Genomic DNA, 56,217 nt, shown 5'->3' with positions numbered 1-56,217 from the left:
CAGTTCTTCAGCTAACTTTTGACCGCCACCTTTTCCAAAAATATATTCTTTTTCCCCCGTCGTTTTGCTTTCAAAATATGACATATTTTCAATGACACCGACAACTTCATGATTTGTACGTACCGCCATCGCTCCCGCCCTTGCTGCTACAAAAGCTGCTGTGGGATGAGGAGTCGTCACTATAATTTCTTTCGATGTTGGGAGCATTGTATGCACATCTAACGCTACATCGCCTGTACCTGGAGGCAAATCTAATAATAAATAATCCAACTCTCCCCATTCCACTTCATCAAAAAAGTTTTTTAACATCTTCCCAAGCATCGGGCCGCGCCAAATGACCGGGGAATTATCTTCTACAAAAAAGCCCATAGAAATAACTTTTACTCCGAGCCGTTCAACTGGGATGATTTTTTCCCCACGAACAATAGGGCGCTCAGTGATGCCCATCATGTCTGGTACGCTAAACCCATAAATGTCAGCGTCAATTAAACCGACTTTTTTACCAAGCCTTGCAAGCGAAACAGCTAAGTTAACGGAAACAGTCGACTTTCCTACTCCACCTTTTCCACTTGCGATCGCCAAATAAATCGGCTCATTTACCATTCGCTCTTCTTCTAACGGCAATTGAGCAAAGCGAAGTCCAACAGAAGACGCCCCTGCATCTTTTAAACGTTGCACAACGGTTTGTTGTACTTGAAGTTGTTGAGCCGTTTCCATTTTAGCTAAAGCAATTTTCACACTCACTAGCCCTTTTTCTTCATTTATCTTGACTTCTTGAATGGCTCCTGTTTCTTTAAACGTTTTTTTCAAAAAAGGGTCATAAATTGTTTCGAGCAGTTCCACAACTTGTTTTTCTGTCAACATCGCGCCTCACCAATCCTTATGTATTCGGTTTCACACTTTCAATATAACATAATTTTCTGGATAAAAAAATGAATCCTTCTCACTCAGAAGGATCACGTTCATTTGATACGTAACGTAAAATGCCTTTGTAAATCGAAGCCGCTAACTTTTCCTGATACGATGAAGACACTAGTAGTTTTCGTTCTTCCTCGTTTGATAAAAAACCAATTTCAACTAAAGCCCCTGGCTTTTTAGCCATTTTTAATAAATATACCGTTTGAATGGGCTTCGCCAATCGATGTGTATTTTCCAAATTGACACGTAGCTCTTGTTGAATAAACTTAGCTAATCTCGCATTTTCCTCTAATGAAGGATAGTAAAAAACTTGTGCGCCTCTCCACTTCGGCGAAGGGATGGCATTTAAGTGAATACTAATGAAAAAATCTGCCTCTGACTCATTAACAAACTGCACTCGCCGTTGTAAGTCCTCTATTTTTCTTCGGCTATATCCTCTTGTCTGTTCGCTAGCTAAATCATGATCTCCTTCTCTTGTCATTTGAACAAGCGCACCTTGTTGTTGCAAATAATCGCGTAATTTCAACGCCACATGTAGCGCGATTTCTTTCTCCAAAACGTCTCCTTCAACCGCTCCCCCATCAGGACCCCCGTGCCCTGGGTCAAGAATGATTACCTTCCCTGATAACGGTAAGCTCCATGCTTTCCACGAGCGATCGCTTAACACGTAAAACTGTAACAAAAGGACAAAAACAATGAAAAAAATAATAATACGTATTTTCATCCCTTCTCCTCCCCACTATTTATGTTATATGGGACAAGAGAAGAAATTAGAACGGTTATTTTAAACGAAGCTTTTGACGACGCAATCCTTTTTCCATTCCCTCTTCCCACCATACGTCGATATAGCGAGCACATACATCGTATATTCCATCTCTCCACTGTTTCATGTACTCATGTAGCTCATGAATGAGCTGCTCATACTCATCTATACAACGACTTTTTACCGTTTCGATTTTCTCGCCGTAATATGCAAATCGACTATAATGCGCCCCGAGTAAGTACGCTTCAACCGCAGCGTCAATACAAATGTTTTCAATGACATGAGAAATAATCATATATCGTTGCCAATATGTATGTACACGTCTACACAATTCACGATAAGAAAGATCCCGCAATACGTTTCGTTCATAAGTAAGCTGTTTTTCTAATTTCTTCGCTGTAAATGATGTAAGCATTCCCATTTTGCTGTCCCTCCTTATGTATATTGTTTGCATGTGACAAAGGAACATACAAAAAAAATCTCGGCAAAATAATTGCCGAGATTTTTTGAAATTAACGTTTTGAGAATTGTGGTGCACGACGAGCGCCTTTGAGACCGTATTTTTTACGCTCTTTCACACGAGAATCGCGCGTTAACAAGCCTGCACGTTTTAATGTTTGACGGTATTCAGGGTCAACTTGCAACAACGCACGAGCAATGCCATGACGGATTGCGCCTGCCTGACCTGTGAATCCACCGCCGCTTACGTTTACTAGTACATCGTAGCTACCGAACGTTTCTGTTAAAACAAGTGGTTGTTTTACAACTTCAACTAATGACTCGTATGGAACGTAATCACGAATGTCACGACCATTTACGATAATGCGTCCTTCACCTGGAACGAGACGCACGCGCGCAACTGAGCTTTTGCGACGACCTGTGCCGTAGTATTGTACCTGTGCCAAAATAATGCCCTCCTTTAATCAATTATCCACGAAGTTCGTAAACTTCTGGTTTTTGTGCTTGATGCGGATGTTCACTTCCGCGATAAACGTGCAATTTTTTGAACATTTGACGACCAAGGCTACCTTTTGGAAGCATGCCACGAATTGCTCTTTCAAGCATTTGCTCTGGATAATTTGTGCGCATTTCAAGCGCTGTTCTTACTTTTAATCCACCTGGATGTAAGCTGTGACGGTAGTATAATTTGTTTGTTAATTTTTTACCTGTTAACTCAACTTTCTCTGCGTTGATGATGATCACATGATCACCAGTATCAACGTGCGGTGTGTAAGTTGGTTTATGTTTACCGCGCAAAATTGCAGCAACTTCACTAGCAAGACGTCCTAACGTTTTGCCTTCTGCATCAACAACGTACCATTTACGTTCTACTTCATTTGGCTTCGCCATATACGTACGCATTTGTTTTCCCTCCTAAAATAAAAAATGAACAAGCGATATTTATTTCAACACGATTAATTTCCGGGGCTAATCGTGGGTTTAAAATACATACCATATGATATAATATCTCTTTCAACACCCAATGTCAAGAAAATGTTACACCTGGATTAGTTGTCATACGAAACGTGCCATAAATAAAGACCGTGACCCGGTGCGGTCTTTCCGGCAGCACTTCGATTTTTTTGTTCCAAAATTGTTTTCATCTCTTCAGCACGCCGTTCCCCGCGTCCGACTTCTAGCACCGTCCCAACGATAATGCGAACCATATTGTATAAAAAGCCATTTCCAACGAGACGGAAGATCAATTCGTCTCCTTGTGGAATGACTTCCGCCTCGTAAATCGTACGCACTTTATCCTCTATTTCCGTTTTTGCTGAACAAAAACTCGTGAAATCATGCGTGCCAATCAGATCATGAAGCGCTTCGTTCATCGCTGCTACATTAAGCGGATACGGATAATGATACACGTAATGACGCAAAAACACGTTTTTCTCCCCCGTCCATACGCGGTAACGATATTCTTTCTTTTTCACGCTAAACCGTGCATGAAAGGAAGGGGATACTTCACTTGCTTCTTTGACAATGACATCATCAGGGAGAAGCGCATTTAACGCTCTCGGCCATTTCTCATCTGGAATGGACAGCGGTGTGTCAAAATGAATCACCTGTCCGTGTGCATGAACGGTTGCATCCGTCCGTCCTGAAGCATATACGCGAACAAATTGCCCCTTATGAATGATCGAAAGCGCACGCTCAAGCTCTCCTTGTACCGTTCGCTTTTGTTGTTGAATTTGGTACCCCACAAAATGCGTACCATCGTACGCAATAATACATTTTATTCTTCTCGTCATCTGAACTTAGCCCCTTTTACGAACGAAGTAACCATAACGCAATGGCCAATAAGGTAAGCAAAAGCATAAAAACCGTATCTGCACGCTTCCACGTCAACTCGCGCCATTTTGTTCGATCTTTCCCTCCGCGGTATCCGCGCACTTCCATTGCAACGGCTAACTCTTCTGCACGTTTAAATGCGCTAATAAATAGTGGAACGAGCAACGCCGTCATCGCTCTCATTCGTTCCGATAATGGGCCGCCTGAAAAATCAACGCCACGAGCCGCTTGAGCTTTCATAATCTTCTCGGTTTCTTCCATCAATGTTGGAATAAAACGAAGAGAAATCGACATCATTAACGCTAGCTCATGAACAGGTATATTCCATTTTTTTAATGGCGAAAGCAATGATTCCATCCCATCGGTCACTTCGATTGGCGTTGTTGTTAACGTCAATAATGTTGTCACAACAATAAGGAGCAAAAAGCGTAAAGAAATAAATGCCCCTTGTTGAATACCTTGATCATACACTTCCATTCCAAACCATTGAAAAACAACATGTCCTTCTTTTGTTAACAACACGTGAAGAAGGAATGTAAATACAATCACCCATAAAATAGGCTTCAGCCCTTTAACAAAAAACGAAAGGCGAATGCGCGATAAAAACAACAAGATGCACGTAAAAAAAGTTAATAGCCCGTATGTCCATCCGTTATTAGCAAGAAAAACGATGAACACATAAATAAACATAGTAATAAGTTTTGTACGTGGATCGAGACGGTGAATGAAAGAGTCCCCAGGAACATATTTTCCAATAATCATACTGTTCATCATATACCCTTCACCTTATTAAATAACGTTTGTAAGTTTTTAATGACATCTTCTATCGTCAAACATGGGGTGTGAAACTGCACGCCAAATTTTTGTTCGATGGCTCGCTGAAACAATATCGTTTCAGGTACATCTAATCCGAGATGTAGTAAATCATCGACGTGACGGAAAATTTGCTCCGGCGTCCCTCTTCGCACAATCGTCCCTTGATGCATGATGATAATCTCATCGGCATAACGTGCTGCTTCTTCCATACTATGTGTGACGAGCACAATCGTCATCCGTTTTTGTTGTTGAAGGCTAGCGAACATCTCCATCATTTCTTTTCGACCACGAGGATCTAACCCTGCAGTCGGTTCATCTAACACAAGCACTTCTGGCTCCATCGCCAAAACGCCTGCGATGGCGACACGACGCATTTGTCCCCCACTTAAACCAAATGGTGATTTATGTCGCACGTCTTCTGGCAATCCGACAAGCGCTAACCACTCACTAACGCGAGCTTTCGCCTCCTCTTCTGTCATTCCAAAGTTCATCGGTCCAAAACAAATATCTTTTTCTACTGTTTCTTCAAATAGTTGATGTTCAGGAAATTGAAACACGATTCCTACTTTTTTTCGCAAAGGCTTTAACTGTTTTTCTTTCTTTCCTGCTGTTATTGTATAATCCCCAAGATGAACAGTCCCTTTTGTCGGCTGGAGTAAGCCATTTAAATGTTGTAAAAAGGTGGATTTTCCTGATCCGGTATGACCGATCACCGCAACATACGACCCACTCCGAATATCAACATGAATATCGTACAACGCCCGTTTCTCAAAAGGGGTATTTACTTGGTAACGGTGTTCGACATCGCGGAATACAATGTCCATAATTCACTCACCAACCCCTCTATTGTCAAATGATCGGTTGTAATCGGAATACGATTGTCTTTCAACCGTTGACTTAGTTGCAGGGAAAACGGTAAGTCTAACCCCATTTCTTCTAACTTCATCCCATGCGCAAAAATATGTTTAGGTGTTCCCTCTAGTGCGATCCTTCCTTTATTCATGACAATCACTCGGTCGGCTTTTGCCACTTCATTTAAATCATGAGTAATTGAAATAACCGTCATATCGTGTTCACGACGAAGTGATTGGATCACTTGAAGAACTTCTTTTTTTCCACTTGGATCAAGCATCGATGTTGCCTCATCTAAAATAATGATATTTGGTTGAAGAGCAATGGCGCTTGCGATCGCCACACGTTGTTTTTGTCCACCTGATAGACGATGTGGTTCGTCATTCATGAAATTTTCCATACCTACTTTTTGTAACGCTTCTTTTATGCGCTTTTCCATCTCATGTTTTGGTACACCACGATTTTCAAGACCAAAAGCAACGTCATCTTGGACAGTCGTTCCAACAAATTGGTTATCTGGGTTTTGGAAAACAATCCCTAGTCGTTTTCGAACGTCCCATACTGTTTCTTCATTTAACGGAATACCGCATACGTGAATCGTTCCACTCGTAGATGGCAATAGGCCAATCAACAATTTAGCAAGCGTCGATTTTCCCGATCCGTTATGTCCAACAATTGTTACCCATTCGCCTTCATACACTTGAAACGAAACGTTTTGTAAAGCATACGTTTGTTCATTCGCATATTGAAAACTTACATTTTCCACACGTACAGCAACTTCCACATTTCTCTCCTCATCTCTTCTGAATTTTCTTATTCTCTACTCTACTACAAAAAAGAAAACAAAAAAAGGGCATAGATCCAGTTCAAAAACTGTCTCGCCCTTGTAAAAACATATTAAACTAGTTCGATAATGACCATTGGCGCACCGTCACCGCGGCGTGGTCCAAGTTTCATAATACGTGTATAACCACCTTGACGGTCTTGGTAACGAGGTGCGATGTCGCTAAACAATTTTTGAATCGCATCTTGACCTGTTTCTGTGTTTGCGACTTCTTTGCGTACGAATGCAGCCGCTTGACGACGTGCATGCAAATCGCCGCGCTTTCCTAATGTAATCATTTTTTCTACAACAGAACGCAACTCTTTTGCACGAGCTTCTGTTGTTTCAATTCGCTCATTAATGATTAAGTCTGTCACTAAATCACGAAGCAATGCTTTACGTTGAGAGCTTGTGCGTCCTAATTTTCTGTAAGACATGTGATGTCCCTCCTTTATTTCACTTTTAACATGAAAATGCCTAGTTAACCAAACGCTTAACTAGTCATCTTTACGTAAGCTTAATCCTAGCTCTTCTAACTTCGCTTTTACTTCCTCAAGCGACTTGCGGCCTAAGTTGCGCACTTTCATCATATCTTCTTCCGTTTTTTGAGCAAGCTCTTGCACTGTGTTGATGCCAGCACGTTTTAAGCAGTTGTATGAACGAACAGAAAGATCAAGCTCTTCAATTGTCATTTCGAGCACTTTTTCTTTTTGGTCTTCTTCTTTTTCGATCATGATTTCAGCATGTTGTGCTTCGTCTGTTAAGTTCACAAAAATGTTCAAGTGCTCTGTTAAAATTTTTGCCCCTAGTGAGATTGCTTCTTTCGGGCCGATGCTACCATCTGTCCACACGTCGATCGTTAACTTATCGTAGTTTGTCATTTGACCGACGCGCGTATTTTCGACTTGGTACGATACGCGCGATACCGGCGTATAAATGGAATCGATCGGGATAACACCTATCGGTTGATCCTCGCGCTTATTAGCATCAGCTGGTGTATACCCACGCCCGCGTTTCGCTGTCATTCTCATGCGCAAACGACCGTCTTTTGCCAAAGTAGCAATATGAAGGTCTGGATTGAGAATTTCTACATCGCTATCGTGAGTAATATCCGCAGCTGTAACGACTCCTTCACCCTGTACATCAATCTCAAGCGTCTTTTCTTCGTCCGAGTAAATTTTTAGCGCTAGCTTTTTAACATTTAAAATGATCGTTGTTACATCTTCCACGACGCCATCAATTGTTGAAAATTCGTGCAATACACCATCTATTTGAACAGATGTTACAGCGGCACCAGGGAGTGAGGATAACAGGATACGACGTAAGGAGTTACCCAAAGTTGTACCATATCCACGCTCAAGTGGTTCAACGACGAATTTGCCATATTTGGCATCCTCGCTGATTTCAACCGTTTCGATTTTCGGCTTTTCAATTTCCAGCATTCCTTTAACCCTCCTTCAAAACGTCGAAACCCCGATTAAACCGATGACAGCTCAATCGAAATTCCCCCATGAATAAGTTCCCGAATGTGCACAACAACTGTTTTTCATTTCCCTGTAAGAATGACTATATCCCATTATTGACACATGCGCAAATTCTATACAGAGAAATTAAACACGACGACGTTTTGGCGGACGGCATCCGTTATGTGGAACCGGTGTAACATCTTTAATTGCTGTAATTTCTAATCCAGCCGCTTGAAGTGCACGAATCGCTGCTTCACGACCAGCACCTGGACCTTTTACGTTTACTTCAACAGTTTTCATGCCATGCTCCATTGATGCTTTTGCAGCAGCTTCTGCAGCCATTTGTGCAGCGAACGGAGTAGACTTACGAGAACCTTTGAAGCCTAACGCACCCGCACTTGACCAAGAAATTGCATTTCCATGAACGTCTGTAATTGTGACGATTGTGTTGTTAAAAGTCGAACGGATATGAGCGATACCAGATTCAATATTCTTTTTTACACGACGTTTACGCGTATTCGTTTTACGTGCCATTCGTTCATGAACCTCCTTTACTTAATTATTTTTTCTTATTCGCTACTGTACGACGTGGACCTTTACGTGTACGAGCATTGTTTTTCGTATTTTGGCCACGAACTGGCAATCCGCGACGATGACGAAGACCACGGTAGCAACCGATCTCCATTAAACGCTTAATGTTTAAAGATACTTCACGACGAAGATCTCCTTCTACTTTTAAGCGATCTACGATTTCGCGAATTTTTCCTAATTCTTCTTCTGTTAAATCGCGAACACGAGTGTCTTCAGATACACCAGCTTCTGCTAAGATTTTTTGTGCAGTTGCTTTACCGATTCCGTAAATGTATGTTAATGAAATGACTACACGTTTGTCACGAGGAATATCTACACCTGCAATACGTGCCATGATTTGTACACCTCCTCAAGTTTTATCCTTGTTTTTGCTTATGCTTTGGATTTTCACAAATAACCATAACTTTTCCGCGTCTGCGAATGACTTTGCACTTTTCGCAAATCGGTTTTACAGATGGTCTAACTTTCATGTGAACTTACCTCCTTGTTCGTGCGGAGTGTTATTTATATCGATACGTAATTCTTCCACGTGTTAAATCGTAAGGTGATAATTCAACTGTTACTTTATCACCTGGTAAGATGCGAATAAAATGCATGCGAATTTTACCTGAAACGTGAGCTAAAACGGTATGACCGTTTTCAAGTTCCACTCGGAACATCGCATTTGGCAACGTTTCAACGACTGTACCTTCCACTTCAATTACATCGTCTTTCGCCATTGAACGGCTCTCCCTTCTTTTTTGAAATGAGTAACATGTTCAACTAACACGACCAGTTTAGTTTAAAGCTTACGATGCGCATCCGCAAAGAAGGTTAAAGCGTTCAAAGTGTTGTTAAAATTTCATATCCCGTCTCGGTAATGGCAATCGTATGCTCAAAGTGAGCACATAGTTTGCCATCTACTGTGACGACCGTCCAATTATCTTCTAACGTGCGAACATAACGGGTTCCTGCATTCACCATCGGCTCAATGCACAGAACCATGCCTGGCTTTAACCGTGGTCCTTTATTTGGCGGACCGTAATGTGGGATTTGCGGACTTTCATGTAAGTCTTGACCAATTCCATGCCCGACATACTCACGCACAACGGAAAAGTTATGCGCCTCAACGTATGTTTGGATCGCATGAGAAATGTTCGTTAACCGTGCGCCAGGTTTCGCTTCTTCCAATCCACGATACAATGACTGTTCTGTCACTTCTAAAAGCTTTTTCGCTTCTTCTGAAATGGCTCCGACCGGATACGTCCAAGCCGAATCACCATGATATCCATTATATTTTGCGCCAATATCGATGCTAATAATATCTCCTTCGCGAAGCACACGGTCTCCTGGAATACCATGAACGAGCTCTTCATTGACCGATGTGCAAATGCTCCCACGGAATCCATTATATCCTTTAAACGAAGGAATTGCACCATGTTTGCGAATGAACGTTTCAGCAATATGATCGAGCTCTCGCGTCGTTATGCCTGGCTCGATATATTTTTGTAGTTCTTGATGAGTTAAAGCGACAATTCGACCAGCTTCACGCATAATTTCAATTTCGCGTGGGGTTTTGCAAATGATCATGATTGTAAGCCCCCAAGTAATTCACAAATGTCAGCAAACACTTGATCAATATGTTGTTGTCCATTAATGTTGCGCAAGTACCCTTTCGCTGCGTAAAAATCAAGCAACGGCTGAGCTTGCTTCATATTGACTTCAAGACGATTCGCTACGGTCGCTTCGTTATCATCTGCGCGTTGATACAATTCTCCTCCGCATTTATCGCAGATGCCTGCTTGTGCTGGCGGATTAAATACAAGATGATACGTTGCGCCGCATTCTTTACAAATGCGTCTGCCTGTTAGACGTTCCATTAAGATGCTTTTATCTACTTCGATGTTAATAACATAATCAATGGAACGGTTCAATTGTTGAAGAAGCGTTTCTAACGCTTCCGCTTGAGCGACTGTTCGTGGAAATCCATCAAGCAAAAATCCGTTTTGGCAATCGTCCTTGCTTAACCGTTCACGAACAATGCCGATCGTCACTTCGTCTGGAACAAGATCGCCGCGATCCATATACGATTTCGCCTGTAAACCGAGCTCTGTTCCTTCTTTAATCGCTGCTCGAAACATATCCCCAGTAGAAATGTGAGGAATTTTATATTTCTCAACAATTTTTTCTGCCTGCGTACCTTTTCCAGCACCTGGAAGTCCCATTAATACTAAATTCATCAACGTCTCCCCCTCAGCTCTATGTGAGGTAGAGGGAATAAAATTCCCAACACCTCTTTTTATTTAATAAAGCCTTTGTAATGGCGCTTCACTAATTGGCTTTCTAGCTGCTTCATCGTCTCTAAAGCAACACCGATGACGATCAGCAAGCCCGTTCCTCCAATTCGAGCAGAAGGCGGTAGTTTAGCGAACTCGATAAAGAAGACAGGAAGAACAGCGATTGCTGCTAAAAATAGAGCTCCGACGAAAGTTAACCGGTACAAAACGCGTGTGATGAATTCTTGCGTGTTCTTTCCTGGACGAATGCCTGGAATGTAACCACCTTGCTTTTTCAAATTGTCCGCCATTTGTTCTGGATTGACTTGAACAAACGCATAAAAATACGCGAAGGCAACAATTAAAGCGACGTATATGATCATACCAACTGGTTGCGTGTAGTCAAAAACTTTTTTAATCCATAATGTTACATCATTCGAGCCGAAAAACGATGCAATCGTCGGTGGAGTAATAATAAACGACACCGCAAAAATAACCGGAATAACGCCTGCCGGATTGACTTTTAACGGAATGTGTGTCGAATGACCACCTACCGGACTACGTCCTTCTAATCGCTTTGCGTACTGAATCGGAATTTTCCGAAACGCTTGTTGCACATAAATGACGCCAACAATAACTGCAACAACTGCTAAAGCGACTAACAACACTGTGACGATGCGTAAAAACAGCTGATCGCCAGCATTTTCAAACTGTTGAACGTAAATTTGATTAAGTGTTGTTGGGATACCGGATACGATCCCTGCAAAAATCAATACGGAAATCCCGTTTCCAACACCTTTAGCTGTAATTTGCTCACCAAGCCACATTAAAAAGGCTGTTCCAGCTGTTAACACAAGCGCAATAAGCAAATATGTCGGAATGCCTGGATTTTTAATGAGCATGCCACCAGACATATTATGAAAACCGTACGACATAGCGAACGCTTGGATAAATCCAAGCACAATCGTAAAATAGCGGGTAAACTGAGCGAGTTTACGGCGGCCTACTTCTCCTTGTTTCGACCACTCTGTAAATTTAGGAACAACATCCATCTGCAATAGTTGAACGATGATGGATGCCGTAATGTATGGCATGACGCCCATCGCAAAAATAGAAAAGTTTCGTAAAGCGCCACCACCAAATGTGTTCAATACGCCAAAAGCGTTGAACTGATCTTGCATTTTTAGTACGTCTGCATTGACGCCCGGCACAGGAATAAACGTACCGATGCGAAATACAATGAGCATAAGAAGGGTGAATACAATTTTTCTTCTTATATCACCCACGCGCATAAAATTGGAGATTGTTCGAAACATTAAATCACCTCAGTTTTACCGCCAGCAGCTTCGATCGCTTCTTTTGCAGAAGCAGAGAATTTATGAGCTTTTACTGTTAATTTTTTCGTAAGCTCACCGTTTCCAAGAACTTTGATGCCTGCTTTCAACTTGCTTACTACGCCTGTTTCAAGCAACAATTCTGGTGTTACTTCAGTACCGTTTTCAAAGCGATTTAATGCTTCAAGGTTAACGATCGCATATTCTTTACGATGAATGTTTGTGAAGCCGCGTTTTGGTAAACGACGGAATAAAGGTGTTTGACCACCTTCAAAGCCGATGCGTACACCGCCGCCAGAGCGAGCGTTTTGCCCTTTATGTCCTCTACCAGAAGTTTTTCCGTTACCAGAGCCGATACCACGACCAACACGGTTACGTTCTTTACGGGAACCCGGTGCTGGTTGTAATTCATGTAGCTTCATGCCGAGGCACCTCCTTATTCTTCTAATTCTTTTACTGTTACAAGGTGAGAAACTTTATTAATCATCCCACGAATGGCTGGATTGTCGTTATGAACAACTGTTTGATGCAATTTTCTTAAACCTAATGTTTTAACCGTCACGCGTTGGTCTTGCGGACGACCGATTACGCTGCGAGTGAGGGTAATTGCTAATTTTTTCGCCATCATTTTTCCCTCCCTTATCCTAACAGTTCCTCAACTGTTTTACCGCGCAATTTTGCTACCTCTTCAGCACGTTTCAATTGCTTCAAACCGTCAATTGTTGCGCGCACCATGTTGATTGGTGTGTTGGAGCCGATTGACTTCGATAAAATATCGCTAATACCTGCTAATTCTAATACCGCACGTGCAGGACCACCAGCAATAACCCCTGTACCTTCGGATGCTGGTTTTAAAATGATTTCACCTGCTCCGAAATGTCCGATAACTTCATGTGGAATTGTTGTACCAACAATCGGTACAGTAATTAAGTTTTTCTTCGCGTCTTCAATCGCTTTGCGAATAGCATCTGGAACTTCTTGAGCTTTTCCAGTTCCGAAGCCGACATGACCGTTTTTGTCACCAACAACGACTAACGCAGCGAAACGGAAACGACGTCCACCTTTTACTACTTTAGCTACGCGGTTAACGGCAACAACGCGTTCTTCTAGTTCAAGTTTATTTGGATCAATGCGACGCATCTCTGTCCCTCCTTCTTAATTAGAATTGTAATCCAGCTTCACGAGCAGCGTCTGCAAGTGCTTTAACACGTCCATGATATAAATATCCGCCACGGTCAAATACAACCGCCGTAATTCCTTTTTCAAGTGCACGTTTAGCAATTAATTCGCCCACTTTTTGAGCTGCTTCAACATTGCCTGTTGATTCTAAGTCAAACTCTTTATCTAACGTTGACGCGCTAACAAGTGTCACAGCTTTCACATCGTCGATAATTTGCGCGTAAATGTGTTTGTTTGAACGGAACACATTTAAGCGTGGACGTTCCGCAGTTCCTACTACTTTACGACGAACACGAGCGTGTCTTTTTTTGCGAACTGCATTTTTATCAAGCTTAGTGATCATTCGTGTCACTCCTTTCATTTACCTAAGCAGCATTATTTCTTACCTGTTTTACCTTCTTTACGACGTACAACTTCGCCCTCGTAGCGAATACCTTTTCCTTTGTAAGGCTCTGGTGAACGAACGGCACGAATGTTTGCTGCTAATTCACCAACACGTTGTTTGTCCGCACCTTTAACGATGATTTTTGTTTGTGAAGGAACTTCGATTTCAAGTCCTTCTTCTGGCTCGATTTCAACAGGATGAGAGTATCCTACGCTTAATACAAGCTTTTTGCCTTGTTTTGTCGCACGGTAACCGACACCGACAAGCTCAAGTGCACGCTCATAGCCTTTTGAAACACCTTCAACCATGTTTGCAAGCAAGCTGCGAGTCGTTCCGTGAAGTGCACGATGATGTTTCTCATCGCTTGGACGCTCAACTGTTAAAACGTTGCCTTCTAATTTAATGATCATATCTGGATGGAACGTACGAGTAAGTTCACCTTTCGGACCTTTTACAGTAACCGTGTTACCGTTTAATGTAACTGTAACACCAGCTGGAATTTCCAATGGTTTTTTACCAACACGTGACATGTACTACACCTCCATTCGTTGCAAAATAATTACCAAATGTATGCTAACACTTCGCCGCCAGTACGTTTTTGACGTGCTTCTTTGTCAGTTAAAATGCCTTGAGATGTTGAAAGAATTGCGATTCCTAGGCCGTTCAATACGCGTGGTACTTCGTCAGCCTTTACATATACGCGCAAACCAGGTTTGCTAATGCGTTTAAGACCTGTAATTATGCGCTCGTTATTTGGACCGTACTTTAAGAAAATACGAAGAATACCTTGTTTGTTATCTTCAATGTATTCGACATCACGAATGAAACCTTCACGCTTTAAAATTTCAGCGATTTCTCTTTTAATTTTCGAAGCAGGAACTTCAAGTTTCTCGTGACGCACCATGTTCGCATTACGAATGCGAGTAAGCATATCTGCAATTGGATCTGTCATCACCATTATGTTTTACCTCCTTCCCAACTCATGGGTTTATTACCAGCTTGCTTTTTTCACACCAGGAATTTGACCTTTATACGCTAATTCACGGAAACAAATACGGCAAAGTTTAAATTTGCGATATACAGAGTGTGGACGTCCACAACGCTCACAACGAGTGTACGCTTGTACTTTAAACTTTGGTGTGCGTTTTTGTTTCGCGATCATTGATTTTTTAGCCACGTTTTCGCCTCCCTCTTTTTACGAATGGGAATGATTATTTTTGGAATGGCATACCGAGCAACGCAAGTAATTCACGAGCTTCCTCGTCAGTTTTCGCAGTTGTAACGATCACGATGTCCATACCGCGAACTTTGTTTACTTTATCGTAATCAATTTCAGGGAAAATTAATTGCTCTTTTACACCTAATGTGTAGTTTCCACGTCCATCGAATGATTTTTTCGATACGCCGCGGAAGTCACGAACGCGCGGTAAAGAAACAGAAACGAGCTTATCGAAAAACTCGTACATGCGCTCACCGCGAAGTGTTACTTTCGCACCGATTGGCATTCCTTCGCGAAGACGGAAACCAGCGATTGATTTTTTCGCGCGTGTAACAACTGGTTTTTGACCAGAAATTAATGCGAGTTCTTCTACTGCGCTATCTAACGCTTTTGCGTTTTGTACCGCATCACCAACACCCATGTTGATGACGATTTTTTCGATTTTTGGAACTTGCATCACTGATTTATAGTTAAACTTGCTCATAAGAGCAGGAACAACTTCTTTCAAATACTTTTCTTTAAGGCGGTTCATTTGAGTACCTCCCTTCCTCAGTCACTTCATTATTTGTCTAAAATTTCACCAGAACGTTTCGCATAGCGAACTTTTTTACCGTCAACTACTTTGTATCCAACACGAGTTGGTAATCCTGTTTTTGGATCAAGAGGCATTACGTTTGATACGTGGATTGGCGCCTCTTGGCTGATAATGCCGCCTTGTGGATTTGCTTGAGAAGGTTTTACGTGTTTTTTTACGATGTTCACACCTTCAACAAGCACTCGGTTTTTCTTTGGAAACGCAGCAAGAATAACGCCTTGTTTTCCTTTATCCTTACCAGAGATCACTTGCACTTTATCACCTTTTTTTACATGCATCTGAATCGCACCTCCTTAAAAGGCTTTTCCTTTTCATTAAATCACTTCTGGAGCTAAAGAAACGATTTTCATAAAGTCTTTGTCGCGCAACTCACGAGCAACTGGTCCGAAAATACGCGTACCACGTGGGCTCTTGTCATCACGAATGATTACGCAAGCATTTTCGTCAAAGCGGATGTAAGAACCGTCTGTACGGCGCACGCCACGTTTTGTACGAACGACAACCGCTTTAACAACTTGACCTTTTTTAACAACGCCACCTGGTGTTGCATCTTTAACTGTCGCCACAACGATGTCGCCAACGTTCGCATAACGACGACCAGAACCACCTAGCACTTTAATGACAAGCACTTCACGTGCACCAGAGTTATCAGCAACTTTCATACGAGTTTCTTGTTGAATCATTGACGAAACCTCCTTTCGGATTTGTATCCATCACACCGAACATATTGATTAAACGATAACAGCTTTTTCAACTACTTCAACAAGACGGAAACGTTTTGTTGCAGAGAGAGGACGTGTCTCCATAATTTTTACAATGTCGCCCACTTTTGCTACATTGTTTTCGTCATGTGCTTTATATTTTTTCGAATACTTTACGCGCTTGCCGTAAAGAGGATGCTTTTTATAAGTTTCTACAAGAACCGTAATTGTTTTATCCATTTTATCGGAAACAACACGGCCGACGAGAACTTTACGATTGTTGCGTTCACTCATTGTGCGAACCTCCCCTCGATTTCAATTATTTATTAGCAGCGATCTCTCTTTCGCGAATAACAGTTTTCATACGCGCAATCGCTTTGCGTACTTCACGAATACGAGCAGTATTCTCTAATTGACCTGTTGCCAATTGGAAGCGAAGGTTGAATAACTCTTCTTTCAACGCTTTAATTTTTTGTTCAATCTCGGCAGTGGTAAGTTCACGAATTTCTTTAGCTTTCATTTGATTCACCACCAATTTCTTCACGTTTTACGAATTTACATTTGATTGGAAGTTTGTGAGAAGCAAGACGTAATGCTTCACGAGCCACTTCTTCAGAAACTCCCGCGATTTCAAACATTACTTTACCAGGTTTAACAACAGCTACCCAACCTTCTGGAGCACCTTTACCGGAACCCATGCGCACTTCAAGTGGTTTTGCTGTGTATGGTTTTGAAGGGAAAATTTTAATCCATACTTTACCGCCACGTCTCATGTAACGAGTCATCGCACGACGAGCAGCCTCGATTTGACGGTTTGTAATCCATGCTGGCTCTAACGCTTGTAAGCCATACTCACCAAAATGTACTTCCGTACCGCCTTTTGCACGACCTTTCATGCGACCGCGATGTTCACGACGATATTTTACGCGTTTTGGCATTAACATGATTAATTTCCTCCTTCCTCAGTTTTCTTTTTCGTAGGAAGGACTTCTCCACGATAAATCCATACTTTCACGCCGATTTTCCCGTATGTTGTATCCGCTTCTGCTGTTGCGTAGTCAATGTCAGCGCGAAGAGTATGAAGTGGAACTGTTCCTTCGCTATAATGTTCTGAGCGAGCGATATCTGCTCCACCTAAACGACCAGATACCATCGTTTTAATTCCTTTAGCACCTGCACGCATTGTGCGTTGAATCGCTTGTTTTTGCGCACGACGGAATGATACGCGGTTTTCAATTTGACGCGCGATATTTTCCGCAACAAGTTTTGCTTCTAAGTCTGGCTTTTTGATTTCAACGATGTTGATATGAACACGTTTGCCAGTTAATTCGTTTAACGCTTTACGAAGCGCTTCAACTTCAGATCCACCTTTACCGATTACCATTCCTGGTTTCGCTGTGTGGATAGTGATGTTCACACGATTTGCCGCACGCTCGATCTCAATGCGAGAAACAGCTGCATCACTTAAGCGCTTTGTGAGGTACTCGCGAATTTTAAGATCTTCGTGTAAAAGGTCCGCGTAATCTTTTTCAGCGTACCATCTTGATTCCCAATCACGAATAATACCAATGCGAAGACCGATTGGATTTACCTTTTGACCCACTGATTATCCCTCCTTCTTTTCTGAAACAACGATCGTGATATGGCTTGTGCGTTTGTTAATTGCGCTAGCACGACCTTGTGCACGAGGACGGAAACGTTTTAATGTTGGTCCTTCGTTCACATAAGCTTCTGTAACAACGAGCTTATTAACGTCCATGTCATAGTTGTGTTCTGCGTTTGCCACTGCAGATTTTAATACTTTCTCGATAATCGGAGAAGCAGCTTTTGGCATATGACGAAGAATGGCAACTGCTTCACCTACTTGCTTTCCTCGAATTAAGTCAATGACTAAGCGAGCTTTACGAGGAGCAATTCGAACCGTTCTAGCAACAGCTTTAGCCTGCATAATGAAAGCCTCCTCTCATATTAACGTCTTGTTTTCTTATCATCAGCAGCATGGCCTTTGTATGTGCGCGTTGGCGCAAATTCACCGAGCTTATGACCAACCATGTCCTCTGTGATGTAAACCGGAACGTGTTTACGACCATCGTAAACAGCGATCGTATGACCGATGAATTGCGGGAAAATAGTTGAACGACGAGACCATGTTTTGATTACTTGTTTTTGTCCAGTTTCGTTCAATTTCTCAATTTTTTTCATTAAATGATCATCACAAAAAGGACCTTTTTTCAAGCTGCGACCCATAAGTGAACCTCCTTTCGTGATTGCTCTACGGTTCTTTTGAACCGTAGCTCAACCCCGTTATTTTTTACGACGACGTACGATAAATTTATCAGATTTATTTTTCTTCTTACGCGTTTTGAATCCAAGTGTTGGTTTGCCCCATGGAGTCATTGGAGACTTACGTCCGATTGGTGCTTTACCTTCACCACCACCGTGTGGGTGATCGACTGGGTTCATAACAGAACCGCGAACTGTTGGACGAATGCCTAACCAACGAGCGCGTCCAGCTTTACCGATGTTCACAAGCTCATGTTGTTCGTTACCAACTTGACCGACTGTTGCGCGGCAAGTTGCTAAAATCATGCGAACTTCACCTGAAGATAAACGAACAAGTACGTACTTACCTTCTTTACCAAGCACTTGTGCAGATGTACCTGCAGCGCGCACTAATTGTCCACCTTTACCAGGTTTCAACTCAATGTTGTGAATTACTGTACCAACTGGAATGTTTGCTAAAGGTAATGCGTTACCTACTTTAATGTCCGCATCTGGACCTGACATGATTTCCATGCCAACTTCTAAGTTTTTCGGTGCGATGATGTAACGTTTTTCACCATCGGCATAATGAATTAATGCGATATTCGCAGAACGGTTTGGATCGTATTCGATTGTAGCAACGCGTCCTGGAATGCCATCTTTATCGCGTTTAAAGTCAATAATACGATATTGACGTTTATGACCGCCACCTTGGTGACGAACTGTCAATTTACCTTGGTTGTTACGACCGCCTTTTTTCTTTAAAGGGGCAAGCAACGATTTTTCCGGCTTATCTGTTGTAAGCTCAGAGAAGTCTAAAACCGTCATACCACGACGACCGTTAGACGTTGGCTTATATTTTTTAATCGCCATGTCCATTTCCCTCCTTCACTTTTAAACTTATACTTCAAATAGTTCGATCTCTTTGCTGTCTGGCGTTAATGTAACAATCGCTTTGCGACGGCGGTTTGTTAATCCGCTGTAGCGACCAACACGTTTGAACTTTCCTTTATAGTTCATAATGTTGACCTTTGCTACTTTTACGCCGAAGATCGCTTCAATCGCATCTTTTACTTCCGTTTTGTTCGCTTTTACATCAACTTCGAACGTATATTTTTTCTCACCCATTAACTCTGTTGAACGTTCAGTAATGACGGGGCGCTTAATAATATCGCGAGGATCTTTCATTATACAAGCACCTCCTCTACTTTTTCCACGGCAGCTTTTGTAATGACAAGCTTGTCGTGGTTGAGTACATCAAGAACGTTAATTCCGCTTGCTGTTACGACTGTAACTCCTGGGATGTTGCGGGCTGAAAGAATGACGTTCTCGTTTGCATCTGCTGTTACAATTAACGCTTTGCGATCAACAGAAAGGTTGTTTAAAATTTTAACCATTTCTTTTGTTTTCGGTGCTTCAAGTGTTAAATTGTCTAATACAACGATGTTGTTTTCAAGCACTTTTGAAGATAAAGCTGATTTAATTGCTAAGCGACGAACTTTTTTCGGAAGTTTGTAGCTGTAGCTGCGTGGAACTGGACCAAATACAATACCACCGCCGCGCCACTGTGGAGAACGAATCGATCCTTGACGAGCGCGTCCAGTACCTTTTTGACGCCATGGTTTACGGCCACCGCCGCTTACTTCTGCACGATTTTTTGTTTTATGAGTTCCTTGACGCAAGGAAGCACGTTGCATAATTACCGCTTCAAATAACACATGTTTGTTCGGTTCAATACCAAATACGGCATCGTTTAATTCGATTTCACCGATGTTTTCTCCGTTTTGGTTGTACAATGCTACTTTTGGCATTGGGTGTTTCCTCCTTTCTTAAAGAAATTATTTCGCCTTAACCGCGCTTTTAATGATAACAAGCCCTTTGTTTGGACCTGGTACGTTTCCTTTAATTAAAATTAAGTTGCGTTCTGGATCCACTTTGACAACTTTTAAGTTTTGTACTGTTACTCGCTCGCCACCCATGCGACCTGGAAGCTCTTTTGATTTGAATACACGGTTTGGAGCGATTGGACCCATTGAACCAGGACGACGATGATAACGAGAACCGTGCGCCATTGGTCCACGAGATTGTCCATGGCGTTTAATTACACCTTGGAAACCTTTACCTTTTGACGTTCCTGTGACGTCAACGATTTCACCTTCGTTGAAAATGTCCACTTTTACTTCTTGACCTACTTCATATTCTGCAAGATTCACACCACGAATTTCACGAATGAAGCGCTTAGGTGTGGTGTTTGCTTTTGCAGCATGACCTTTTTGCGGCTTGTTCGCTAATTTCTCACGTAAATCTTCAAAACCTAATTGAATCGCTTCATAACCGTCGTTTTCAATCGTTTTCTTTTGAAGAACTACGTTCGGAGTCGCTTGAATTACCGTTACAGGAATAAGATCCCCGTTTTCAGCAAACACTTGAGTCATGCCGATTTTTCTTCCTAAGATTCCTTTCATCTTTCACACCTCCTATATAGCAATTACAACTTGATTTCAATATCAACACCAGACGGTAAGTCTAAACGCATTAAAGAATCTACTGTTTGTGGAGTCGGATTGACGATGTCAATTAAGCGTTTATGTGTGCGCATTTCGAACTGCTCACGAGAGTCTTTGTATTTATGAACCGCACGTAAAATCGTGTACACCGTTCTTTCAGTTGGTAACGGAATCGGTCCAGATACAGTTGCGCCTGAACGCTTTGCAGTTTCCACAATTTTCTCAGCAGATTGATCAAGAATTCGATGATCATACGCTTTTAAACGAATACGAATTTTTTCTTTTGCCATTATTTTCCCTCCTTCTTCGCCTATTTTTAAAATAGACATTCTCCATGGAAATTTCCTTCACACTCGCCATGGCAAAGCGGCCGGGTGTGTCAGCAACCTCCCACTTCATCGCAGTCAAAGACCAACGTTTATTATTATATATAAAATCCATAGCTAATGCAAGTTTTTTTATTTCTTTTCTTCACAAACTGCCTTTCCTATTATACATATTTCGTCATGCATTTTCAATGGAGCAAAAAAATAAGTGGTCTAGCTGACCGCTAGACCACTTCCATCGATTACTCGATGATTTCAGATACAGAACCTGCACCTACTGTACGTCCACCTTCGCGGATCGAGAATTTTGTACCTTCTTCGATCGCGATTGGCGCGATTAATTCTACTGTCATTTCGATGTTGTCGCCAGGCATTACCATCTCAACGCCTTCTGGAAGTTGGATGATACCTGTTACGTCCGTTGTACGGAAGTAGAATTGTGGACGGTAGTTAGAGAAGAAAGGAGTATGACGTCCACCTTCTTCTTTTGTTAACACGTAAACTTGCGCTTTAAATTTTGTGTGTGGAGTGATTGTTCCTGGTTTTGCTAATACTTGACCGCGTTGTACTTCGTCACGAGAAACACCGCGAAGAAGTGCACCGATGTTGTCACCAGCTTCAGCTTGGTCAAGAAGCTTACGGAACATTTCAACACCTGTAACAGTTGTTGCTTTTGGCTCTTCAGAAAGACCGATGATCTCTACTTGGTCACCAACTTTTAAGATACCGCGCTCAACGCGACCAGTAGCAACTGTACCACGACCAGTGATTGAGAATACGTCCTCAACTGGCATCATGAACGGTTTATCGATTTCGCGTTGTGGAGTTGGGATGTACTCATCAACAGCGTTCATAAGCTCAATGATTTTTTCTTCCCAAGCTGGATCTCCCTCAAGTGCTTTTAACGCAGAACCTTTAATTACAGGAACTTCGTCTCCAGGGAAGTCGTATTCAGATAATAAATCGCGAACTTCCATTTCAACAAGCTCTAAAAGTTCTTCATCGTCTACCATGTCGCATTTGTTTAAGAATACAACGATGTAAGGTACACCTACTTGGCGAGAAAGAAGAATGTGCTCACGAGTTTGTGGCATTGGACCGTCAGCAGCAGATACAACAAGGATCGCGCCGTCCATTTGCGCAGCACCTGTGATCATGTTTTTCACGTAGTCAGCGTGACCTGGGCAGTCAACGTGTGCATAGTGACGGTTGTCAGTTTCGTACTCAACGTGTGCAGTTGAGATTGTAATTCCGCGCTCACGCTCTTCTGGAGCAGCGTCGATTTGGTCATATGCGCGTGCTTGTGCTTTACCTTGTTTCGCAAGAACTGTTGTGATTGCAGCTGTTAAAGTTGTTTTACCATGGTCAACGTGGCCGATTGTACCAATGTTGACGTGTGGTTTCGTACGTTCGAATTTCTCTTTAGCCATTATAATATCCTCCTTAGTGTTTTTTATTAAGTATAGAATATAGAATGCTCGGAAGTGAAAGTGCACAGGCACGTCCACTTCCAAGTCTTACATAAGTATTTATACTTGAACAATGCTAGAAAATCAATTATTCACCTTTATTTTTTTTGATGATTTCCTCGGCAATGCTTTTCGGAACTTCTTCATAATGGTCGAATACCATTGTGAATGTTCCGCGACCTTGTGTATTTGAACGCAATGAAGTTGCGTATCCAAACATTTCAGAAAGTGGAACCATCGCGCGAACAACTTGTGCGTTACCGCGAGCTTCCATACCTTCGACGCGACCACGACGAGAAGTGATGTCACCCATGATGTCACCTAAATATTCTTCAGGGACGATGACTTCTACTTTCATGATCGGCTCAAGCAACACAGGATCACATTTTGATGCTGCGTTTTTCAACGCCATAGAAGCAGCGATTTTGAACGCCATTTCGCTTGAGTCAACATCGTGGTAAGAACCGTCGAATAATTTCGCTTTAATATCAACAACTGGGTATCCAGCAAGAACACCGTTTTGCATTGCATCTTCAAGACCTGCTTGAATTGCAGGGATGTATTCTTTTGGAACAACCCCACCAACAATCGCGTTTTCGAATTCGAAGCCTTTTCCTTCTTCGTTTGGTGAGAACTCGATCCAAACGTGACCGTATTGACCGCGACCACCAGACTGGCGCACAAATTTTCCTTCAACTTGTGCAGATTTACGGAATGTTTCACGGTATGCAACTTGTGGAGCACCAACGTTTGCTTCTACCTTAAACTCGCGACGCATACGGTCAACGATGATGTCAAGGTGAAGCTCACCCATACCCGCGATGATTGTTTGACCTGTTTCTTGGTCTGTCCATGCACGGAATGTTGGGTCTTCTTCTTGAAGTTTTTGTAATGCTGTGCTCATCTTATCTTGGTCAGCTTTTGACTTCGGTTCGATCGCGATTTGAATAACTGGCTCTGGGAATTGCATAGACTCTAGGATGACTGGGTCTTTTTCATCACACAATGTATCACCAGTTGTTGTATCTTTTAAACCTACAGCTGCCGCAATGTCACCTGCGTAAACTTGTGCAATTTCTTCACGGTGGTTTGCGTGCATTTGTAGAATACGACCGATACGTTCACGCTTACGTTTTGTTGAGTTCAACACGTAAGAACCAGAGTTTAATGTGCCAGAGTATACGCGGAAGAACGTCAACTTACCAACGTAAGGATCTGTCATAATTTTGAACGCTAACGCTGCAAAAGGAGCATCGTCGCGCGCTTCGCGAACTGTTTCTTCTTCTGTATCAGGAACAGTTCCTTTAATCGCAGGAATGTCGACTGGCGATGGTAAGTAGTCAACAACCCCATCAAGCATTAATTGAACGCCTTTGTTTTTGAATGCAGAACCACAGAATACAGGGAAGAATTGAACAGAAACTGTCGCTTTACGAATCGCAGCTTTTAATTCTTCTTTTGTAATTTCTTCCCCTTCTAAATATTTCATCATTAATTCTTCATCAAGCTCTGCAACTGCTTCAATTAATTTTCCGCGATATTCTTCAGCCATATCACGATAGTCTTCAGGAATCTCGATGCGCTCGATGTTTTTTCCTAACTCATCGTGATAGTGGTATGCGCACATTTCAACAAGGTCAATGATGCCTGTGAATTGATCTTCTGCACCAATTGGTAATTGGACAGGGTGCGCATTCGCTTGTAAACGGTCATGAAGCGTTTTTACAGAGTATAAGAAGTCTGCGCCAATCTTGTCCATTTTGTTTACGAAAACGATACGTGGAACACCGTATGTAGTCGCTTGGCGCCATACTGTTTCTGTTTGCGGTTCTACACCTGATTGTGCGTCTAATACCGCCACTGCACCGTCTAATACGCGCAATGAACGTTCAACTTCTACTGTGAAGTCGACGTGTCCAGGTGTATCGATGATGTTAATACGATGGCCTTTCCATTGAGCTGTTGTTGCTGCGGATGTGATGGTAATTCCGCGCTCTTGTTCTTGCTCCATCCAGTCCATCGTTGCTGCGCCCTCATGAACTTCACCGATTTTATGAACGCGTCCTGTGTAGAAAAGGATACGTTCTGTTGTTGTTGTTTTACCGGCGTCAATATGGGCCATGATTCCAATATTGCGAGTGTTTTCCAAGGAGAACTGTCTTGCCATATGGATTTTTTCTCCTTCCTTAAATGAAGTGTCGTAATTTATTTTGCATACAGGAATATAGGCGAATGAGCGATGGGCATGCTTTTTTAGTTTCAACCGCATCGCTCTCACCTATTCTTAATTTAACGAAAAAATTACCAACGATAGTGTGCAAACGCTTTGTTTGCTTCTGCCATTTTGTGTGTATCTTCGCGTTTTTTCACAGCTGCACCTGTGTTGTTAGCAGCATCCATAATTTCATTTGCTAAACGCTCTTCCATCGTTTTTTCTCCACGAAGACGAGCGTAGTTCACAAGCCAACGAAGACCTAATGTTGTGCGGCGTTCTGGACGCACCTCAACAGGAACTTGATAGTTTGCACCACCAACACGGCGTGCGCGAACTTCAAGAACTGGCATAACATTTTTCAACGCTTGCTCAAACACTTCCATTGGATCTTTACCTGTGCGTTCACGAATAATATCGAACGCTGTGTAAAGAATTTTTTGTGCTTTACCTTTTTTACCGTCAATCATAATTTTATTGATTAAACGTGTAACTAGCTTTGAGTTGTAAATTGGATCTGGTAACACATCTCGTTTAGGAACCGGACCTTTACGTGGCATAGTTTTTCCTCCTTTCAGTGAAAATCAGCGAGAAATGATAAATGTTATTTCTTAGCTGCTTTTGGTTTTTTCGCACCGTATTTTGAACGACCTTGCATACGGTTTGCCACACCAGCTGTATCTAAAGCACCGCGAACGATGTGGTAACGTACCCCTGGTAAGTCTTTTACACGTCCACCGCGAATTAATACAACGCTGTGTTCTTGTAAGTTATGACCGATACCTGGGATATAAGCAGTTACCTCGATACCGTTAGATAGACGTACACGGGCATATTTACGAAGCGCAGAGTTTGGCTTCTTTGGTGTCATTGTACCTACACGTGTACATACTCCACGTTTTTGCGGAGAGTAAACAGTTGTTTGAACTTTTTTGAAGCTGTTATACCCTTTATTTAACGCAGGTGATTTAGATTTCACTACCTTTTTTGTACGACCTTTACGTACAAGCTGGTTAATTGTAGGCATGGTAAATTTCCTCCCTTCACAATCAAATTCAAGCCCACACATCCAGGTGGCTCATTTTTATGCAAAAACAAAGTTTTTGTAGTAAACCCACAAAAACAGTTTTTAACGAATGATCGCAACAGCAGCCGCTCCTACATCGATTTTACATGCTTTCCCGAGCTTTTTCATCGAGTCCACTTTACAAACAGGTACATTTGCCTCTCTTGCTGCTTCTAGCACTTTATCGATAATTGCTACATCCGCATCTTCAGCAATCACGATCTCATGTACCTTTCCATCTTTCAGAGCTCGTACTGTTTGTTTCGTTCCTACAATAATCTGTTTCGCCTGTGCGACTTTTTCATAAGACATGTAACATATCCTCCAAAGTGACAGGTTTTCGGAACACCTTTATTATGCTATCACTTTCTGCGTGCTGTGTCAACTATTTTTTGACCTATTGCTAGCAAACGATGCTAGCAATAGGTTCATCATTATTTCGTTGTAACAGCGTCTTCGTCTTTTGCTGTTTTAATTATCGGCTTTACTTTGCGGTAACGAGCCATACCTGTTCCCGCCGGAACAAGTTTACCGATAATGACGTTTTCTTTTAATCCAAGTAATTCGTCACGTTTTCCTTTAATTGCTGCATCCGTTAAGACACGTGTCGTCTCTTGGAATGAAGCTGCAGACAAGAACGAATCTGTTTCAAGCGATGCTTTCGTAATTCCGAGTAGCACCGGACGAGCTGTCGCCGGACGTTTACCCTCCATCAATACTTTTGTATTCGCATCCGTAAATTGATGGATGTCAAGTAGTGTACCTGGCAACAAGTCTGTATCGCCTGCATCGATGACGCGAACTTTACGAAGCATTTGGCGAACCATGACTTCAATATGTTTATCGCTAATTTCTACCCCTTGCATGCGGTATACTTTTTGTACTTCACGCAACAAGTATTCTTGTACAGCATTCATGTCTTTGACTCTCAACAACTCTTTCGGGTCAATTGAGCCTTCTGTTAGTTCTTGACCACGCTCAACTTTCTGTCCTTCTTGCACTTTCAAGCGAGCGCTGTAAGGAGCTGTATACGTACGTGTCTCGACTTCGCCTTGAATAACAATTTCACGTTGACGGTCACGCGTTTCGTTAATCGCCACAACAACACCATCAATTTCTGAAATGACGGCTTGACCTTTTGGATTACGCGCTTCAAACAACTCTTGTACACGCGGTAAACCTTGCGTAATATCGTCTCCTGCTACCCCACCAGTATGGAACGTACGCATCGTGAGCTGTGTACCTGGTTCACCGATCGATTGGGCTGCGATAATACCGACCGCTTCACCAACTTCAACTTCCGCACCTGTTGCCAAGTTGCGTCCGTAACATTTTTTACATACACCGTGTCGCGTATTACATGTAAATGCAGAACGAATCCACACTTCTTCAATACCCGCTTTGACAATGGCGTTTGCGATGTCTTCTGTGATCATTTCGTTTTCACGCACAAGCACTTCGCCTGTTTCTGGATGTTTTACCGTTTTTCGTGCATAACGTCCAATGAGACGATCTTCAAGCTTCACGATCACTTCCGTACCATCTTTTAATGCACGAATTAACGTACCACGATCTGTGCCGCAGTCGTCTTCGCGAATAATGACGTCTTGTGCAACGTCAACGAGACGACGTGTTAAATAACCAGAGTCCGCTGTTTTTAACGCTGTGTCCGCAAGACCTTTACGCGCACCGTGTGTTGAAATGAAGTACTCAAGTACCGTTAAACCTTCGCGGAATGAAGATTTAATCGGAAGCTCGATAATACGTCCAGCTGGGTTTGCCATTAATCCACGCATACCAGCAAGTTGCGTAAAGTTCGATGCGTTACCACGGGCTCCAGAGTCACTCATCATGAAAATTGGATTTCGTTTATCAAGCGATTCCATTAAGCGACCTTGAATTTTATCTTTCGCCGCACTCCAAATCGAAATAACACGCTCATAACGTTCTTCATCAGTAATTAAACCGCGTCTAAATTGTTTTAATACCGTGTCAACTTTTGCTTGTGCTTCTTCTAAAATTTCTTGTTTTTCAGGCAAGACAACAATGTCCGCGACACCAATTGTAATACCGGCTTTTGTTGAGTACTTAAAGCCAAGATCTTTCATGCGGTCAAGCATTTTAGATGTTTCTGTAATTTTGAAACGTTTAAACACTTCCGCGATGATGTTACCAAGAATTTTTTTCTTAAATGGTGGAACGAGTTCGAGCTTACGGATTTCTTCTTTCACGTTCACACCTTTATCTAAGAAATACTTATCCGGCGTTCGTTCTTCAATGTTCTCTTGCGTCGGCTCATTAATATATGGGAATGACTTCGGCAAAATCTCATTGAAGATTAACTTTCCAACTGTCGTGATCAGCAACTTATTATTTTGCTCTTCTGTAAACGTTTCGTTTTTCAACGAACCGGCATGAACGGCGATGCGTGTATGCAAATGAACATAGCCATTATGGTAAGCTAACAGCGCTTCGTCCGTATCTTTAAAGACCATTCCTTCTCCAATTGCACCTTCTCGTTCCATCGTTAAGTAGTAGTTTCCTAAAACCATGTCTTGTGAAGGCGTAACGACTGGCTTTCCGTCTTTCGGGTTCAAAATGTTTTGTGCCGCAAGCATAAGTAGACGTGCTTCCGCCTGTGCTTCTGCTGAAAGTGGTACGTGCACAGCCATTTGGTCACCGTCGAAGTCGGCGTTGTATGCCGTACATACAAGTGGATGTAATCGAATCGCACGCCCTTCTACAAGCGTCGGTTCGAAAGCTTGAATACCGAGACGGTGAAGGGTCGGTGCGCGGTTTAATAACACCGGATGCTCTTTGATGACAGATTCTAAAACATCCCAAACTTCTGGGTGGACGCGCTCAATTTTTCGCTTCGCACTTTTAATGTTATGTGCTAAGCCACGCTCTACTAATTCTTTCATAACGAACGGTTTAAACAACTCAAGCGCCATTTCTTTCGGTAATCCGCATTGATACATTTTCAAGTTCGGACCGACAACGATAACGGAACGACCAGAGTAGTCAACGCGCTTACCGAGCAAGTTTTGACGAAAACGACCTTGCTTTCCTTTTAACATATGGGAAAGCGACTTCAACGGACGGTTTCCTGGGCCTGTAACCGGACGGCCACGGCGACCGTTATCAATTAACGCATCAACCGCCTCTTGAAGCATCCGTTTCTCGTTTTGAACGATAATGTTCGGCGCCCCAAGATCTAATAGACGTTTTAAACGGTTGTTTCGATTAATGACACGACGATATAAATCGTTCAAGTCCGATGTCGCAAAACGACCACCGTCTAACTGTACCATCGGGCGCAACTCAGGCGGAATAACCGGTAGTACATCTAAAATCATCCAGGAAGGATCGTTACCAGAGTTACGGAACGCTTCAAGCACTTCAAGACGTTTGATCGTACGAGCACGACGTTGTCCTTGTGCTGTCTTCAATTCCTCTTTTAACGTTTCTACCTCTTTTTCAAGATCGATGTCTTGTAACAATTTTTTAATCGCTTCCGCACCCATTGAAGCTTGAAACGAATTTCCGTACTTCTCGCGATACGCGCGATATTCTTTTTCAGAAAGCAATTGCTTCTTTTCTAACGGCGTATCGCCTGGATCCGTCACAACGTAAGATGCAAAGTAAATGACTTCCTCTAGCGCGCGAGGGGACATGTCTAAGACAAGTCCCATGCGGCTAGGAATTCCTTTAAAGTACCAAATATGTGAAACAGGGGCTGCTAGTTCAATATGACCCATGCGCTCACGGCGAACTTTTGCACGTGTGACTTCGACACCGCATCGGTCACAAACGACACCTTTATAACGAACGCGCTTATATTTTCCACAATGACATTCCCAGTCTTTCGTCGGACCAAAAATGCGTTCGCAAAACAGTCCATCTTTTTCTGGTTTTAATGTTCGATAGTTAATCGTTTCTGGTTTTTTAACTTCACCATACGACCAAGAACGAATTTTCTCGGGTGAAGCGAGTCCGATCTTCATATATTCAAACTTATTCACATCTAACAAGGGGCCTACCTCCCTTTTAGTATCCAGGTTTTACCCTTATGTCAACACGCTATTCTTTTACAACAACGCCGTCATCTTCTTTGGCTGACTCATCTGTAGGTGGGATGATGTCAACTGGTTGAACGTCATCATCTTCCCCAAAGTTTTCCATACTAATTTCTTTTTCATCACTTGATAAAACTGTGACGTCCATACCCAAGCTTTGTAGCTCTTTAATTAACACTTTGAACGATTCAGGAACGCCTGGTTCTGGAACGTTTTCGCCTTTCACAATCGCCTCGTATGTTTTCACGCGACCAACGACATCATCTGATTTGACAGTTAAAATTTCCTGCAACGTATAAGCTGCACCGTATGCTTCAAGCGCCCATACTTCCATCTCACCGAAACGCTGACCACCAAACTGCGCTTTTCCGCCAAGCGGTTGTTGCGTAACAAGTGAGTACGGACCTGTCGAACGAGCATGCAGTTTATCGTCAACCATGTGCGCAAGCTTAATCATGTACATAATACCGACAGAAACACGGTTGTCAAACGCTTCTCCAGTCCGTCCGTCGTATAGAACGGTTTTCGCATCGCGTGCCATTCCCGCCTCTTCTAACGTTGCCCATACATCCTCTTCACGAGCACCGTCAAATACAGGCGAAGCGACATGAAGACCCAACTTTCTCGCCGCCATTCCAAGATGCAGCTCAAGCACTTGCCCGATGTTCATACGCGAAGGTACACCTAATGGGTTTAACATGATGTCAACTGGTGTGCCATCTGGTAAAAACGGCATATCTTCTTCAGGTAAAATACGAGAAATAACCCCTTTATTCCCATGGCGTCCTGCCATTTTGTCACCTTCGGAAATTTTCCGTTTTTGTACAATGTATACACGGACAAGTTGGTTTACACCTGGCGGCAACTCATCGCCGTCTTCGCGAGTAAACACTTTGACATCAAGAACGATTCCGCCCCCACCATGTGGTACGCGTAAAGATGTATCTCGAACTTCACGTGCTTTCTCGCCAAAGATAGCATGTAATAGGCGCTCTTCTGCAGTTAACTCCGTAACACCTTTTGGAGTAACTTTACCAACAAGCAAGTCTCCATCTTTTACTTCTGCACCGATGCGGACAATACCGCGTTCATCTAAGTTACGAAGCGCATCTTCACCAACGTTTGGAATATCGCGCGTAATTTCTTCCGGACCGAGCTTTGTATCGCGCGCTTCAGATTCGTATTCCTCGATATGAATCGATGTATACACATCGTCTTTCACGAGACGCTCGCTCATAATAATCGCGTCCTCGTAGTTGTATCCATCCCATGTCATGAACGCAACAAGCACGTTGCGACCAAGTGCTAACTCGCCTTTTTCCATCGATGGACCGTCAGCTAAAATTTCACCTTTCTCTACAATGTCACCAGCTTTAACAATCGGGCGTTGATTGTAGCACGTTCCTTGGTTTGAACGAACAAACTTCAACAGACGATATTTATCTAAGTCACCTTTGACTTCTTTTCCATCGACTTCGATTAAACGGCGTACCCAAATTTCTTTCGCTTCGACTCGCTCAACAATTCCGCGATGCTTACAAATGACTGCAGCACCAGAGTCTTTCGCTGCCACATACTCCATTCCTGTACCAACGATTGGAGCTTCCGGTTGCATAAGTGGAACAGCCTGACGTTGCATGTTCGCACCCATAAGTGCACGGTTGGAGTCATCGTTTTCTAAAAATGGGATACACGCTGTAGCTACGGATACGACTTGCTTTGGTGAAACGTCTACATAATCGACACGATCACGTTTAACGACAATGTTTTCACCGCGGAAACGAGCAACAACGTTCTCTTCTAAAAACGTCCCATCTTCCGCAATCAGAACGTTTGCTTGAGCCACAACGTAATTGTCTTCTTCATCCGCTGTTAAATAATCAATTTGATCCGTTACTTTTCCTGTCTCAGGATCAACACGACGATAAGGTGTTTCAATAAAGCCAAATTTATTCACTTTTGCGTATGTCGAAAGCGAGTTAATTAATCCGATGTTCGGACCTTCTGGCGTTTCGATCGGACACATGCGACCATAGTGTGAATAGTGAACGTCACGCACTTCAAAACCAGCACGTTCACGCGTTAAACCGCCCGGACCAAGCGCAGAAAGACGACGTTTATGTGTCAATTCGGCCAGTGGGTTCGTTTGATCCATGAATTGCGACAACTGCGAGCTTCCGAAAAATTCTTTAATAGCCGCAATGACCGGACGAATATTAATGAGTTGCTGTGGTGTAATTGTGTTTGTATCTTGAATGGACATCCGTTCACGAACGACGCGCTCCATGCGCGAAAGACCGATCCGGAACTGATTTTGCAGCAACTCCCCGACAGAACGAAGTCGACGATTTCCTAAATGGTCGATATCGTCTGTATCGCCGACGCCATGCAATAAGTTAAAGAAGTAGCTAATAGATGCAATAATATCTGCAGGTGTAATATGTTTTACTGTTTCTGGAATATACCCATTACTAATGACTGTGATGACTTTTTCGCCATCTGGATCGTTTGGAGCATAAATTTTGATTGCTTGCAAAGCAAACTCATCTTCGACAACGCCCCCAAGCGGTTGGTATTTACGTATACCGATCCCTTTTTCGAGCTCAGGTAAAATGCGGTCGAGCGTTCTCCGATCAAGAACCGTTCCTTTTTCAGCAATCACTTCACCCGTTTCTGGATGAACGAGCGTTTCTGCTAAACGTTGACCGAATAAACGGTTTTTAATATGGAGCTTTTTGTTAATTTTATAACGACCAACGCTTGCTAAATCGTATCGTTTTGGATCAAAGAAACGAGAGATGAGCAAGCTTTTTGCGTTTTCAACGGTAGGCGGCTCCCCTGGACGTAACCGTTCGTAAATTTCAAGCAACGCTTTTTCTGTACTTTCTGTGTTATCTTTTTCTAACGTATTACGAATATACTCGTTATCACCAAGTAAATCGACAATCTCTTGGTCTGAACCAAAACCTAACGCTCGCAATAACACGGTCACGGGCAATTTACGCGTACGATCAATGCGAACGTACACAACGTCTTTTGCATCTGTTTCATATTCAAGCCATGCACCGCGGTTTGGAATAACGGTAGCTGTAAAGCCACGTTTTCCGTTTTTATCTACTTTTCCGCTATAATATACGCTCGGTGAACGAACAAGCTGAGAAACGATAACGCGTTCAGCACCATTAATAATGAACGTGCCTGTTTCTGTCATTAACGGGAAATCTCCCATAAATACATCTTGTTCCTTTACTTCACCTGTTTCTTTATTGATTAGGCGTACTTTCACCCGAAGCGGTGCTGCGTATGTAACGTCGCGTTCTTTTGACTCTTCGACAGAGTACTTTGGTTCTCCTAAGCTGTAATCAATAAATTCTAGTGACAAATTCCCTGTAAAATCTTCGATCGGTGAAATATCTTGAAACATTTCACGCAATCCTTCGTCGAGAAACCACTGGTAAGAAGAAGTTTGAATTTCGATTAAGTTTGGTAGTTCTAACACTTCACTAATGCGCGCATAACTTCTTCGTTGGCGGTGTCGTCCGTATTGAACTAGTTGACCTGTCAACTGATTCACCCCTCAAATCAAACATTAATAACTTGTCATCAGACAAAAAAGAAATGGTTTCTTATAAGAAAACCACATGTTTGACCTATTATATATTTTATAAGTTTTTCCTTTAAAACTAAAATTATACATACATACACAGCATACGTAAACTAAAAAAATACACATTTAGCATTTTATAATGGTATCATACTGAAAATCGAGCGTCAAGCGTTTTTTGCTCGAATAATAAAGTAACCTTTTTTCTTTTCCACAACATCAACTTCATCAAAAATCGTTTTTAACTTTTCCAAAGCGGATGGGGCACCTTGTTTCTTTTGAATGACAACCCATAGTTGACCACCAGAAAGCAAGTAGTTCGCACTTTGCTCGAAAATGGAATGAACGACTGCTTTTCCTGCACGAATCGGCGGGTTTGTCACAATTGCAGCAAACTTCCCTTCTACTCGATCAAATAAGTTGCTTATGTAAATCTCAGCATTTTCAATGTCATTTTGCTGTTTGTTTTTCTTAGCCAATTCAATCGCTCGCTCATTTACATCGATCATATGTACCATTCGATGAGGAAAATCTTTCGCTAGCGCCAAACCGATTGGCCCGTATCCACAACCAACATCAAGAATATTTCCACTCACATTTGGTTCCACGAATGTTTCAATTAGTAGTCGGGAACCGAAATCGACTTCTTTTTTTGAAAACACACCTTGATCAACGGTAAATAAAAACTGATGACCTCGTAACATATACGCCCATTGAAACGGCTTACTTTCTACCACAGGTCGCTCCGTATAGTAGTGATCACCCATCACTCTCACCTCTCTTTCCTTTATTGTAAACGAATGCACATAAAAACACAAAGAAGCTCGCCGTTTTGAGCGAGCTTCTTTACTTTATTACTTAATTTCAACTTTCGCGCCAGCTTCTTCAAGTTTCGCTTTGATTTCTTCAGCCTCTTCTTTAGAAACGCCTTCTTTAACTGGCTTTGGAGTGTTGTCTACTAAGTCTTTTGCTTCTTTTAAGCCAAGACCAGTAAGTTCGCGTACAACTTTGATAACTTTGATTTTTTGCGCGCCGCCATCTGCAAGGATAACGTCGAATTCAGTTTTTTCTTCAGCAGCAGCACCAGCAGCAGCACCACCAGCAACTACTACAGGAGCAGCAGCAGTTACACCAAATTCTTCTTCGATTGCTTTTACTAAGTCGTTTAATTCTAAAACAGTCATATTTTTAACCGCTTCAATGATTTGTTCTTTAGTCATGATCGATCTTCCTCCTTAATATTTTAGTTTTAGGCAATTTGAAAATTAAGCGCCCTGTTCTTCTTTCTTCTCAGCAACCGCTTTTGTAACAAGCGCAAAGTTGCGGATTGGTGCTTGAAGAACGCTAAGCAACATAGAGAGCAAGCCTTCGCGAGATGGGAGCTCTGCAAGCGCCTTAACTTCTTCAAGTGTCGCTACGTTACCTTCGATGATACCTGCTTTAATTTTTAACGCTTCGTTCTTTTTCGCGAATTCGTTTAAAATTTTTGCAGGAGCAACGACATCATCATTGCTGAATGCAATCGCATTCGGACCTGTTAATGTTTCATCCAAACCTTCTAATCCTAACTCAGCAACAGCACGACGAGTTAATGTATTTTTGTACACTTTGAACTCGATGCCCGCTTCGCGAAGTTGCTTACGAAGCTCTGTAACTTGAGCGACATTTAAGCCGCGATAATCAACAATGATCGTTGATTTGCTCGCGCGAAGCTTTTCAGCAATCTCCGCTACTAGCTGCTGCTTTTGTTCAAGTACGCTGCTCATGTCAACACCTCCTGTAGAAGTTGAGTTTCGACACCACTTATACCGTTCAATAAAAAACCTCCATGTCAACGCAGACATGGAGGCCCCCGAAAAGTGCAAGATGCACTTATTTATGAGTCTCAACACCTCGGTAGGAAATTAAGCCTATATGAGGCACCTACTGTCTACGGTACAAATGATATTCGTTTTTCAAACAATGAATAGTATACTAAAGCGTTTCTAAAAAGTCAATATCTATAATTAGTTAGAAACAGCAACTGTAGAAGGATCTACTTTTACGCCAGGTCCCATTGTTGAAGCGACTGTTACGTTTTTCACGTATGTGCCCTTCGCCGCTGCTGGCTTCACTTTTAAGATTGTCTCATAGATTGTTGCGAAGTTTTCTACCAATTTTTCAGTATCAAATGATACTTTACCGATCGGCACGTGGATGTTTCCTGCTTTGTCAACGCGGTATTCTACTTTACCAGCTTTAATTTCATTAACCGCTTTCGCCACGTCAAATGTAACTGTTCCTGTTTTAGGGTTTGGCATTAAACCTTTTGGTCCTAAAATACGACCGATTTTACCTACCTCACCCATCATATCAGGAGTTGCAACGATCACATCGAACTCAAACCAACCTTGTTGAATTTTGTTGATGTAATCTGTATCACCTACATAATCTGCACCTGCTGCTTCTGCTTCTTTCGCTTTTTCACCTTTTGCAAGCACTAATACGCGGCGTACTTTACCTGTACCGTGTGGTAATACAACCGCACCGCGAATTTGTTGATCCGCTTTCTTCGGGTCAACTCCTAAACGGAAAGCAACCTCTACTGTTGCATCAAATTTTGCAACGTTTGTCTTTTTCACTAATTCGATCGCCTCTTGCACAGCGTATGCTTTTGAGCGATCAATCAACTTCGCTGCCTCTAAGTAACGTTTTCCTCTTTTCGGCATGTTCATTTCCTCCTTTTGTGGTTTTAACGGAAAGACCTCCCACGAATAAAGGTTGCGAAAACTATATAGTTCGCTTCCGCAACCTTCTCCAGCCAGATCTTCATTAGTCTTCGATGACGATACCCATGCTGCGCGCTGTTCCTTCGATCATGCGCATAGCTGCTTCAATGCTCGCCGCGTTTAAGTCTGGCATTTTTGTTTCAGCAATCTCGCGCACTTTGTCGCGCTTTACTGTTGCCACTTTATTACGGTTTGGCTCACCAGAACCAGACTCGATACCAGCCGCTTTTTTAAGTAATACAGCAGCAGGTGGAGTTTTCGTAATAAATGTAAATGAACGGTCTTCATATACCGTAATTTCAACAGGAATAATTAAACCTGCTTGATCAGCTGTACGAGCGTTGAATTCTTTACAGAATCCCATGATGTTAACACCAGCTTGACCTAATGCTGGACCGACTGGTGGTGCTGGATTCGCTTTCCCTGCAGGAATTTGCAATTTGACAACTTTAATTACTTTTTTAGCCACGAGACACACCTCCTTAAGTCCGTGATGTGGTATTAGGGATGTTCCCTCCCACTCCATATATAAAAACAATCATCGCATTCGTCTCAATGATTGAGACATACTGACCTTAAAATATTATCACTTTTCTTGCTCATTTGCAAGTTGTTTACTATTATATTTTTTCAATTTGCGAAAAGTCAAGCTCTACTGGTGTTTCACGCCCGAACATGTCAACGAGCACAGTTACTTTTTGCTTATCCATTTCGATTTCTTGGATCGTTCCAACAAAATTCGCAAATGGACCTTCTTTAATACGAACTGCTTCATTTAATTCAAAATCAAAATCCAAATCAATTAAATCAACGCCCATCCGTTTTAAAATCGCGGAAACTTCTTCTTCAAGAAGCGGCGTCGGTTTAGATCCGGCACCAGCTGAACCAACGAACCCTGTTACCCCTGGAGTATTACGAACGACATACCAAGAATCGTCTGTCATAATCATTTCAACAAGGACGTAACCTGGAAAAACTTTCTTTTTGACAACTTTCTTTTTGCCACCTTTTGTGTCTGTTTCTTCCTCCTCAGGCACAACGACGCGAAAAATTTTATCTTGCATGCCCATCGACTCAACACGTTTTTCTAAGTTTGTTTTTACCTTGTTTTCATAACCCGAATACGTATGAATAACATACCAATTCTTTTCCATTTGATGGGACGATATCGTCCTTCCCTCCCTAAACAAATCTTTTTTAGGCAAAATAAAAACCCGTCACCGGGCTTTATTTCTTGTTTGTTATCTTTCATTATACCATGGATATACGACCACTATTCAAGTATAAGACGAACTAACTCTGAAATTCCTAAATCAACAACAGCAAAAAATACAGTAAAAAACGCCACCGTCGCCAGAACGGTAATTGTATAGTTCACTAGTTCTTTTCGTTTTGGCCAGCTGACTTTTTTCATCTCGCGAACAACTTCGCGGAAAAACTTCGTTACTCGTTGCATAGAAAACCCTCCAACATCTCGGGATCATCAACTTACTTCGTTTCACGGTGAATCGTATGCGTATGGCATGTTTTACAAAACTTTTTCATCTCTAGCCGCTCATCGTAATGAGCTATATTTTTCATCGTTGTATAGTTTCGGCTTAAACATTGACTACACGCTAAAATCACTTTTTTGCGCATACGTTTTCCTCCGATACACTGCGTCTTAAAGACTGTATCATACAATATTTTTTTATGTCAATATTATAAACGAATTCCTTGAATTTCTACATACTTTTCTAGTTTGCGTTTCACGCGTTGCAAGGCATTGTCAATCGATTTGACATGACGATTGAGTTCTTCCGAAATTTCTTGATATGATCGACCTTCTAAATAAAGGAGAAGCACTTTTCTTTCTAAATCGCTGAGTAGCTCGGTCATCTTTTCTTCAATGTGATTGAACTCTTCTCTATTAATAATTAGTTCTTCGGGGTTTGTTATTTTCGTTCCCGAAAGAACGTCCATCAATGTACGGGCAGAATCATCTTCGTAAATTGGCTTGTCCAATGAAACGTAACAATTGAGAGGAATGTGTTTTTGGCGCGTAGCCATCTTAATAGCTGTAATCATTTGGCGAGTAATGCATAACTCTGCAAACGCCTTAAATGAAGATTGCTTGTCTTCTTTGAAATCCCGGATCGCTTTATATAGCCCGATCATTCCTTCTTGCACAATATCTTCGCGATCTGCACCGACTAAAAAATATGAACGTGCTTTCGCTCGAACAAAATTTTTATACTTATGAATTAAGTAATCAAGCGCCTCACTATCACCTTGATGTACGAGTTCTACAATCATTTCATCTTCTAATTGTTCGTAACGGCTTTGTTGTTTTTTGTTTACATTTGCGCTCACGCCGATCCCCCCGCCCTGCACATGGATAAAAGTATTATACAGTACATTTTTTTACAGGGTCAATCGTTCATTTTTCCCCTCTTCGCCATTTTTCGAAAATTTTTGCGACTTCGTCTGTGAGAGGAATTTTTGACATCGGCTTTTTTTGTTGAATGTGCTTGACGTTCGTTGAAATATTTCGCTGCACCGCATCTACTTCAATCAATAATTCTCGGGCTGATTTGCGCAACGCCCCTTGACCGAAAATTGCCCATTGTTCCGTGTAGTCTGATGTAGCGACGTATACTTTTGTCCGAACTTGCTGGAGCGATTTCGCTAATTTCTCGATATGCTCATCAGCCGTTTCGTTTTCCTTTGTAAAAATGACCTCTACTTGATGATCGACATATTTTTTTGTTGTTCCTTGTACGAGGTGTGCATCGAAAACAATAATGACTTTACAACCGGTAAATGCTTGATATTCCGCCATTTTCTCGACAAGTCGGTCGCGCGCTAACGATAAATCTGTATCGCGCAACTCGCGCAGTTCTGGCCAGGCACCGATGATGTTGTAGCCATCAACGATTAAAATATCCATTTTACTCACCTAATGGATGTCGCTTTCGGTACACCTCATACATTAACAAGCTCGCCGCAACCGAGGCATTTAACGATGTGACATGTCCTATCATCGGCAAACGAACGAGCACATCGCATTTATCTCGTAATAAACGGCTTATTCCTTTCCCTTCACTACCGATAATTAAGGCTAACGGAATGACTCCATCAAGTTGACGATAATCTTGAGTTCCTTTTGCATCCGTTCCAAAAATCCAAACGCCCCGCTCTTTCAATTCATCAACCGTCCGCGCTAAGTTCGTTACACGCGCAACAGGCACATATTCAATCGCACCGGTTGACGCTTTCGCTACCGTTGCGGTTAAACCGACCGAACGCCGTTTCGGAATAATAATACCATGGGCACCTACCGCATCAGCTGTTCGCATAATCGATCCTAAATTGTGTGGGTCTTCAAGCTCATCCAAAATAATAAAAAACGGTGCTTCTTCTCTTTCTTCTGCCTTTTTAAATAAATCATCTATGTCATAGTATCGGTATGCAGCAACTTGCGCAATGACCCCTTGATGATTGCCGTCACTTAATTGATCCATCTTTTTTTTAGGAACATATTGTACCGTAATACCCATCTCTTTTGCGAGCTGAATGATCGATTGCATTTGACCACGTTGTGAGCCTTCAGCAATCCATATTTTATTCATTTCTCGTCCAGATTTTAATGCTTCTAACACCGGGTTTTTACCAATAATGAGATCCATCATTACTTCCTCCTTTCCTCATCGTTTTGATGTACATGTAACGCCAACTGCATTAATTGATGAAGTCGTTCTTCATTTCCGCTCAAAAAATGGTAACCGATTAATGCTTCGAGCCCTGTACTTTGACGGTACGTTTGTACATCTGTATTTTTCGGGGTACTCCCTGATTTTGCATTACGACCTCTTCGAACAATAGCCATTTCTTGCTCAGAAAGTTGGTTATGATTGAGCAACCATTGTAATACTTTCGCCTGCGCCTTCGCACAAACGTACGTTTTTGCTAAATTGTGTAAATCGTTTGGTTTTACTTTTCCTAAGGTCAGAAGGTGATGCCGTACGAATAATTCGTATACGGCATCACCAATGTAGGCTAACGTTAAACCGTTTAACTGCTGAAAATCTTTCATTTTGTTAAACAAATGCAACATCGTTTTATCCTCTTCTCCATCTCGTTCCTTGCGGTGTATCTTCTAAAATGATGTTTTTCGCTTTTAATTCATCGCGAATGCGGTCAGCTAAAGCGAAGTCGCGATTTTTTCGCGCTTCAATTCGCTGTTGGATAAGCGCTTCAATTTCTTCATCAAGCAACTCATCTTGTTGCAGTGAAAGACCAAGCACATCAAAAAGCTGTTCGAATTGTCGTAAAAACTTCTGAATAACCGCTTGCGACGTATGCTTCTCCATCAAATATACATTCGCTTGTTTTGCTAGTTCAAACAGCACAGCGATCCCGTTCGCTGTATTAAAATCATCATCCATTTCGCGAATAAACTCGTTTCTTAATTCCTCAATTTTTGCTAGCCATTGTTCATCGTTTGTCGTTAAATTCGTGCTACTTTCTAAACGGTGTTTTAAGTTCGCATATGCAGTCTTTAAGCGCTCCAACCCGCTTCTTGCACTTTCAAGCAACGGTTGGCTATAGTTGATCGGATGGCGATAATGAACCGAAAGCATAAAGAAACGTAGCACTTGCGGATCAACTTGCTTAATAATATCGTGCACTAAAATAAAGTTCCCAAGCGATTTTGACATCTTTTCATTATCGATATTAATGTAGCCGTTATGCAACCAATATTTCGCAAAAGGCTTTCCTGTTAACGCCTCAGATTGGGCAATTTCATTTTCGTGGTGCGGGAACGTTAAATCTTGTCCCCCAGCATGAATATCAATCGTATCCCCTAAATATTTACGTGCCATCGCGGAGCATTCGATATGCCAGCCCGGACGACCTTTCCCCCATGGACTATCCCAATAAATTTCTCCTTCTTTTGCCGCTTTCCATAAAGCAAAATCAAGAGGGTCTTCTTTTTTCTCTCCTACTTCAATACGAGCACCTGATTTTAATTCATCAATCGATTGATGCGATAGCTTCCCATAATCAGAGAAACGGCGCGTTCGGTAATATACATCACCATCAACTTCATACGCATATCCTTTTTCGATCAGTTGTTCAATAAATTGAATAATTGTATCAATGTTTTCGGTGACACGCGGATGGACGTCCGCTTTTTTGCAACCGAGTGCTGTAATATCTTCAAAGTACGCCTCAATAAACCGTTCTGCAATGGTCGGTACATCTTCACCTAATTCCCTTGCTGCTCGAATCAATTTATCGTCTACATCCGTGAAATTCGAGACGTATTGCACTTCATAGCCACGAAATTGTAAGTAGCGGCGAATCGTATCGAATACGATAGCTGGGCGAGCGTTTCCAATATGAATGTAGTTGTATACTGTTGGACCACATACGTACATTTTCACTTTATTTGGCTCTAACGGGATAAACGGTTCTTTTTTTCTCGTCAACGTATTATACACTTGAATGCTCATGGTTCACCGTTCCTTTCTTTAGTTCTTCTAATTGTGTTTTTAGTTGCTCGATTTCTGCTTCTAACTCTTTAAAACGATCTGCAATCGGATCCGGTAAATCACAATGATTTAAATCTTTATTCACACGCACGCCATTTTGCACAACAACGCGACCTGGAATTCCAACGACTGTTGAGTTCGGTGGCACATCTTTCAACACGACCGATCCGGCTCCAATTTTACTGTTTTCTCCAATAGTAATGGAACCAAGCACTTTGGCACCAGTCGCAATCAAACAATTATCTTTAATGGTCGGATGACGCTTTCCTTTTTCTTTCCCTGTTCCTCCAAGTGTGACGCCTTGATACACTGTCACGTTATCACCAATTTCGCACGTTTCTCCAATGACAACTCCCATACCATGATCGATGAAAAAGCGCCGACCGATCTTTGCGCCGGGATGAATTTCAATACCCGTAAAAAAGCGACTAATTTGCGAAATGAGGCGCGCTAAAAAATAAAATTTTCGCTTATAAAGCGCGTGGGCAATACGATGTGCCCAAATGGCATGTAAACCTGAGTACGTCAAAATAACCTCTAAACAACTTCTTGCTGCCGGATCTTGTTCGAAAATAACTTCAATATCTTCTTTTAATGTTTTAAACATATTGCTCCCCCCTTTGTTATTTTTCAAATAAAAAACGTCCCTGTGTACAATGACACAGAGACGCTTGGTTGCGCGGTTCCACTCTGTTTAGCCGAAGGCTCACTCTTGCCCTTATAACGGAAGGGGATCCGCTCCATTCTACTGCAGAACGTCTCTGGTTCGAAAGGAGGCTCCGAGGTGCATTTCAAAAGAATCAAACATAAACCACTTCCAGCCAAGGTGGTTCTCTCTGGCATGCTGATTCTTTTTACTTCTCCTCATCAACGCTTTCACCAATATAGGTTACACCTATTTTATTATATAAACGAGGAAATGTTAACGGATGAATTTTACTAATCGAGACAATACCGCTTCTTTTCCGAGCAAACGAATCACCTCTGGAAGTTCGGGACCGTGCGTTTGCCCTGTTACCGCCACACGAATCGGCATGAATAAGTTTTTCCCTTTTTGCCCCGTTTCTTTTTGTACCGCTTTAATGGCTGCTTTAATGTGGTCACTATCAAACGTTGCAAGCTGTTCCATTTGCTCGTAAAATGCTTTTAGTACATTCGGCACTTGTTCGCCAGCTAAAACAGCCTTTGCCTCTTCATCATACTCGATTTCTTGTTTAAAGAACAACTCTGACAGCTCAACAATTTCAGCGCCGTAGCTCATTTGCTCTTGATATAGTGCGATTAAATCACGAGCCCATTGTTTTTGTTCATCTGTCATTTGTTCTGGCAAGCGACCAGCTCGAACTAAATGTGGAAGTGATAGTTCCACTAACCGATCTAAATCAAGCTTTTTAATATATTGATTGTTCATCCATGTCAGCTTTTGTTTATCAAACATCGATGGCGATTTTGATAAACGGGACACATCAAACATGCGAATAAGCTCTTCTTTCGTGAAAATTTCTTCTTCTCCCTCTGGCGACCAACCTAATAGCGCAAAAAAGTTAAACATCGCTTCTGGTAAATATCCGAGTTCTTTATATTGAGAAACGAATTGAATAATTGACTCATCGCGCTTTGATAATTTTTTACGATTTTCATTTACAATTAATGTTAAATGTGCGTATTTTGGTGGCTTCCAACCGAAATATTCATACACCATTAACTGTTTCGGTGTGTTTGATAAATGTTCTTCACCGCGGAATACATGTGTAATTTTCATTAAATGATCGTCAATGACGACAGCGAAGTTGTACGTCGGGATGCCATTGGCCTTTACGATCACCCAATCGCCAATATCTTTCGATTCAAATGATACACGACCGCGCACCATATCTTCAAATTCATATACTTTTCCTTCCGGTACTTTTAAACGAATCGTATACGGTTTTCCTTCAGATTCAAGCTGTTGAACTTGCTCTGGCGTTAAATGACGGCATTTGCCACTATATTGCGGTGCCGCAATGCCCGCCGCTTTTTGTGCCTCACGCTCTTGCTCTAGCTCCTCAGGCGTACAAAAACATTTATACGCATAGCCTTTTTCTAACAATTCGTTTGTATATTGGCGATAAATATGCAGACGCTCCGTTTGACGATAAGGACCATATCCTCCGTCTTTGTCTACCGATTCATCATATTCAATACCGAGCCATTTCAAGTTTTCAAGCTGTGATTGTTCGCCACCTTCTACATTCCGCTCAATATCTGTATCTTCAATGCGAACGATGAATTTCCCATGATGGTGACGAGCAAACAAATAGTTAAACAACGCTGTGCGCGCACCACCAATATGTAAATGACCCGTCGGACTTGGCGCGTAGCGCACCCTTACTTCCTGTGTCATGTCATGACCTCCATCTACCTAATTTCTGTACCTCATTGTACCGTAAACCGCATACAAAATCCATCATTCATTATTTTTTGTTTGAGTCAAGACTTTGTGGGAGATTTTTTTCTCGACCGATTTTTTTGGTTATATATGGTTTTATAAAATCGTTATATGTAAGCGCTTTTACTTACTCTCATCCTGTAGGTATGTGCGTTTTCTCTCGTTTTAAAAACCTTTCAATGCTTGCAATGCCTCGTAAATCGGTGTCCCTGAAGATTGGCGAAGGTATGGGATGTTATCTCGTACCACTTCTGTCATTTGCGTTTGCACGCGCTTCAGTGCCTTTTTCACGATCGTTTCTCGTTTCGTTTCTTCTCGTTCTTCCGCGCCATACATCACTCCATCGCGTGTCCGAATGAGTAACGTATCTTTTATCGCGACGATCGCTCGCAACATCGCTTCAATCCCTGCATCCCTCCAACTTCGACCGTTTTTACTTCGTTTCGCAAACACATGCATCGTTCCTTCCGCACTCCCCATCGCCCTCATGTTTGTCGTGTCAATCCCTTTTTCCTTCAACCATACGCGATAGTCACGCAAACATCCTGGCATCTCCTCGATTCGACGAACAAGCGCCTCGAGTTGCTTTTCCTTCTCCTCATGTTCTAACGTACCGATGGCACTTGTGAGTTCTCGTAACACACCTTCTTCATCCCATGATGCTAACTTCTTTCGAATCACCCGATATCTCGCATGACCTCGGAACAATTGACGAATCTCTCTTGCCACATGGAACCGATCAAGCTGAAAGTACCCCCTGTCCCCGAAATATTCTCGACACGCTGTAATCCATGGGGCTCCATCTCCATTGATGACCACCCAATCCTCAAACGGATCATAGCTGTATTCCTTCATCAGAAAATTCTCTACAGCTTCCCAAATCGGTTCATTCGTTTGATGAACCATATACCGTCGATTCACTAAGGATACGCGTTTCCCGTTTTTCTCCCATCCTTGGTGAATCGTGATGATCTTTTCTTCTTTTCCTTTGATGCGGCTTCGTTGACGTTTCACGTACAACCCGTCTGCTTCGATAAAAAACACGCGCCCTTTTTTCTCCATCGCACGGTGCCCTTCCACCTCTGCCTCGATGATGGACTGGCGAATCGTTTCGTGACTCATACATGCATACCCCACCAGCTTTTCAAGCGACTGCGCAGCCTGTCGATACGAAGAACCCGTCACGGCGAGATGAATCGCTGTCTCCTCTAATAGCGGACTCACTCCATGCGCCCCATCGAACTGGAGAAAGACATCGAGTAAAGACGTATACACCTTTTTTTCACGGTCAAAGTAGTAGTTTCGCTTCACTTCCACCTCTCCAAATAGCGTTTGGAGTCGGATCGTCCGCTTATCTTTGAGCGCATATCGTTTCTTGTCCCTCTGTTCTGCCAATGTGCGGTCGATCTCCTCCAACACCTGTTGAAGGAGATGACCATATTGTTTTTGCATATGTCTAAATAAAGACTGTTCGATCTCTTTTAATGTCAAGCCGTTTGTGATATAATCCTGCATGGGCTCCACTCCTTTCTTTGGTTGTATTTTTTTTTCACACTTACTACCTTACCAGGAGGAGAGCCCGTTTTTCATCTATTTTGCTTACATATCTGACAGGTTCCTTATTATACCAAATCAGGAACCTGTCTTTTTTTCTCCCACAAACATTTTACTCATACTTATTTTCACACTTACTACCTTACCAGGAGGAGAGCCCGTTTTTCATCTATTTTGCTTACATATCTGACAGGTTCCTTATTATACCAAATCAGGAACCTGTCTTTTTTTCTCCCACAAACATTTTACTCATACTTATTTTTTTGTAACAAAACAACAGCTTGTGCGGCAATTCCTTCCTCTCTCCCTGTGAAGCCAAGTTTTTCTGTTGTCGTCGCCTTGACGTTAACTTGTGAAATATCCCCTTCTAACAATTCAGCAATACGTTTTTGCATATTTGGAATATGTGGTGCCATTTTTGGTTTTTGCGCAATAATCGTACAGTCAACGTTAACAAGCGTATACCCGTGTTGACGAACAAGTTTCCATACGTGTTGTAAAAGTAGCGCAGAGTCAACGTCTTTGTATGCTTCATCTGTATCAGGGAAATGTTTTCCGATATCCCCTTCACCAATGGCTCCTAAACAAGCATCAGCAATCGCATGCAACAACACGTCCGCATCAGAATGTCCGAGCAATCCTTTCTCATACGGAATGTTGATTCCACCAATGATAAGCGGACGCCCTTCAGCAAACTGATGAACATCAAACCCTTGTCCAATTCGATACATCATCGATCCCCTCTCGCACGTAAAATCGCTTCCGCAAATAATAAATCTTCCGGTGTCGTTAGTTTAATGTTTGTATACTCACCTTCGACAATGACGACACGATGACCCATCCGCTCAACAAGACTGGCATCATCTGTTCCGATAAATCGCTCTTTTTTTGCCCGCTCATGGGCATTAAGAATTAATGACATGGAAAAAGCTTGTGGCGTTTGCACAGCCCACAAGCTCGATCGATCGACCGTTTTCTCAATATGGCCATCGACCACCTGTTTCATTGTATCCTTGACAGGAACAGCGAGCACAGCTGCTCCCGTCTCCTTTGTTGCATGCACAAGTTCGTGAATTTTCTTGATTGTTACAAACGGACGAGCACCGTCGTGAATGAGCACAATGTGACCATCGTTGACCACTTTTAGTCCGTTATAGACGCTCTGCTGTCTTTCTTCCCCTCCTGAAACAAGGGCATTCACTTTTTTTATTTCAAAACAATGAAGCATACGAACAAATTGGTCACGTTCTTGATCGTTAATAACTAACACAATACCTCGACAAAAATCATCTCTTTCAAATACACGTAACGTATGAATAATAACGGGTACTCCTTCAAGCTCAATAAACTGTTTATTTATTCCTGCATTCATTCGTTTTCCTTGACCAGCTGCCGGTATAACGACATGGTAATTCATTCTCCTATCTCCTAACAGCTTATAATGCTTTTTCAAGTAGTTTTATTTTAGCAAAAATCATTCTTCCAGCCGAAGTTTGTAACACGCTCGTTACAAGCACATCGACTCGTTTTCCGATATAGTCCTTCCCATCTTCTACAACGATCATCGTTCCGTCATCTAAATAAGCAACACCTTGATTTTGTTCTTTTCCGTCTTTAATGACGTGAACATTCAATTCTTCCCCCGGAAGAACGATTGGTTTTACCGCGTTCGCTAAGTCGTTAATATTTAATACGGGAACATTTTGTAGTTCGCATACTTTATTTAAATTAAAATCATTTGTCACAACAACCCCTGATGTCAATTGAGCCAATTTGACGAGCTTGCTGTCAACTTCCTGGATTCCTTCAAAGTCGCCTTCGTATATTTCAACGTTAATGGCTAACTCTTTTTGGATACGGTTTAAAATATCAAGCCCCCTCCGTCCACGATTTCTTTTTAGTGCATCCGAAGAATCAGCAATATGTTGCAATTCTTCTAGGACAAAACGAGGAATAACAATCGTCCCTTCCAAAAAGCCCGTCTGGCAAATATCCGCAATACGCCCGTCAATAATGACACTCGTATCTAAAATCTTTAGCGATTTTCCTTTTTTCTCCTCTTCTTCGCCACCTTTTTTCTTGCCACTTCGGTTTGACAACGAAAATAAGCCCATTAACTCATCGCGCTTTTTAAATCCGACTTGAAATCCTAAATATCCTAACAATAGCGTAAGAAAAATAGGCAATATCGTATTAACAAGCGGAATTTGAATAGAGTTTAATGGAATAATGACTAAAAAGGCTACAATCAAGCCGAAAATCAAACCGAGACTTCCAAATAATAAATCAGTTACAGGTGCTTTGACTAACGTTTCTTCCATCCAATGAATAAGTCCAACCACATGATCGACTAACCAGAACGTGAGAAGGAATACGATGATCGCACCAACTGGAGCCGCTACATATGGGCTATTGACATAAGGAAGATCGTTTAAATGTAACATTTTCAACAAAGTAGGAAAGAAAATAATTCCTAACATTCCCCCAGTAATTAAAAAAGATGCTTGCACAATTCGTTTTAACACGTTTTTCACCTCCTCTATTACATTATAAACAGTTTCCAATGTTTGAAACCAATCTGAACATCATTTTTAATCATTTTTTAATGGTTTTGTTAAAATATTGGACCATTTTTCCCTTCTCCTAATGCGTAGTATAGCGCCTCTTCGACATTAGCTATTCCGATGATTTCAACACCTTTTGGAATGTTCCACCCACCGATGTTGCTTTTCGGAATAATGATGCGCTGAAAGCCAAGTTTAGCAGCTTCTTGTACACGCTGTTCAATGCGGGAGACACGACGCACTTCCCCTGTTAATCCAACTTCCCCGATTACAACGTCCGTATGATTTGTCGGTTGATCTCGAAAGCTAGATGCAATGCTTACCGCAATCGCTAAGTCAATCGCAGGTTCATCTAACTTTATGCCACCAGCCACCTTTAAATATGCATCTTGGTTTTGAAGAAGCAGACCAACTCTTTTTTCAAGCACAGCCATTAGTAAAGATACGCGATTATGGTCTATTCCTGTCGCCATTCGACGTGGCGTTCCAAAGCTAGTTGGCGATACTAATGCTTGAATTTCCACTAATACCGGTCTTGTTCCCTCCATGGAAGCGACGACCGTTGAGCCAGCTGCACCTTTCGAACGCTCTTCTAAAAAAATTTCCGACGGGTTTTTGACTTCAGTAAGCCCCATTTCTTTCATTTCGAAAATACCGATTTCGTTTGTGGAACCGAATCGATTTTTCACTGCCCGTAAAATGCGATACGTATGATGACGCTCTCCCTCAAAATATAATACAGTATCAACCATATGTTCTAAAATGCGCGGTCCTGCAAGCGCTCCTTCTTTTGTAACATGCCCAACTATAAAAATCGCAATACCTTTTGTTTTAGCTAGTCTCATTAACTCTGCCGTACATTCACGAACTTGTGAAACGCTCCCTGGGGCCGATGTAATTTCTGATCGATATATCGTTTGGATGGAATCAATAACGACAAACGCTGGCTTCATCTCGTCAACCGTTTGGATAATATGTTCTAAGTTTGTTTCAGATAAAACGTATAAATGTTTAGCTGTCACATGCAACCGTTCAGCACGCAACTTCGTTTGTTTTACCGATTCTTCCCCCGAAATATATAAAACGGAGTAGTCATCGCTTGCAAGTTGAGCGCAAATTTGTAGCAACAACGTCGATTTCCCAATACCCGGATCCCCCCCAATCAAAACGAGAGAACCACGAACAATGCCGCCTCCTAACACGCGGTTAAATTCTGTAAACTTCGTATCAATTCTCGGCTCCTGCGTTGTTTCCACCGTTGTAATCGATACAGGTTTAGTTGTTCCACCTTCTGTATGCACAAATAATGCTCGGGTGTGTGGTTTTACTATTTCTGTTTCTTCAACCATCGCATTCCACGAATGGCACCCCGGACATTTCCCCATCCATTTCGCCGTTTCATATCCACAATGTTGGCAAACGAACTTTGTTTTCCGCTTAACCATAACTCCATTCCTTTCATGATGAAAAACAAGGTATGCGTGTAAGCATACCTTGTTTTCGTTATTTTACTGTCTCTTTTGTCAACACAACAAACTGTCCGTCCTTTACATCCATGACAACTTTTTGTCCGCTGCCGATTGTTCCTTTTAACAGTTCTTCAGATAAACGGTCTTCAACATGTTTTTGAATCGCGCGACGCAATGGACGTGCACCATATTCTAAATCGTAACCTTCTTCTGCTAATTTTTCAATTGCGGCATCGGTTAACTCTAAATCGATTTGTTGTTCTTGTAGGCGTTTTTTCAATTGCTCAACCATTAATGAAACAATTTCTTTCAAATGTTTCTTCTCAAGCGAATGGAACACAATAATTTCATCAATTCGGTTTAAAAATTCCGGACGAAACGCCTTTTTCAATTCGTCCATCACTTTCCCTTTCATATCTTTGTACTGTTGACTCTCGTCTTGCACATTGAAGCCAACGTATTTATTTCTCTTCAGCGCATCCGCACCAACGTTTGATGTCATAATAATGATCGTATTTCGGAAATCAACTGTCCGTCCTTTCGAATCCGTTAAACGCCCATCTTCTAATACTTGTAGTAAAATGTTAAATACGTCTGGATGAGCCTTTTCAATCTCATCTAATAAGATGACAGAATACGGCTTGCGACGAACTTTTTCCGTTAATTGTCCACCTTCTTCGTAGCCAACATATCCCGGAGGTGAACCGACAAGACGTGATGTCGAATGTTTCTCCATATATTCAGACATGTCAATTCGAATCATTGCATCTTCATCACCAAACATCGCTTCTGCAAGCGCACGGGCTAATTCTGTTTTCCCGACACCCGTCGGACCAAGGAAAATAAACGAACCGATTGGGCGTTTTGGATCTTTTAAGCCTGCACGGGCGCGACGAACTGCTTTTGCAACTGCTTTGACAGCTTCTTCTTGTCCAATCACACGGGAATGTAAAATTTCTTCTAGTTTTAACAACCGTTCTGTTTCTGTTTGAGCTAATTTGGAAACCGGGATTCCCGTCCAGCTAGATACAACAGCTGCGATGTCCTCTACAGTTACTTCGGAGTTTTCTTGACCTTGTTTCTCTTTCCATGCTCGTTTCGTTTCTTCAAGTTGTTCGCGCAATTTTTGTTCTGCATCTCGTAATGATGCTGCTTTTTCAAACTCCTGGCTTTGTACCGCTGCATCTTTTTCTTTACGAATTTCCTCAAGTTTTTGTTCAAGCTCTTTTAAATTTGGTGGTGTCGTAAACGAACGTAAACGTACTTTCGAGCAAGCTTCGTCAATTAAGTCAATTGCTTTATCTGGTAAAAATCGATCTGAAATGTAGCGATCTGAAAGCTTCACAGCTTGCTCAATTGCCTCATCTGAAATCGAAACGCGATGGTGAGCCTCATAACGATCTCGCAACCCTTTTAAAATTTGGATCGATTCTTCAACTGTTGGCTCACCAACATGAATTGGTTGAAAACGTCTTTCTAACGCCGCATCTTTTTCAATATATTTGCGATATTCATCCAATGTTGTTGCGCCAATACATTGCAACTCTCCACGTGCAAGAGACGGTTTTAAAATATTTGATGCATCAATAGCTCCCTCTGCGCCACCAGCTCCGATGAGCGTATGCAATTCGTCAATAAACAAAATGATATTTCCTGCTTGACGAATTTCATCCATCACTTTTTTCAAACGATCTTCAAATTCTCCACGATATTTTGTACCTGCCACGACCGTTCCCATGTCAAGCGTCATGACACGCTTATCACGAAGTGTTTCTGGCACTTCGTTATTGACAATTTGTTGAGCTAGTCCTTCGGCAATGGCTGTTTTTCCTACCCCTGGTTCCCCAATTAAAACAGGGTTATTTTTCGTTCTGCGGCTCAATACTTCGATCACACGTTGAATTTCTTTACTTCTTCCAATGACAGGGTCTAAACCGCCTTCGCGTGCGATCGCTGTTAAATCACGAGCTAAACTATCTAACGTCGGCGTATTCGCATGCGTTGCTCCCCCGTGATGTCCTGAGGCAGATTCGCTGCTTCCTAATAATTGAAGCACTTGCTGGCGAGCCTTATTTAAGCTTACTCCTAAATTATTTAAAACGCGTGCCGCTACACCTTCTCCTTCACGAATAAGGCCAAGTAAAATATGTTCTGTACCAACGTAAGAATGTCCAAGCTTTCTAGCTTCATCCATTGAAAGCTCAATCACTTTTTTGGCACGTGGCGTATAGTGGATCGTTTGCCCAACTTCATTTCCCCGTCCAATAAGCGATTCTACTTCTTTTTGAATTTTATCTGGCCCTAATCCGAGCGCCATAAGCGCTTTTGCTGCAATTCCTTCCCCTTCTCGAATAAGACCGAGCAAAATGTGCTCTGTTCCAATATTGTTATGCCCCAATCGAACCGCTTCCTCTTGCGCTAATGCTAACACTTTTTGTGCTCGTTCTGTAAAACGTCCGAACATCATTTTCATCAACCTCCTTTAATTCACTTCCATTGGTGTAATCGTTCACGAATGAGCGATGCACGACGAACATCACGTTCTTGCGGGCGTAATGCACCACCAGCATACTTTTGTAAAAAGCCGGGCTGCGTCAAAATCATTAGCTCCGTTAAAATTGTTTTTGGTACGTTCGTAATATATCCGAGATCGATGCCTAGTCGTACATCAGATAAACATTGGGCAGCCTCTTTTGAACCAATGATCCGGCTGTTCGTTAGCACACCGTAAGAACGATATACCTTATCTTCTAATTGTATGTTAGAAGTTTTGACTAATGCCTCACGCGACATTCGTTCTTGTTCAATTAGTTGACGAACAACTCCTGTTAAATCTTCAACAATATCCTCTTCACTTTTTCCAAGTGTAATTTGATTAGAAATTTGGAAAATGTTCCCCAACGCCTCACTACCTTCTCCATACGTGCCGCGAACAACTAGACCGAGCTGGTTGATCGCAGGAATCAATTGATTCATTTGTTGTGTTAACACAAGACCCGGTAAATGCATCATTACAGATGCTCGCAAACCTGTGCCGACATTCGTTGGACAGCTCGTCAAATAACCGTACTTTTCGTCGAAAGCGTAGTCAATATGTTGTTCAATCCAATCATCCAAAGCATTTGCCATTTTCAATGCTTCTTTCAGCTGAAAACCAGCAAATAAACATTGAATACGAATATGATCTTCCTCGTTGATCATAATACTTGCTTCTTCTTGTTCAGATAATAAACACGCACCAAACGTACAATCTTCAGCTAAATGAGGGCTAATTAAATGTTTTTCAACTAATACACGTTTTTCAATAGATTGTAATTCATTCATTTTTAATAAGAAAAAAGAACCGATACGATCGAAACTTTTTTGTGAAAATAATCGTTCAAACAACTGAACAATTTGCATTGCTTCCTCATTTGTAAATACCGTTGGGAACGGATATTTTCTCATATTTCTCGCTAAACGAATACGGCTACTAAGTACAATATCAGAATCTGGCCCCTCTTCATTCATCCATGGACTGAGAGCGCGTTGGAAAAACAAATGTTCATTCATATAATTAGGCGCCCCCTTCCGCATGTAATTCTGCTTCAAGTTCTCGAATTTGATCACGCACTTCAGCAGCTTTCTCAAATTGTTCTTTAGCAATAAGCTCCTGTAACATTTGTTTCAACTGCCCGATTTGCTTACGGACGTACAACGTACCTCCTACTCGCTTCGGAATTTTCCCCTCATGCGCTACATGTCCTCCATGTAACTTTCGAAAAATAGGTGGTAAATGGCTACGAAACGTTTCATAACAACTCGCACAACCAAAACGACCGACTTTAACGAATTGGGTGTATGTCATTTTACAACGCTCACATTGTAATATATGTTCATTGTGAAAAGAGGGAGCTTTTGGCTCTTTTAGTGATGCATCCATATTATTTAATAGTCCTGCAATTAAATTATTGATTGAAAAAGCTCCTTGATGCGGAAACATAAACATTTCGCCTTTTTCATGAGCGCATTGCTCACAAAGATGAAATTCTGTCTTCTCCCCATTAACAATTTTAGTGAAATGAAGCGTTGCTGGTCGTTGATTACACTCTTGACATATCAAAGTATTCACCCTCTCTACATATACTTTAACGATGTCAGCATCGCTTTTAATATGCGCGCACGCAACTCGTCACGATGAGGAAGGTCAAGAGATAAAACCGTGCGATCAATGATGCTTAACATCATATTCGCTTCTCGTTTTGAAATTACCTTTTCATCTAATAAGCGTTGAATAATATGTTCTCCATTTGTTTGACTAATTCTTTCTTGGACAAGTGACAATAAATGATCAATAAGCTGAGAAGTATTTTGATTTTTCACTTTCATTATGCGAATATAGCCGCCGCCACCTCGTTTACTCTCAACAATGTATCCTCTTTCTAACGTAAAGCGTGTGTTAATGACATAATTTATTTGCGAAGGAACACACTGAAACTTGTCTGCAATTTCGCTTCGTTTAATCTCAACGATATCTTTTCCGCTCATATTTAATACTTGTTTTAAATATTGCTCAATGACATCAGAGATATTCCTCACATAATCCCTCCTCTGCCAGTTGACTTTGACTATATTTGACTTTAATTTTAATATATACGGATTTCTTCAAAAATGCAAGGATTCCCTTCTTTTTCTTATATATTTTACCCATTGCATTCACGATATAAAACAAAAAGACCAAGACAAAATTTGTCTTGGTCTTTCCTTGCCCGGCAACGTCCTACTCTCGCAGGCGGTGTCCCGCCAACTACCATCGGCGCTGGAGAGCTTAACTTCCGTGTTCGGGATGGGAACGGGTGTGACCTCTCCGCCATCGTCACCGAGCAATATATTGAAGGATAATTCCTTCAAAACTAGATAACAGAACAGTCGCCTTCGCTTTTCTTGACTATGTCAAGAACCGTTCTCAGCTTTTCTTGATGTCTAGCTGCGGCTCCTAGCCCCTCGAACCACTTCAGTCCTGCTGTGGCGGCAACAGCCTCCTCGCAGGCCTTTCGCGTTCTTCGTGGCTGGACAGTCGCCTTCGCTTTTCTTGTGTGCTTAGTTAAGTCCTCGATCGATTAGTATCCGTCAGCTGCACGTGTCGCCACGCTTCCACCTCGGACCTATCTACCTTGTCATCTTCAAGGGATCTTACTCGCTTGACGCGATGGGAAATCTCATCTTGAGGGGGGCTTCACGCTTAGATGCTTTCAGCGCTTATCCCTTCCGCACATAGCTACCCAGCTGTGCTCCTGGCGGAACAACTGGTACACCAGCGGTGCGTCCATCCCGGTCCTCTCGTACTAAGGACAGCTCCTCTCAAATTTCCTACGCCCGCGACGGATAGGGACCGAACTGTCTCACGACGTTCTGAACCCAGCTCGCGTACCGCTTTAATGGGCGAACAGCCCAACCCTTGGGACCGACTACAGCCCCAGGATGCGATGAGCCGACATCGAGGTGCCAAACCTCCCCGTCGATGTGGACTCTTGGGGGAGATAAGCCTGTTATCCCCGGGGTAGCTTTTATCCGTTGAGCGATGGCCCTTCCATTCGGAACCACCGGATCACTAAGCCCGACTTTCGTCCCTGCTCGACTTGTAGGTCTCGCAGTCAAGCTCCCTTCTGCCTTTACACTCTTCGAATGATTTCCAACCATTCTGAGGGAACCTTTGGGCGCCTCCGTTACGCTTTGGGAGGCGACCGCCCCAGTCAAACTGCCCACCTGACACTGTCTCCCACCCCGATCAGGGGTGCGGGTTAGAATCTCAGTACGACAAGGGTGGTATCCCAACGGCGACTCCACCTAGACTGGCGTCCAGGCTTCTCAGTCTCCCACCTATGCTGTACATGTCGCACCAACATTCAATATCAGGCTGCAGTAAAGCTCCACGGGGTCTTTCCGTCCTGTCGCGGGTAACCTGCATCTTCACAGGTACTATGATTTCACCGGGTCTCTCGTTGAGACAGTGCCCAAGTCGTTACACCTTTCGTGCGGGTCGGAACTTACCCGACAAGGAATTTCGCTACCTTAGGACCGTTATAGTTACGGCCGCCGTTTACTGGGGCTTCGGTTCGCACCTTCGCTTGCGCTAAGCGCTCCCCTTAACCTTCCAGCACCGGGCAGGTGTCAGCCCCTATACTTCGCCTTACGGCTTCGCAG

Annotated in this window: 70 protein-coding genes, 2 rRNA genes and 2 other annotated features (2 of these 74 cut by a window edge); all 72 genes read right to left on the bottom strand. The window is 42.3% G+C overall.

Annotated elements, in window-relative coordinates; translation table 11 throughout:
- Positions 1 to 864: the 5' portion of an Mrp/NBP35 family ATP-binding protein gene (locus NST18_RS00805; protein ID WP_004888714.1), read on the bottom strand. 144 nt of this gene lie to the left of the window's left edge; only the first 864 of its 1,008 coding nucleotides appear in the window; the start codon lies at positions 862 to 864; its stop codon lies beyond the left edge, outside the window.
- Between the two features lie 79 nt (positions 865 to 943).
- Positions 944 to 1,642: an N-acetylmuramoyl-L-alanine amidase CwlD gene (gene cwlD, locus NST18_RS00800; protein WP_004888713.1), complete on the bottom strand. Its 699-nt coding sequence runs from the start codon at positions 1,640 to 1,642 to the stop codon at positions 944 to 946.
- 55 nt (positions 1,643 to 1,697) lie between these two features.
- Positions 1,698 to 2,102 (bottom strand): DUF2521 family protein, encoded by a 405-nt coding sequence (locus NST18_RS00795; protein ID WP_004888712.1) that lies wholly within the window; start codon positions 2,100 to 2,102, stop codon positions 1,698 to 1,700.
- Positions 2,103 to 2,193: 91 nt separating this feature from the next.
- A complete protein-coding gene (gene rpsI / locus NST18_RS00790) occupies positions 2,194 to 2,586 on the bottom strand; it encodes a 30S ribosomal protein S9 (RefSeq protein ID WP_003397701.1) in 393 nt (130 codons plus the stop codon).
- Positions 2,587 to 2,608: 22 nt separating this feature from the next.
- Positions 2,609 to 3,043 (bottom strand): 50S ribosomal protein L13, encoded by a 435-nt coding sequence (gene rplM, locus NST18_RS00785; protein ID WP_012573869.1) that lies wholly within the window; start codon positions 3,041 to 3,043, stop codon positions 2,609 to 2,611.
- Between the two features lie 146 nt (positions 3,044 to 3,189).
- Positions 3,190 to 3,933: a tRNA pseudouridine(38-40) synthase TruA gene (truA, locus tag NST18_RS00780; RefSeq protein WP_064214004.1), complete on the bottom strand. Its 744-nt coding sequence runs from the start codon at positions 3,931 to 3,933 to the stop codon at positions 3,190 to 3,192.
- A 16-nt stretch (positions 3,934 to 3,949) separates the two neighbouring features.
- Entirely contained in the window at positions 3,950 to 4,747 is a 798-nt protein-coding gene (locus NST18_RS00775) for an energy-coupling factor transporter transmembrane component T family protein (RefSeq protein ID WP_064214003.1), read from the bottom strand.
- Positions 4,744 to 5,613 carry an energy-coupling factor ABC transporter ATP-binding protein gene (locus NST18_RS00770; RefSeq protein ID WP_064214002.1) on the bottom strand — a complete coding sequence of 290 codons (870 nt, stop codon included), beginning with the start codon at positions 5,611 to 5,613 and terminating at the stop codon, positions 4,744 to 4,746. Before NST18_RS00770 ends, NST18_RS00775 begins: the two co-directional genes overlap by 4 nt.
- Positions 5,571 to 6,425: an energy-coupling factor ABC transporter ATP-binding protein gene (locus tag NST18_RS00765; protein WP_064214001.1), complete on the bottom strand. Its 855-nt coding sequence runs from the start codon at positions 6,423 to 6,425 to the stop codon at positions 5,571 to 5,573. Before NST18_RS00765 ends, NST18_RS00770 begins: the two co-directional genes overlap by 43 nt.
- Positions 6,426 to 6,538: 113 nt before the next feature.
- Positions 6,539 to 6,901, bottom strand: coding sequence for a 50S ribosomal protein L17 (rplQ, locus tag NST18_RS00760; RefSeq protein ID WP_003397694.1), 363 nt, complete (start codon positions 6,899 to 6,901; stop codon positions 6,539 to 6,541).
- Between the two features lie 60 nt (positions 6,902 to 6,961).
- On the bottom strand, positions 6,962 to 7,906 hold the full coding sequence (locus tag NST18_RS00755) for a DNA-directed RNA polymerase subunit alpha (RefSeq protein ID WP_003397693.1): 945 nt from the start codon (positions 7,904 to 7,906) through the stop codon (positions 6,962 to 6,964).
- A gap of 168 nt (positions 7,907 to 8,074) precedes the next feature.
- Complete coding sequence (gene rpsK / locus NST18_RS00750) at positions 8,075 to 8,464, bottom strand: 30S ribosomal protein S11 (RefSeq protein WP_003397692.1); 390 nt, start codon at positions 8,462 to 8,464, stop codon at positions 8,075 to 8,077.
- Positions 8,465 to 8,489: 25 nt separating this feature from the next.
- Positions 8,490 to 8,855, bottom strand: a complete 366-nt coding sequence (rpsM, locus tag NST18_RS00745) for a 30S ribosomal protein S13 (protein ID WP_003397691.1) — start codon at positions 8,853 to 8,855, stop codon at positions 8,490 to 8,492.
- A 22-nt stretch (positions 8,856 to 8,877) separates the two neighbouring features.
- Entirely contained in the window at positions 8,878 to 8,991 is a 114-nt protein-coding gene (rpmJ, locus tag NST18_RS00740; RefSeq protein ID WP_000868344.1) for a 50S ribosomal protein L36, read from the bottom strand.
- Between the two features lie 30 nt (positions 8,992 to 9,021).
- A complete protein-coding gene (infA, locus tag NST18_RS00735; RefSeq protein ID WP_003247618.1) occupies positions 9,022 to 9,240 on the bottom strand; it encodes a translation initiation factor IF-1 in 219 nt (72 codons plus the stop codon).
- A 103-nt stretch (positions 9,241 to 9,343) separates the two neighbouring features.
- Positions 9,344 to 10,090 (bottom strand): type I methionyl aminopeptidase, encoded by a 747-nt coding sequence (gene map, locus NST18_RS00730; RefSeq protein ID WP_004888702.1) that lies wholly within the window; start codon positions 10,088 to 10,090, stop codon positions 9,344 to 9,346.
- Positions 10,087 to 10,740 carry an adenylate kinase gene (locus tag NST18_RS00725; protein WP_004888700.1) on the bottom strand — a complete coding sequence of 218 codons (654 nt, stop codon included), beginning with the start codon at positions 10,738 to 10,740 and terminating at the stop codon, positions 10,087 to 10,089. Before NST18_RS00725 ends, map begins: the two co-directional genes overlap by 4 nt.
- Positions 10,741 to 10,799: 59 nt before the next feature.
- A complete protein-coding gene (gene secY, locus NST18_RS00720) occupies positions 10,800 to 12,092 on the bottom strand; it encodes a preprotein translocase subunit SecY (protein WP_004888698.1) in 1,293 nt (430 codons plus the stop codon).
- Complete coding sequence (gene rplO, locus NST18_RS00715) at positions 12,092 to 12,532, bottom strand: 50S ribosomal protein L15 (RefSeq protein ID WP_004888697.1); 441 nt, start codon at positions 12,530 to 12,532, stop codon at positions 12,092 to 12,094. The genes secY and rplO overlap by 1 nt, the downstream gene beginning before the upstream one ends.
- Before the next feature lie 14 nt (positions 12,533 to 12,546).
- A complete protein-coding gene (gene rpmD / locus NST18_RS00710) occupies positions 12,547 to 12,735 on the bottom strand; it encodes a 50S ribosomal protein L30 (protein WP_003397685.1) in 189 nt (62 codons plus the stop codon).
- A gap of 14 nt (positions 12,736 to 12,749) precedes the next feature.
- A complete protein-coding gene (rpsE, locus tag NST18_RS00705; protein WP_004888691.1) occupies positions 12,750 to 13,250 on the bottom strand; it encodes a 30S ribosomal protein S5 in 501 nt (166 codons plus the stop codon).
- Positions 13,251 to 13,269: 19 nt separating this feature from the next.
- The gene (gene rplR, locus NST18_RS00700; protein WP_004888689.1) at positions 13,270 to 13,632 is read right to left on the bottom strand and encodes a 50S ribosomal protein L18; all 363 of its coding nucleotides are present in this window, start codon (positions 13,630 to 13,632) and stop codon (positions 13,270 to 13,272) included.
- Positions 13,633 to 13,664: 32 nt separating this feature from the next.
- On the bottom strand, positions 13,665 to 14,204 hold the full coding sequence (rplF, locus tag NST18_RS00695; protein WP_004888688.1) for a 50S ribosomal protein L6: 540 nt from the start codon (positions 14,202 to 14,204) through the stop codon (positions 13,665 to 13,667).
- 29 nt (positions 14,205 to 14,233) lie between these two features.
- Positions 14,234 to 14,632, bottom strand: a complete 399-nt coding sequence (rpsH, locus tag NST18_RS00690; RefSeq protein ID WP_004888685.1) for a 30S ribosomal protein S8 — start codon at positions 14,630 to 14,632, stop codon at positions 14,234 to 14,236.
- A 33-nt stretch (positions 14,633 to 14,665) separates the two neighbouring features.
- Complete coding sequence (rpsN, locus tag NST18_RS00685; protein ID WP_003397678.1) at positions 14,666 to 14,851, bottom strand: 30S ribosomal protein S14; 186 nt, start codon at positions 14,849 to 14,851, stop codon at positions 14,666 to 14,668.
- A gap of 34 nt (positions 14,852 to 14,885) precedes the next feature.
- A complete protein-coding gene (gene rplE / locus NST18_RS00680) occupies positions 14,886 to 15,425 on the bottom strand; it encodes a 50S ribosomal protein L5 (protein ID WP_004888681.1) in 540 nt (179 codons plus the stop codon).
- Between the two features lie 29 nt (positions 15,426 to 15,454).
- Complete coding sequence (rplX, locus tag NST18_RS00675) at positions 15,455 to 15,766, bottom strand: 50S ribosomal protein L24 (RefSeq protein WP_003397676.1); 312 nt, start codon at positions 15,764 to 15,766, stop codon at positions 15,455 to 15,457.
- 36 nt (positions 15,767 to 15,802) lie between these two features.
- Positions 15,803 to 16,171 (bottom strand): 50S ribosomal protein L14, encoded by a 369-nt coding sequence (gene rplN / locus NST18_RS00670; protein ID WP_004888678.1) that lies wholly within the window; start codon positions 16,169 to 16,171, stop codon positions 15,803 to 15,805.
- A 48-nt stretch (positions 16,172 to 16,219) separates the two neighbouring features.
- A complete protein-coding gene (gene rpsQ / locus NST18_RS00665) occupies positions 16,220 to 16,483 on the bottom strand; it encodes a 30S ribosomal protein S17 (RefSeq protein WP_003397674.1) in 264 nt (87 codons plus the stop codon).
- 25 nt (positions 16,484 to 16,508) lie between these two features.
- Positions 16,509 to 16,709, bottom strand: a complete 201-nt coding sequence (gene rpmC, locus NST18_RS00660) for a 50S ribosomal protein L29 (protein WP_003397671.1) — start codon at positions 16,707 to 16,709, stop codon at positions 16,509 to 16,511.
- Complete coding sequence (gene rplP / locus NST18_RS00655) at positions 16,699 to 17,133, bottom strand: 50S ribosomal protein L16 (RefSeq protein WP_003397670.1); 435 nt, start codon at positions 17,131 to 17,133, stop codon at positions 16,699 to 16,701. Before rplP ends, rpmC begins: the two co-directional genes overlap by 11 nt.
- Before the next feature lie 2 nt (positions 17,134 to 17,135).
- A complete protein-coding gene (gene rpsC, locus NST18_RS00650) occupies positions 17,136 to 17,792 on the bottom strand; it encodes a 30S ribosomal protein S3 (RefSeq protein ID WP_003397666.1) in 657 nt (218 codons plus the stop codon).
- A 3-nt stretch (positions 17,793 to 17,795) separates the two neighbouring features.
- Positions 17,796 to 18,137, bottom strand: a complete 342-nt coding sequence (gene rplV / locus NST18_RS00645; protein WP_064214000.1) for a 50S ribosomal protein L22 — start codon at positions 18,135 to 18,137, stop codon at positions 17,796 to 17,798.
- Positions 18,138 to 18,157: 20 nt separating this feature from the next.
- Positions 18,158 to 18,436 carry a 30S ribosomal protein S19 gene (rpsS, locus tag NST18_RS00640; RefSeq protein WP_003397663.1) on the bottom strand — a complete coding sequence of 93 codons (279 nt, stop codon included), beginning with the start codon at positions 18,434 to 18,436 and terminating at the stop codon, positions 18,158 to 18,160.
- Positions 18,437 to 18,493: 57 nt separating this feature from the next.
- Complete coding sequence (gene rplB, locus NST18_RS00635) at positions 18,494 to 19,324, bottom strand: 50S ribosomal protein L2 (protein WP_003397662.1); 831 nt, start codon at positions 19,322 to 19,324, stop codon at positions 18,494 to 18,496.
- 27 nt (positions 19,325 to 19,351) lie between these two features.
- Positions 19,352 to 19,639, bottom strand: a complete 288-nt coding sequence (gene rplW, locus NST18_RS00630; RefSeq protein WP_004888670.1) for a 50S ribosomal protein L23 — start codon at positions 19,637 to 19,639, stop codon at positions 19,352 to 19,354.
- Entirely contained in the window at positions 19,639 to 20,262 is a 624-nt protein-coding gene (gene rplD, locus NST18_RS00625) for a 50S ribosomal protein L4 (RefSeq protein WP_064213999.1), read from the bottom strand. The genes rplW and rplD overlap by 1 nt, the downstream gene beginning before the upstream one ends.
- A gap of 27 nt (positions 20,263 to 20,289) precedes the next feature.
- Positions 20,290 to 20,916, bottom strand: coding sequence for a 50S ribosomal protein L3 (gene rplC / locus NST18_RS00620; protein ID WP_004888665.1), 627 nt, complete (start codon positions 20,914 to 20,916; stop codon positions 20,290 to 20,292).
- A 23-nt stretch (positions 20,917 to 20,939) separates the two neighbouring features.
- The gene (gene rpsJ, locus NST18_RS00615) at positions 20,940 to 21,248 is read right to left on the bottom strand and encodes a 30S ribosomal protein S10 (RefSeq protein ID WP_009361489.1); all 309 of its coding nucleotides are present in this window, start codon (positions 21,246 to 21,248) and stop codon (positions 20,940 to 20,942) included.
- A 278-nt stretch (positions 21,249 to 21,526) separates the two neighbouring features.
- Positions 21,527 to 22,714 (bottom strand): elongation factor Tu, encoded by a 1,188-nt coding sequence (gene tuf / locus NST18_RS00610; protein ID WP_004888661.1) that lies wholly within the window; start codon positions 22,712 to 22,714, stop codon positions 21,527 to 21,529.
- Between the two features lie 127 nt (positions 22,715 to 22,841).
- Positions 22,842 to 24,920, bottom strand: a complete 2,079-nt coding sequence (gene fusA, locus NST18_RS00605; protein ID WP_004888659.1) for an elongation factor G — start codon at positions 24,918 to 24,920, stop codon at positions 22,842 to 22,844.
- Between the two features lie 134 nt (positions 24,921 to 25,054).
- Positions 25,055 to 25,525: a 30S ribosomal protein S7 gene (rpsG, locus tag NST18_RS00600; RefSeq protein WP_004888658.1), complete on the bottom strand. Its 471-nt coding sequence runs from the start codon at positions 25,523 to 25,525 to the stop codon at positions 25,055 to 25,057.
- Positions 25,526 to 25,569: 44 nt separating this feature from the next.
- Positions 25,570 to 25,992: a 30S ribosomal protein S12 gene (rpsL, locus tag NST18_RS00595; protein ID WP_003397652.1), complete on the bottom strand. Its 423-nt coding sequence runs from the start codon at positions 25,990 to 25,992 to the stop codon at positions 25,570 to 25,572.
- A gap of 102 nt (positions 25,993 to 26,094) precedes the next feature.
- Entirely contained in the window at positions 26,095 to 26,343 is a 249-nt protein-coding gene (locus tag NST18_RS00590; RefSeq protein ID WP_004888656.1) for a 50S ribosomal protein L7ae-like protein, read from the bottom strand.
- Positions 26,344 to 26,465: 122 nt separating this feature from the next.
- Positions 26,466 to 30,065 carry a DNA-directed RNA polymerase subunit beta' gene (rpoC, locus tag NST18_RS00585; RefSeq protein ID WP_004888655.1) on the bottom strand — a complete coding sequence of 1,200 codons (3,600 nt, stop codon included), beginning with the start codon at positions 30,063 to 30,065 and terminating at the stop codon, positions 26,466 to 26,468.
- Positions 30,066 to 30,114: 49 nt separating this feature from the next.
- Positions 30,115 to 33,675, bottom strand: a complete 3,561-nt coding sequence (gene rpoB, locus NST18_RS00580; RefSeq protein WP_004888653.1) for a DNA-directed RNA polymerase subunit beta — start codon at positions 33,673 to 33,675, stop codon at positions 30,115 to 30,117.
- A 206-nt stretch (positions 33,676 to 33,881) separates the two neighbouring features.
- Complete coding sequence (locus NST18_RS00575) at positions 33,882 to 34,481, bottom strand: class I SAM-dependent methyltransferase (protein ID WP_004888651.1); 600 nt, start codon at positions 34,479 to 34,481, stop codon at positions 33,882 to 33,884.
- Positions 34,482 to 34,568: 87 nt separating this feature from the next.
- Positions 34,569 to 34,934: a 50S ribosomal protein L7/L12 gene (gene rplL, locus NST18_RS00570; protein WP_003397647.1), complete on the bottom strand. Its 366-nt coding sequence runs from the start codon at positions 34,932 to 34,934 to the stop codon at positions 34,569 to 34,571.
- 45 nt (positions 34,935 to 34,979) lie between these two features.
- A complete protein-coding gene (gene rplJ / locus NST18_RS00565) occupies positions 34,980 to 35,480 on the bottom strand; it encodes a 50S ribosomal protein L10 (protein WP_004888648.1) in 501 nt (166 codons plus the stop codon).
- Between the two features lie 42 nt (positions 35,481 to 35,522).
- Positions 35,523 to 35,668 (bottom strand) — a sequence feature (ribosomal protein L10 leader region).
- A gap of 52 nt (positions 35,669 to 35,720) precedes the next feature.
- Positions 35,721 to 36,422 (bottom strand): 50S ribosomal protein L1, encoded by a 702-nt coding sequence (rplA, locus tag NST18_RS00560; protein ID WP_004888645.1) that lies wholly within the window; start codon positions 36,420 to 36,422, stop codon positions 35,721 to 35,723.
- Positions 36,423 to 36,525: 103 nt separating this feature from the next.
- Complete coding sequence (gene rplK, locus NST18_RS00555) at positions 36,526 to 36,951, bottom strand: 50S ribosomal protein L11 (protein ID WP_003397643.1); 426 nt, start codon at positions 36,949 to 36,951, stop codon at positions 36,526 to 36,528.
- A 151-nt stretch (positions 36,952 to 37,102) separates the two neighbouring features.
- Positions 37,103 to 37,636 carry a transcription termination/antitermination protein NusG gene (nusG, locus tag NST18_RS00550; protein WP_004888641.1) on the bottom strand — a complete coding sequence of 178 codons (534 nt, stop codon included), beginning with the start codon at positions 37,634 to 37,636 and terminating at the stop codon, positions 37,103 to 37,105.
- A 119-nt stretch (positions 37,637 to 37,755) separates the two neighbouring features.
- Positions 37,756 to 37,938 carry a preprotein translocase subunit SecE gene (secE, locus tag NST18_RS00545; protein ID WP_004888640.1) on the bottom strand — a complete coding sequence of 61 codons (183 nt, stop codon included), beginning with the start codon at positions 37,936 to 37,938 and terminating at the stop codon, positions 37,756 to 37,758.
- A gap of 32 nt (positions 37,939 to 37,970) precedes the next feature.
- Positions 37,971 to 38,120, bottom strand: a complete 150-nt coding sequence (gene rpmG, locus NST18_RS00540) for a 50S ribosomal protein L33 (protein WP_004888636.1) — start codon at positions 38,118 to 38,120, stop codon at positions 37,971 to 37,973.
- 63 nt (positions 38,121 to 38,183) lie between these two features.
- The gene (gene sigH, locus NST18_RS00535) at positions 38,184 to 38,834 is read right to left on the bottom strand and encodes an RNA polymerase sporulation sigma factor SigH (RefSeq protein ID WP_340721129.1); all 651 of its coding nucleotides are present in this window, start codon (positions 38,832 to 38,834) and stop codon (positions 38,184 to 38,186) included.
- Positions 38,835 to 38,901: 67 nt separating this feature from the next.
- Positions 38,902 to 39,411 (bottom strand): NYN domain-containing protein, encoded by a 510-nt coding sequence (locus tag NST18_RS00530; RefSeq protein WP_004888634.1) that lies wholly within the window; start codon positions 39,409 to 39,411, stop codon positions 38,902 to 38,904.
- 1 nt (position 39,412) lies between these two features.
- Positions 39,413 to 40,150: a 23S rRNA (guanosine(2251)-2'-O)-methyltransferase RlmB gene (gene rlmB, locus NST18_RS00525; protein ID WP_004888633.1), complete on the bottom strand. Its 738-nt coding sequence runs from the start codon at positions 40,148 to 40,150 to the stop codon at positions 39,413 to 39,415.
- Between the two features lie 2 nt (positions 40,151 to 40,152).
- Positions 40,153 to 40,578, bottom strand: coding sequence for a Mini-ribonuclease 3 (locus NST18_RS00520; RefSeq protein ID WP_004888631.1), 426 nt, complete (start codon positions 40,576 to 40,578; stop codon positions 40,153 to 40,155).
- Between the two features lie 4 nt (positions 40,579 to 40,582).
- Positions 40,583 to 41,980 carry a cysteine--tRNA ligase gene (cysS, locus tag NST18_RS00515; protein WP_004888629.1) on the bottom strand — a complete coding sequence of 466 codons (1,398 nt, stop codon included), beginning with the start codon at positions 41,978 to 41,980 and terminating at the stop codon, positions 40,583 to 40,585.
- Positions 41,961 to 42,626: a serine O-acetyltransferase gene (cysE, locus tag NST18_RS00510; RefSeq protein WP_004888627.1), complete on the bottom strand. Its 666-nt coding sequence runs from the start codon at positions 42,624 to 42,626 to the stop codon at positions 41,961 to 41,963. The genes cysS and cysE overlap by 20 nt, the downstream gene beginning before the upstream one ends.
- Positions 42,627 to 42,679: 53 nt before the next feature.
- Positions 42,680 to 42,899, bottom strand: a binding site (T-box leader).
- A gap of 42 nt (positions 42,900 to 42,941) precedes the next feature.
- On the bottom strand, positions 42,942 to 44,402 hold the full coding sequence (gene gltX, locus NST18_RS00505) for a glutamate--tRNA ligase (protein ID WP_004888626.1): 1,461 nt from the start codon (positions 44,400 to 44,402) through the stop codon (positions 42,942 to 42,944).
- A 210-nt stretch (positions 44,403 to 44,612) separates the two neighbouring features.
- Entirely contained in the window at positions 44,613 to 45,962 is a 1,350-nt protein-coding gene (locus tag NST18_RS00500) for an ISLre2 family transposase (RefSeq protein ID WP_064214294.1), read from the bottom strand.
- Positions 45,963 to 46,246: 284 nt separating this feature from the next.
- The gene (gene ispF, locus NST18_RS00495; RefSeq protein ID WP_340721127.1) at positions 46,247 to 46,732 is read right to left on the bottom strand and encodes a 2-C-methyl-D-erythritol 2,4-cyclodiphosphate synthase; all 486 of its coding nucleotides are present in this window, start codon (positions 46,730 to 46,732) and stop codon (positions 46,247 to 46,249) included.
- Positions 46,732 to 47,418: a 2-C-methyl-D-erythritol 4-phosphate cytidylyltransferase gene (gene ispD / locus NST18_RS00490; protein WP_004888623.1), complete on the bottom strand. Its 687-nt coding sequence runs from the start codon at positions 47,416 to 47,418 to the stop codon at positions 46,732 to 46,734. Before ispD ends, ispF begins: the two co-directional genes overlap by 1 nt.
- 19 nt (positions 47,419 to 47,437) lie before the next feature.
- A complete protein-coding gene (locus NST18_RS00485; RefSeq protein ID WP_004888622.1) occupies positions 47,438 to 48,526 on the bottom strand; it encodes a PIN/TRAM domain-containing protein in 1,089 nt (362 codons plus the stop codon).
- Positions 48,527 to 48,615: 89 nt separating this feature from the next.
- Positions 48,616 to 50,010, bottom strand: coding sequence for a DNA repair protein RadA (gene radA, locus NST18_RS00480; RefSeq protein WP_004888620.1), 1,395 nt, complete (start codon positions 50,008 to 50,010; stop codon positions 48,616 to 48,618).
- 58 nt (positions 50,011 to 50,068) lie between these two features.
- Complete coding sequence (gene clpC / locus NST18_RS00475) at positions 50,069 to 52,501, bottom strand: ATP-dependent protease ATP-binding subunit ClpC (RefSeq protein ID WP_004888619.1); 2,433 nt, start codon at positions 52,499 to 52,501, stop codon at positions 50,069 to 50,071.
- A gap of 20 nt (positions 52,502 to 52,521) precedes the next feature.
- Complete coding sequence (locus NST18_RS00470) at positions 52,522 to 53,586, bottom strand: protein arginine kinase (protein ID WP_004888618.1); 1,065 nt, start codon at positions 53,584 to 53,586, stop codon at positions 52,522 to 52,524.
- Between the two features lie 4 nt (positions 53,587 to 53,590).
- Positions 53,591 to 54,136 (bottom strand): UvrB/UvrC motif-containing protein, encoded by a 546-nt coding sequence (locus NST18_RS00465; protein ID WP_004888616.1) that lies wholly within the window; start codon positions 54,134 to 54,136, stop codon positions 53,591 to 53,593.
- A 14-nt stretch (positions 54,137 to 54,150) separates the two neighbouring features.
- Positions 54,151 to 54,612, bottom strand: a complete 462-nt coding sequence (locus tag NST18_RS00460) for a CtsR family transcriptional regulator (RefSeq protein ID WP_004888615.1) — start codon at positions 54,610 to 54,612, stop codon at positions 54,151 to 54,153.
- Positions 54,613 to 54,780: 168 nt separating this feature from the next.
- A 5S ribosomal RNA gene (rrf, locus tag NST18_RS00455) occupies positions 54,781 to 54,897 on the bottom strand.
- Positions 54,898 to 55,113: 216 nt separating this feature from the next.
- Positions 55,114 to 56,217, bottom strand: a 23S ribosomal RNA gene (locus NST18_RS00450) (it continues 1,822 nt past the right edge of the window).

It is taken from the genome of Anoxybacillus sp. FSL W8-0104 (genome assembly GCF_038004465.1).
GTDB lineage: Bacteria > Bacillota > Bacilli > Bacillales > Anoxybacillaceae > Anoxybacillus > Anoxybacillus flavithermus_G.
This window is presented reverse-complemented; position numbering and strand designations above follow the sequence as displayed.

What these genes read in the sequence shown, in the direction of transcription:
- rlmB (WP_004888633.1), bottom strand. Translation starts at nt 40,150, where the DNA reads ATGGATCTCATTATTGGTAAAAACCCGGTGTTAGAAGCATTAAAATCT.
- rplW (WP_004888670.1), bottom strand. Translation starts at nt 19,639, where the DNA reads ATGAAAGATCCTCGCGATATTATTAAGCGCCCCGTCATTACTGAACGT.
- rpsQ (WP_003397674.1), bottom strand. Translation starts at nt 16,483, where the DNA reads ATGAGTGAACGCAACAATCGTAAAGTTCTCGTCGGCCGTGTTGTTTCC.
- rpsH (WP_004888685.1), bottom strand. Translation starts at nt 14,632, where the DNA reads ATGGTGATGACAGATCCAATTGCAGATATGCTTACTCGCATTCGTAAT.
- secE (WP_004888640.1), bottom strand. Translation starts at nt 37,938, where the DNA reads ATGCAACGAGTAACGAAGTTTTTCCGCGAAGTTGTTCGCGAGATGAAA.
- rpsE (WP_004888691.1), bottom strand. Translation starts at nt 13,250, where the DNA reads ATGCGTCGCATTGATCCAAATAAACTTGAACTAGAAGAACGCGTTGTT.
- rpmG (WP_004888636.1), bottom strand. Translation starts at nt 38,120, where the DNA reads ATGCGCAAAAAAGTGATTTTAGCGTGTAGTCAATGTTTAAGCCGAAAC.
- rpsG (WP_004888658.1), bottom strand. Translation starts at nt 25,525, where the DNA reads ATGCCACGTAAAGGTCCGGTTCCTAAACGAGATGTGTTACCAGATCCA.
- NST18_RS00725 (WP_004888700.1), bottom strand. Translation starts at nt 10,740, where the DNA reads ATGAATTTAGTATTAATGGGACTTCCAGGTGCTGGAAAAGGTACGCAG.
- rpmJ (WP_000868344.1), bottom strand. Translation starts at nt 8,991, where the DNA reads ATGAAAGTTAGACCATCTGTAAAACCGATTTGCGAAAAGTGCAAAGTC.
- rplC (WP_004888665.1), bottom strand. Translation starts at nt 20,916, where the DNA reads ATGAAAGGAATCTTAGGAAGAAAAATCGGCATGACTCAAGTGTTTGCT.
- rplF (WP_004888688.1), bottom strand. Translation starts at nt 14,204, where the DNA reads ATGTCACGTGTTGGTAAAAAACCATTGGAAATTCCAGCTGGTGTTACA.
- cysS (WP_004888629.1), bottom strand. Translation starts at nt 41,980, where the DNA reads ATGAGCATTCAAGTGTATAATACGTTGACGAGAAAAAAAGAACCGTTT.
- infA (WP_003247618.1), bottom strand. Translation starts at nt 9,240, where the DNA reads ATGGCGAAAGACGATGTAATTGAAGTGGAAGGTACAGTCGTTGAAACG.
- NST18_RS00575 (WP_004888651.1), bottom strand. Translation starts at nt 34,481, where the DNA reads ATGGGTGATCACTACTATACGGAGCGACCTGTGGTAGAAAGTAAGCCG.
- clpC (WP_004888619.1), bottom strand. Translation starts at nt 52,501, where the DNA reads ATGATGTTCGGACGTTTTACAGAACGAGCACAAAAAGTGTTAGCATTA.
- rpsM (WP_003397691.1), bottom strand. Translation starts at nt 8,855, where the DNA reads ATGGCACGTATTGCAGGTGTAGATATTCCTCGTGACAAACGTGTAGTC.
- NST18_RS00530 (WP_004888634.1), bottom strand. Translation starts at nt 39,411, where the DNA reads ATGGATATTTTAATCGTTGATGGCTACAACATCATCGGTGCCTGGCCA.
- NST18_RS00470 (WP_004888618.1), bottom strand. Translation starts at nt 53,586, where the DNA reads ATGAATGAACATTTGTTTTTCCAACGCGCTCTCAGTCCATGGATGAAT.
- nusG (WP_004888641.1), bottom strand. Translation starts at nt 37,636, where the DNA reads ATGGAAAAGAATTGGTATGTTATTCATACGTATTCGGGTTATGAAAAC.
- tuf (WP_004888661.1), bottom strand. Translation starts at nt 22,714, where the DNA reads ATGGCTAAAGAGAAATTCGAACGTACGAAACCACACGTCAACATTGGT.
- ispF (WP_340721127.1), bottom strand. Translation starts at nt 46,732, where the DNA reads ATGTATCGAATTGGACAAGGGTTTGATGTTCATCAGTTTGCTGAAGGG.
- NST18_RS00770 (WP_064214002.1), bottom strand. Translation starts at nt 5,613, where the DNA reads ATGGACATTGTATTCCGCGATGTCGAACACCGTTACCAAGTAAATACC.
- fusA (WP_004888659.1), bottom strand. Translation starts at nt 24,920, where the DNA reads ATGGCAAGACAGTTCTCCTTGGAAAACACTCGCAATATTGGAATCATG.
- rplN (WP_004888678.1), bottom strand. Translation starts at nt 16,171, where the DNA reads ATGATTCAACAAGAAACTCGTATGAAAGTTGCTGATAACTCTGGTGCA.
- NST18_RS00500 (WP_064214294.1), bottom strand. Translation starts at nt 45,962, where the DNA reads ATGCAGGATTATATCACAAACGGCTTGACATTAAAAGAGATCGAACAG.
- rplV (WP_064214000.1), bottom strand. Translation starts at nt 18,137, where the DNA reads ATGCAGGCTAAAGCTGTTGCTAGAACGGTTCGAATTGCTCCTCGTAAA.
- rpmC (WP_003397671.1), bottom strand. Translation starts at nt 16,709, where the DNA reads ATGAAAGCTAAAGAAATTCGTGAACTTACCACTGCCGAGATTGAACAA.
- secY (WP_004888698.1), bottom strand. Translation starts at nt 12,092, where the DNA reads ATGTTTCGAACAATCTCCAATTTTATGCGCGTGGGTGATATAAGAAGA.
- NST18_RS00755 (WP_003397693.1), bottom strand. Translation starts at nt 7,906, where the DNA reads ATGCTGGAAATTGAAAAGCCGAAAATCGAAACGGTTGAAATCAGCGAG.
- rpsJ (WP_009361489.1), bottom strand. Translation starts at nt 21,248, where the DNA reads ATGGCAAAAGAAAAAATTCGTATTCGTTTAAAAGCGTATGATCATCGA.
- rplP (WP_003397670.1), bottom strand. Translation starts at nt 17,133, where the DNA reads ATGTTAATGCCAAAACGCGTAAAATATCGTCGTGAACATCGCGGTCGC.
- cwlD (WP_004888713.1), bottom strand. Translation starts at nt 1,642, where the DNA reads ATGAAAATACGTATTATTATTTTTTTCATTGTTTTTGTCCTTTTGTTA.
- rplE (WP_004888681.1), bottom strand. Translation starts at nt 15,425, where the DNA reads ATGAACCGCCTTAAAGAAAAGTATTTGAAAGAAGTTGTTCCTGCTCTT.
- gltX (WP_004888626.1), bottom strand. Translation starts at nt 44,402, where the DNA reads ATGACACAGGAAGTAAGGGTGCGCTACGCGCCAAGTCCGACGGGTCAT.
- NST18_RS00520 (WP_004888631.1), bottom strand. Translation starts at nt 40,578, where the DNA reads ATGTTGCATTTGTTTAACAAAATGAAAGATTTTCAGCAGTTAAACGGT.
- rplA (WP_004888645.1), bottom strand. Translation starts at nt 36,422, where the DNA reads ATGCCGAAAAGAGGAAAACGTTACTTAGAGGCAGCGAAGTTGATTGAT.
- truA (WP_064214004.1), bottom strand. Translation starts at nt 3,933, where the DNA reads ATGACGAGAAGAATAAAATGTATTATTGCGTACGATGGTACGCATTTT.
- ispD (WP_004888623.1), bottom strand. Translation starts at nt 47,418, where the DNA reads ATGAATTACCATGTCGTTATACCGGCAGCTGGTCAAGGAAAACGAATG.
- rplR (WP_004888689.1), bottom strand. Translation starts at nt 13,632, where the DNA reads ATGATCACTAAGCTTGATAAAAATGCAGTTCGCAAAAAAAGACACGCT.
- radA (WP_004888620.1), bottom strand. Translation starts at nt 50,010, where the DNA reads ATGGTTAAGCGGAAAACAAAGTTCGTTTGCCAACATTGTGGATATGAA.
- rplX (WP_003397676.1), bottom strand. Translation starts at nt 15,766, where the DNA reads ATGCATGTAAAAAAAGGTGATAAAGTGCAAGTGATCTCTGGTAAGGAT.
- rplL (WP_003397647.1), bottom strand. Translation starts at nt 34,934, where the DNA reads ATGACTAAAGAACAAATCATTGAAGCGGTTAAAAATATGACTGTTTTA.
- rplD (WP_064213999.1), bottom strand. Translation starts at nt 20,262, where the DNA reads ATGCCAAAAGTAGCATTGTACAACCAAAACGGAGAAAACATCGGTGAA.
- rplM (WP_012573869.1), bottom strand. Translation starts at nt 3,043, where the DNA reads ATGCGTACGTATATGGCGAAGCCAAATGAAGTAGAACGTAAATGGTAC.
- rplB (WP_003397662.1), bottom strand. Translation starts at nt 19,324, where the DNA reads ATGGCGATTAAAAAATATAAGCCAACGTCTAACGGTCGTCGTGGTATG.
- rpsK (WP_003397692.1), bottom strand. Translation starts at nt 8,464, where the DNA reads ATGGCACGTAAAACGAATACGCGTAAACGTCGTGTAAAAAAGAATATT.
- NST18_RS00590 (WP_004888656.1), bottom strand. Translation starts at nt 26,343, where the DNA reads ATGTCTTATGAAAAAGTCGCACAGGCGAAACAGATTATTGTAGGAACG.
- NST18_RS00775 (WP_064214003.1), bottom strand. Translation starts at nt 4,747, where the DNA reads ATGATGAACAGTATGATTATTGGAAAATATGTTCCTGGGGACTCTTTC.
- map (WP_004888702.1), bottom strand. Translation starts at nt 10,090, where the DNA reads ATGATCATTTGCAAAACCCCACGCGAAATTGAAATTATGCGTGAAGCT.
- rplQ (WP_003397694.1), bottom strand. Translation starts at nt 6,901, where the DNA reads ATGTCTTACAGAAAATTAGGACGCACAAGCTCTCAACGTAAAGCATTG.
- rpsS (WP_003397663.1), bottom strand. Translation starts at nt 18,436, where the DNA reads ATGGGTCGCAGCTTGAAAAAAGGTCCTTTTTGTGATGATCATTTAATG.
- rpsL (WP_003397652.1), bottom strand. Translation starts at nt 25,992, where the DNA reads ATGCCTACAATTAACCAGCTTGTACGTAAAGGTCGTACAAAAAAGGTA.
- rplO (WP_004888697.1), bottom strand. Translation starts at nt 12,532, where the DNA reads ATGAAGCTACATGAATTACAACCAGCACCGGGTTCCCGTAAAGAACGT.
- cysE (WP_004888627.1), bottom strand. Translation starts at nt 42,626, where the DNA reads ATGTTTAAAACATTAAAAGAAGATATTGAAGTTATTTTCGAACAAGAT.
- rpmD (WP_003397685.1), bottom strand. Translation starts at nt 12,735, where the DNA reads ATGGCGAAAAAATTAGCAATTACCCTCACTCGCAGCGTAATCGGTCGT.
- rplJ (WP_004888648.1), bottom strand. Translation starts at nt 35,480, where the DNA reads ATGAGCAGCGTACTTGAACAAAAGCAGCAGCTAGTAGCGGAGATTGCT.
- NST18_RS00795 (WP_004888712.1), bottom strand. Translation starts at nt 2,102, where the DNA reads ATGGGAATGCTTACATCATTTACAGCGAAGAAATTAGAAAAACAGCTT.